This window comes from Pseudooceanicola sp. (genome assembly GCF_041987405.1).
GTDB lineage: Bacteria > Pseudomonadota > Alphaproteobacteria > Rhodobacterales > Rhodobacteraceae > Pseudooceanicola.
The window spans coordinates 732573-790243 of the sequence record NZ_JBHIWR010000001.1 but is presented as its reverse complement, the minus strand read 5'-3'; the positions used below and the strand labels follow the sequence as shown (position 1 = coordinate 790243).

Genomic DNA, 57671 nt, shown 5'->3' with positions numbered 1-57671 from the left:
CGGGCACCTACCTGATCAAGGAAGTCGCGACCGGTACTCTCGGCGGCGAAAGCGTCGAGGGCGTGCGCATCGTCTCGACCGGCGGCGGCGTTGTCGACGTCGGCACCACCGACCAGTCGGGCGGCAAGGCGATCATCAAGACCGGCATCGACGCCAGCGCCTCGCTCGGGTTTGTCGGGGTTGAACTGGACGGTACCGCCGAATTCGGAGCGGAGCTGAGCCTCGGTTTCAACGCGGGCACCGGCGCCCCGGCAGAAGACGGTATCGTCACACTGGGCGAGGCGGTGGACGTGATCGACCGCGTCGCGGACGAAGGTGTCTCGGCGCTCTTCGATCTCTTCGTCTTCCCCGAACTGACCGCGAACCCCGGCCCGAACTTTGGCCAGACCGAGCTGAGCCTGGAATTGGCTTCGGGCTCTGATGGCTTCAATGCCATCGCGGACGCACTGATCAACAACAACTCCACGCCGCTGACAATCGACCTGATCGCCCTTGGCGACCCCTTCATGCAGACGCGTTTCGACGCGGCGGGCGGGTTCGACATCATCGACGGCGACACCTTTGCGGTGGACAAGGACTTCACCGCCCTACTGCCCGTCGGCGCGACCCTGCGCTTCGAACAGGATCCGGCGAATCCGGCGGACGACCCGATCATCTGGGAAGCCAAGATCGCTTCGGTCAACTTCTCCGGCGGTGTCTCCACCGTAAATCTTGACCCCGCCTCTTTCACCAGCATCTCTGGCACCGAGGTGACCGCGCTGACCGCGTCGGACACCCTGACCGACTTTGCCGACATCACCCTGCGCCCCTCCGTCGACATCACGCTGCCGGACTTCGGTGCGCTGGATGACCTCGGCTTCGACTCCTTCGACCTCGATACGATCCTGCGCGCGCTGGAAATGCTGGCCGACGTGCTGGGCGAAATCGAGGGCTTCGAATTCCTCGACGTGAAACTCCCGGTCATCGACAAGTCGCTGTCCGATCTCTTCTCGCTCGCCGACGATATCCGCGATTTCGTGCAGGGTCTGCGCGACAACCCGGCAGGCAGCCTCCAGTTCGTCGAGAACGCTCTGAACGACGCCATCGGCCTCTCGGCCGCCACGCTGGAAGAGGCCTATGACCTGGCCTACGGCACCGGCGTCGGCGACGACGCGCCCGATGAAGCCTTCGAGATCGGCTATGACATGGCCGAAGAGATGCTCACCTTCTCGCTCAACGTGGGGGCGTCCTTCTCCGATGCGATCAACGTGGCCCTGTCGGACATCGAATTCGTTGACACGCTCTTCGACGCGCTTGGCGACCTGGGCGGCGTTTTTAACTTCTCCGGCTCGGCCGGGCTTGAGGCCAATGGCGGCATCTTCCTGACCATCGGCCTGGGCATCGACCTCGGCGAACTGGCAGCGGCGGCCACCGGCCCCGAACCCTTCGACGCGATCAAAAACTCCTTCTACCTGCTGGAAGAAACCGGCCTGGCTGCTTCGATCGAAGCGGCGGGCACGAACCTTGCCTTCAACGCGGGCCTTGGGCCGCTGGCCCTGTCGATCGGTAACAACGGCGCGGATGTCGCCAACATTACTCTCAACGCGGGCGCGGAACTCTCGACCAAGAGCAGCGGCTTCGTCGATGGACGGACGTCCCTGTTCGGCTTGTTCGAGGGCGCGCAGAGCCTGACCGATACCTTCTCGCTCGACGGGATCGGCGGCAGCTTCGGTCAGGTCTCCGGCCTTCTGCCTATCTTCTTCCCGAACGACAGCAACCATATCGGCGACATCCTGATCGGGACGACCTACCAGACGAAGGACGGCGTTTCGGGTAGCGGGTCGGACTATGGTGCGCTCGACAACCTTGCCGGCGAAAACGGGCTTGAGAACTTCCGTATTATCACAGGCGCACCGGGCGAAGACCCTGTCTTTGCGACCGACGTCGTGGTCGACGTCTCTGATCTGACGTCCTTCCTCGAAGGGTTCGACTTTGCCGAACTGTCGATCTTCGACAACATCCGCCTTGCGGTCGACGGCTTCGACGCCTTTCTTGGCCTGCTCGAAGAGAACATCTTTGGCGAACTGGCCGACCTGAACCTGCCGATCGTGGGAGAGGGCTTTGGTGATGCGGCGAACTTCATCGGCGACTTCCGCGACGGCTTTGTCGGCAACCTGCGCATCGCGCTGGATGCGATCGAGGATGCGGCGGACGACTTTGCCGATCCCGACAAGAACATCATCTCCAAGCTGCTGTTCGACCTGCTTGGCCCGAACGGTCTCAACCTGCTCAAGCCGCTGACCAGCGGCGCCACCGGCAACGGCGGCGCGGGCGACTACATCGCGCTGAATGCCCAAGGTTTCCAGGATGCCCTGGATTCCGGCGACTTCAGCCTGGCCGATATTTCCTGGGACTTCGATCTGGGTACGGATGGCGAACAGGAAATTGCCAACGTGCCGTTGGATTTTGATATCGGTATTCCGGGGCTCGGTCTGGAAACCGAGGGGGCGATCCAGTTCTTCATTGATTGGGGCATTGGCCTGGGCTTTGGCCTGTCAGCCAACAAGGGTTTCTATTTCGACTTTGACGATGGCGAGGATGCGGACGAGGTCTACTTCGAAGCCCGCGTGGCGCTGGAGGACAACACCTCAGTCACCGGCAAGCTTGGCTTTCTTGGACTGACCGCCGAAGACCGTGACACTGGCCTCGATGTCGGCGACCCGGGATCTGAATATGCTGGAATGGAAACGGGGCTGACCGCCTCGGTCGGGTTGGACATTCTGCTTGGCGGTGAATCCGCAGATCAGATAGGCATCACCGAACTGGGTGGTATCGGCCTTATGATGGGGATCGAAGTGACCGCGGCGGCGGCGCTCGACCTGACCCTTGGCCTGGACGAGGACCTTGTGGGTGAATCCCTGGCCAACGGGTTCCCGTCGGTCGTCGCGGGCTTCGACTTCCTTTGGACCTTCACCGACGAATACAACCTGATCGGCGGGTCCACCGACCAGGCCGACCTTGATGTCGGCATCAAGTACCTCGCCTTTGGCGATGTCGGCCTGAACCTCGGCGAATTCGTCACCGACGTCCTTGGACCGATCGTCGATGCGGTTTCCGAATATACCGAGCCGCTTCAGCCCTTCATCGACTTCCTGACCGCGCCAATCCCGCTGATCGACATCTTCGGGGTGGACCTGACGATGCTCGACCTTGCAGCGGCGCTTGGCGATTTCGACCCCGGCCTGATCGAAACCCTGGCCGAGGTGATTACCCTGATCAATGAAATCGCGGCCTTGCGCGAAGGCGGCGATCCGGACCTCGTGATCCCGATCGGTGACTTCATCATCTTCGACAACATTGACGAAGCAGCCGAAGGCGCGAACCCCTTCGCCGACGGCTTCAGCGGCATCGACTTCTTCAACGACAAGACCGAGGATCAGAGCTTCCTCGACGATGCGAAAACGGCATTCGATTCCGCGCTCAGCGGTGCCACCGCCGGTGGCGGCAAGAACGCCGATGCCGCCAACACGGTGACCAAGCTCAGCGGCGGCGGCGCCTTCGCCTTCCCGATCATCGAGGATCCGTCGCAGATCTTCGGCCTGCTGATGGGCAACCCGGCAACGCTGGTGACCTTCGACCTCGATCCGCTGATCGTCGGCTTCGAGCAGAACTTCTTCTTCTCGATCTTCGGCCCGCTCGGCGTCTCGCTTGGCCTGATCATCGAGTTCACCGCCGACTTTGCCTTCGGTTACGACACGCAGGGCATCACCGACTTCGTCGATGCGGACTTCCGCAACCCGCTGCTGCTGTTCAACGGGCTGTATATCTCGGACACCGAGAACCCGGACGGGTCGGGCGCCGACGTGCCGGAACTGACCTTCCTGGGCGGGATCACCGCCGCGGCGGAGTTGAACCTGGGGATCGCCCGGGCCGGTGTGGCTGGTGGCCTCTTCATCGAGATCCTGTTCGACCTCTTCGACCCGGATGACGACGGCAAGGTGCGGATCACCGAACTGGCGTCGAACTTCACCAACCAGCTGCGGGCTGAAACGGACGCTGAAAAGCTCCTCGCGCCGCTGGCCATCTTCGATGTAACGGGCGAGATCTTTGCCCGCCTCTTCGCCTTCCTGAAGATCGACTTCGGCTTCTTCGAGATCGACAAGGAATGGGATCTGGTCGATCCGATCACCATCCTCGACTTTCAGATCGACTTCTTCCGCCCGCCTGTCGTGGCCTCCGAGGCCAGCACCGGCGATCTGATCATCAACGTGGGCGACTTTGCCGATCAACGTCTTCTTGGCGATACCTCCGACTTTGGAGAGACGGTCTATATCGAGAAGAACGGCGGCCTGAACAGCGACGGCACCTATTCTGTCTTCGTCTACACCGAAGAGAACGGCTTTGGCGACGACAGCCCGTTCAGTGGCAACAAGTTCGAATACAAGGTCAAGGCCGGTCAGGCGATCGTGGTTCGGGCCGGTGCGGGTGACGACACGATCGAATTCATCGGCTGGAACGGCGACGAGGTGCTGTTCGATGTCGAAGGCGGCATCGGCAACGACACCATCCTCTTCACCGGTGGCGGCACAGGGTCCAATACGACCTTCAACCGCCTCATCGGCGGTCTGGGCAATGACACGATCACCGGCTCGGGCGGGCGTGACCTTGTCGAAGGCGGCGCGGGCAATGACAGCGTCGACGGCGGCGCCGGGGCGGACCTCGTCCTAGGCGACCAGGTCGACTTCTACGCCAGCAGCCTCAAGGTCAACCTGTTGGGTAACGCGGGTCGCGATACCGTCGCGGGGGGCGAAGGCGACGATATCGTCATCGGCGGCGGCGGCCAGGACAGCGTCCTTGGCGGCGGCGGCCACGACCTCATCCTGTCGGATGGCGGCGAGATCCAGTTCATGGATACCGGGCAGAAGATCCTGTCCAACGTCCTCGCGCTGCATGAGGGAGGGGTCACCAAGACCGACAAGCTCAACGAGGGCGAAAAGGACACGATCGACGCCGGGGACGGCAATGACGTGGTCTTTGCCTCGGGCGGCAATGACGACATCACCGGTGGCACCGGGTCCGACGTGATCTTCGGCGGCGCGGGCTTTGACACTATCGTGGGCGGCGACGGCGCCGACCTGATCTTCGGCGATATCGGCGGCATCCTTGAGTCCCTGCTGAACGCGCCGCAGAACGATCTTCTGTCGAACATGAGCGCGCTGACGAACAGCAGCGATATCAACCAGTTGGTGCGTCGTCTGGCGCTCGCCTCGGGCGGGGCCGGGGACTATATCCTGGGTGGAAACGACAACGACCTGATCCTGTCGCAGGAAGGCAATGACGATGTCGATGGCGGGGCAGGGGATGACCTGGTCTACCTCGGGGCGGGGGCCGACACGGCGCTTGGCGGGGCAGGGAATGACACCCTGCTTGGTGAAGGCCAGGCCGATAGCCTGCGCGGCGGTGACAACAACGACGTGCTTGACGGTGGCACCGGGGCGGATACGGCCTTTGGTGACGGCGGCGACGACGTACTGATCTCCGCTCAGGGGGCGGATTCCGTCAACGGCGGCGACGGCAGCGATACCTACAGGGTGAACCTGTCCGGCGGCACGACCGAGAGCCTGATCGAGATTGCCGATGGCGGCACCAATTCCGCCGACGTCGATATTCTGGAGGTCAACGGCACCGACCGCGCCGATCACATCCTGATCCGCGCCGATGTGTCGGGCAACAATGCCTTCATCGCGAACCTGAATGGGCCCTTCAACGTCGAGCGCGTGAACTACGACAAGACACTGGAACGGATCATCATTTCGGGCGGCGCGGGCGATGATGTCTTTGCGTCCGACGATACCTCGGCCGAGATCACGATCTACGGCGACAGCGGCAACGACAGCTTTCAGGTCGGTCAGCTGTTCCGCGAGGCCCGCTTCGTCAACGAAGTAAACGGCATCCCGACCGGGATCGCGACCGAAGACTTCTTCGCCACGATCGAGGTCACCCGCGGCTGGCTGTCCAACGGCATCAGCTTCCCGATGACGATCAACGGCGGCATCGGCGACGACAACTTCACCGTCTATCACAACAAGGCCGTGCTGACCCTGAACGGTGAGGCGGGCGACGACATCTTCGAGGTCCGCGCCTTTGCCCTTGTCGGCTCTCAGGAGCCGCAGCGCGAACGCACCGACCTGACCGGCGGCGACGGGGCGGATACCGTCCGCTACGCGGTCAATGCACCGGTGAACATCAACGGCGGCGACGGTTTCGACACACTGATCGTGATCGGGACGGAATTCGGCGACGACTTTGTCATTACCGACGACGGCGTCTTTGGCGCCGGTCTGAACGTCAACTTCGTCAATATCGAAAGCCTGCGGATCGACGGGGCAGAGGGCAACGACCGGTTCTTCCTGCAATCCACGCTGGAAACCGTGCTGACCGAACTCTTCGGCGGCCTTGGCGACGATACTTTCTTCACCAGCGGCGAGACGCCCCCGGTTGTCTCCAACGATTTCCGCGGCCACTCCGGCCTCATTACACACGAGATGACGGCGGGCGGCGATGTCCGCTACGACGGCCAGACCGTCTTTGGCATTTCGGCCAATGTGGCCGACGATGACACGCCCTTTGCGATCCTGACGGAAACACAGGGCTCCACCATCGTGACCGAGGGTGACGCCAACGGCGACACCTACACCGTCCGCCTGACCAAGGCCCCGACGGAAGACGTCTATGTCACCATCGGCGCGCCGCTACCGAGCCCGAGTGCACGTCAGCAGGGCATCTATTCCTTCCGCGTCACCAGCACCGAGGCGGATGCAGTGACCCGGGCCGACGGGTCCTCCCTCGTGTTGAAGTTCACCTCGACCAACTGGGATACCGCGCAGGAGGTGCAGGTCATCGCCGATGGCGTGATGAACGACTATCCCGGTGGCCTCTACACCCGTCAGGACATCGCAGGCGACACCTTCTCCGATCCCGAGAGTTTCGACTTCGATGACGACGCCTACGAAGGGCCGACCAATGCGGTCATCACACACACCTTCTCGTCCGGGCAGACGGTGCAGGGGCTGGAGGCAAACGGTGACCTGATCTCGGTCGACAATGCTAATGCAGAGATGACGATCGCCAAGCTGGGCATGACCCAGACCGAACTCCTCGGCAAGACGATCTCCATCGTCGAGGGCGAGGGCTTCGGCGACTTCCGCTTCATCGTCGGCGTGGTCGACAATGGCGCCAGCTACACCCTGACGCTCAGTGATCCGTGGGACGAGGGCAAGGTGCCCACGGTCGGCGGGTCCGAGAACACGGTCTTCAACATCCGCCTCGATGACTCGATCACTGGCACGCATTCCAGCTCGGACGAGATGAAGGCGGAAGAGATTTTTGACGACCGCACGATCTTCACCGGCACCGATGCCTCGGGCAATGATCTGGACTTCGGCGGCACTTACGGCGATCTGACCGGCTTTACGCTACAGATCATTGGCGGCACCGGCGCGGGTCAGGAAATGCTGATCCTTGACACGGACGAATACGAGCTGACGCTGAACGGCATCTGGTCCATCAACCCGGACTCGGAGTCCATCTTCCGGATCGCGCGGTATGACGGACTGAACAGCCAGGTGGTCGAAGTTCTGATCAACGACAACGACATGCCGGGCCTGATCATTGACCAGACCGATGACTTGAATGGCAACGGCACGATCGACAGCGGTAGCGGCAATGAATCCATCACCGCCGTCATCGAAGGCGCGGATGGAAACCAGAACGGCGAAGGCGATGTGCTCACGCTGACCCTGTCGCAGCCGCTGAGCGGTGGTCAGTCGCTGACCATGAACCTCGACTACAACCCCGACCAGATCAAGGTTGTCGCGGCGGGTGACGGCCCGGATGGCACTGCCCTGACATCGCTGGACTATGACAGCGGAACCCTGACCCATCTGGTCGAAGTCTGGGCGGTTGACGACCAGCTGCGCGAAGGCGCCCATACAGCCAAAATCGACTTCGGCTTCACCAATTTCGGGGGTATCGCGGCCACCGAGAGCGGCAGTGAGACGCTGACCCTCGATATCGACCCGACCAATCCGCAAAGCTCCGTCGGGACGACCTTCGACCCGGACAGCATCGTCTACGTCAACGCCGGTGGCATCAATGACGTGCCGGTCTATGATGAAAACGTCCAGGCCAGCGGCCTGCATTATCAGCTGATCCCAGGATCCAACCAGATCCTCTTCTATGATGGCGATGATATCGTCGAGGTCTCCGGCACGGTGGAGATCCAGTACAATTATTCCAACATCACCTATCAGGACGCCTTTGGCGGTTCCGTCCTTGTGCGGATCGCCGACGACGACGCGCCGACCCTGCTGGTCCGCGAAACCGGCGGCCGGACTGATGTGATCGAGGGCGGCCCGGGCGACAGTTATGAGCTGCGCCTGACCTCGGCTCCGACCAGCGGTACGGTGGAGATCAACCTTTCCGAGATCATCACCAAGACGACCAAGACGGGCGGCATCCGCTACGACAATATCCAGGTGGAGATCACGGGCATCCTTCAGGACGGAAACCTGATCTTCGGTGCCGCGCTTGATGCGCTGAAGTCGCAGGTCGAGGATGCCAGCGGCAACCCGCTCTTTGACGAGGCTGGTGCGCCGGTTATGGAATTCAACATTTCCTTTGATGACACCAACTGGGACAGCCCGGTCATAGTCTTCGTGCAGGCTGTGGACGACGCGGTTGTCGACGGCGACGACACCCAGGTCTTCGCCCAGTCCCCCGCCACGCTCGCCCAGATTCTCGGTCCGGTCGTCGTGAACGGCGCGGGCGGCAACGGATCCCTCTTTGGACTGGCCGATCCGCTGATGCTGCCGGGCGAAACCAACGTCAAGGCGCCGGTCGGCGACTTCGGCGCGAATGACATCGACAATTCCGACAGCGCCCCGTCTCTCACCATCAGCAAGGCGGACCTGACGTCCGAAGTCATGTACGACCTGCGCTTGCGCGCCAATGTCGACGACCTCGAACCGGGCGATCCGGGCTATGACGCCACCCCGGCAACGGACGAGGAAATCGCGGCCCTGGCCGGCAAGACGCTGGAAATCACCCGTGCGCCCGCCGCGCCCGAGGTGGTGGATCAGTTCCGCCTGATCACCGGTGTGATCGACAATGGCGACGGCACGATCACCCTCTTCCTGAACGCGCCTTACGATCTGTCCCCGGTCGGTCCGATGGAGCTGGAGCAGAGCTTTGATCCGCAGGATGCCGTCAACAACACGAACAACGCGGGCTATCCCGCGCCGGAGGATACAGACGATAGCACGCTGGACGATCTGGTGAACCGCTACGCGATCACCTCGGAAAGCCTGAACTTCTTCGTCAATGAGTTGGTTTCGGTCGACGTGCTCTTCGTCAAGGATGACGACAGCCCGGCGGACAGCTCCGGCACGCTGACCTCCAACCGCCTGTTCGGGTTCAACATGGGTCCGGATACGGTGATCGGCGAACGTGCCCGTCAGGGTGGCATCACCTTTGGCGAGCTCGAGGTGATCGATATCACCCTCGGCGTCGGCTACAACAACCTCGATGTGAAGGGCACCGCGACCCGGTCCGACGGGTACGAGACGCGGACAATCATCCGTACCGGCACCGAAGTGCCCGTGGATGCTGCGCTGTTGCCGGATAACCCGCTTGTCGGGGAGCCCGTTGGCGACACGGTGACCGTGAAGCTGCTCGCCACGCAGGAGACCATGCGCGAAGGCACGACCTACAGCGTCGAAAATCCCTTCTCCGGCAATGATTACGAGACGCTCTTCAACATGGGCGCCGATCTGGGCGAGGAGGATGATTTCTACCTCGGTCAGAAACTGGTCCTGACTATTCAGGTCGAGGGCGAGACCCAGGTCATCGAACGCTGGATCGTCGGCTCCTCGGGCGACACGCTGGAGCTGGACGACCCGATTGAACTGGATGCAGGCGCCGTCGGTGTCGGCTGGGAGATTGTCGATCCGGCGGACGGCGCGCTTTCCGTCGATCTGCAGGGCGGCGAGGACAAGCTGACCGCAACCGGTGACCGTGGCCTCGTGGTCTTTGGCGGCACCGGGTCGGATACGATCACCACCGCTGCGGGCGATGACATCGTCTTCGGCGACCTGGGCCGTGTCGACTACTTCAATGCCATCTCCTTCCTGCTTGATGGCGAAGAAGAACCGGCCCCGGTCAATATCTTCGGCGGCTTCGGCTCCATCGTGACCCGCTTGGGCGTCGCGCCCGAGGCGATCCTCGGCAAGGCGGCGGACCCCTTCGTCACCAACGGCGGCGGAACCCTGCACACCAACCAGACCATCTTCCCGGTGGCCGACATGTCCACCGGCCTCGTCGGCGACCCGTACGAAACGGGCGATATCGGCCTCGCAGGCCTTTACGTCGACATCAACGACGGCCTGGGCTTCGAAACGCCGGTGATGCTGATCACCGACAACACGGCCGAAAACCTCGACATCCTGCCGCTTCTGCTGGCGGCGATCGACGACACCAGCGGCTTCCGCATCTCGACCCTGCCGGAAGATCAGGCCGACGGTTACAGCTGGCAGGCAGGTCTCATCCTTGCCATCGCGGGCGAAGGCGATGACGACGTCATCGACACCGGCGCAGGTGATGACACCGTCATGGGCGGTGAAGGTGACGACGATATCACGCTCGGCGCGGGTGACGATATCGGCTTCGGCGACCTCGGCATGATCCGCAACACCTTCCTCGGCGGCGACGATCCGGCGCCGACCACCCCGGGCCAGGTGGTCGAGACGCTGCGCGACGGCATCTTCTCGATCCAGCTTGCAACGGGCGGCGACGACACCATCTCGGGTGGTGACGACAACGACCTGCTGATCGGCGGCGCCGGGACGGACGAACTCTCCGGCGACGCGGGCGACGACGTCATCCTCGGTGACGTGGGCTTTGCCGACTACACAGACGGCGTCCTCGGCGCGCTGGAAACCTACCGCACCGTCGGCGCGGCCGACTTGATCGCGGGCGGCTTCGGTTCCGACACGATCCTCGGCGGTCTGGGCGGCGACACCATCGCGGGTGACGAGGTCACACCGACCGGCTCCGACAGCGATGGCGGCGACCTTATCCTCGGCGATCATGGCCGCATCGACTATGGCTTTGACGATGACGCAGCGCCGACCACTTCTTCGATCGAACGGATCGAGGGCGTGCTGGAAACCGTCGACGGCGCCGATACGATCACAGGCAACGCAGGCGCTGACACCATCGTCGGCGGCTCGGATGCCGATCTGATCCATGGCGACGACGACACCGGCGCAACAGGCAACTTCGACCTGGGTGACCTGATCTTCGGCGACACCGCCGAGATCGACTTTGCGGTCGTCGCGGGGGCGAGCTCGTTCCTGACCCGCGTCGCAACGCGCGAGATTTCCTCGGACACCGGCGGCAACGACACGATCGAAGGCAACGCAGCGGGGGACACTATCTTCGGTGGCGTCGGCAGCGACGTGTTGCGCGGCGATGACCTGACCCCGGTCGGCGCGCTGGACGGCGACGACCGGATCGTCGGAGACAATGGCGAACTGATCTTCGACCCCGACGGCACGACGATCTCGCAGCTGCGCAGCTTTGAAGATGCGCTTGGCGATGTCGACACGATTACCGGCAATGCCGGTGCTGACTGGATCATTGGCGGTTATGGTGGCGATCTGATCCACGGCAATGACGAAGCGGACAATGAAACCGCCCTTGACGGTGCCGACGTGATCCTTGGCGATAACGGAGAGATCATCCTCTCCGGCGGGGCCCTGGACCAGGTGCGCACCTTCGACACGGCAGAGGCGCTCTTTGACGCAGACGACACGATCACCGGCGATGCGGGCGGGGATATCATCCTCGGCGGCCTTGGCGCCGACCTGATCCGTGGCGACCACAGCCTTGGCACCGACAGCGCCGAAGACGGCGGGGACACGATCCTCGGCGACAATGGCGAACTGCTCTGGGGCGCCATGGCGGCGGCCGATGGCTTCGACACCGTGGTCCGCACCTTCGCATTCACCGACGGTTCCTCGTCCGAGGAGCGCGGCGGGTCGGACACGATCTCCGGCAACACCGGCAACGACCTGATCCTCGGCGGCACCGCGGGCGATCTGATCCTTGGCGGCATGCAGAACGACACGGTTCTGGGCGACCACGGCTATGCCGGGATCCTGGGCGGTCAGATCCAGTTCCTGTCGATCCGCGAGAATGCGGATGGCACTGACGGAACCAACGGTTTCGGCGGCGACGATACGATCTTCGGCGACGAGCATGAGGACGTTCTGATCGGCGCCTACGGCGATGACGTCATCGACGGCGACAACGCGGAAAGCCGTGACGATCTGCAGGCCTCCCTCGCCGGGCGCGACCTGATCTTCGGCGACAACGTCGAACTGGACCGCCGCGGCGTCTTCCTCGATGACTTCACCGATCCGCGCTACACGACGCTTACGGGCAGCCAGCTGTACAGCGTCGATGCGGGCGAAATGTCCACCGGAGACGCGGTCGAAGGGGTGCTGCTGATCACCGGCACGCCCTTTGCCAACCCGGATGGCACCGCCGTCTGGAGCGATTACGAAATCGATATCCTGAACCACGACGGCATCCCGATCGGCGGCGACGACTACATCGCTGGCGGCGCGGCGCAGGACTCGATCTTCGGTCAGCTGGGCGACGACACGATCCAGGGTGACGGCGGCATTCAGGGGGTCTTCTCGCAGAACGCCTACCTGACGACGGCGGCGCTGGATGTTGACCGCATCCACAGCGACGGCGTGGTTGACGATGGCGTCTATGCCTACCGCAATACCAACGGCGAGCTGCAGATCAACGCCTCTTACGAGACGATCTATGACGACGATGACTATATCGAGGGCAACGGCGGCGATGACGTGATCTTCGGTGGCCTCGGCCAGGACGACATTATCGGCGACAACTCCAGCTTCTTCAGCCTGAACTTCGCAGAACGCACCGACTACACCGGGTCTGATATGATCTTCGGCGGCTCCGGCCAGCGGATCGAGCGGAACGAGTACACCGAGGTCGCCTCGGGCGTCGCGGATGAGGTTGTCGATATCAGCACCTCCGACCGCCACTCGCGCGATAGCGACATGGTGATGGGCGACAACGGTGACATCTACCGGATCCTCGGGGCCGGGGGTGATTATCTCTCCTTCACCTATGACGGAATGGATGACGTGGTCTCCGAACACTACGGCGTGGATGATCTGTCGCGCGGCAGTGACCGGATCGTCATTCGCGGCGCAGGCCTGCTGGATTACACCGAAGGCGGGGACGCCTTTGGCCCGGCCAGCTATGGCGCAGCAGATGAGGTCCATGGCGAAGGCGGGGATGACAGCGTCTACGGCATGGTCGGGGACGACAGCATCTTTGGCGGCGCGGATGACGATGACGTCATCGGTGGCCAGGGCAATGACTGGATCTCAGGTGGTACTGGCCTTGACGGGGTGATCGGCTCTGACGGCCGCATCTATACCTCCCGCAACCTCGAGTCTGGGCTGGAAGCGGAGTCCGAGACGATCTACGGCATCGGATATGTCGATGTGAACAAGGTCATCTCGACCCCCGGCAAGATCCAGGAATCGCTGATCCATCCGGAGTTCCACCTGAAGAAGACCGTCGATCTGACGCCCTTCTTCCCGGAGAATGGGTCCGACCTCGATGGCATGGTCAACAGCTCGTCCGACGTCGACAATGATGACAACGACATCATCTTCGGCGGCCTTGGCAGCGACAGCCTGCACGGCGGTTATGGTTCCGACGCTATCTCCGGCGCCGAGGCGATGCGCTACACGGTTGGCGGACTGCCATTGCCCTTCACCTACGACAACCCGGGCAACCCGGGCGATATCCTGAGCTATGGCTTGGGGACCGACAGCGAGGGCAACGCGCGGCCGAACGAATTCGCTGCCTACGACGAATTCAACCCGCGGCCCGAGGTCTGGGTGGATCCGACGAACAACTATTCGTTCACCGATCCGTCCAACCCGAACGCCGTGCCCTTCGTGCTGAACTTCGACGCTGCTGACGGCGCTGCGACCGATCCGATCACTGGCGATGGTCCGGCCGTGGCCTCGGACGGCAATGACGTCATCTTCGGCGACCTCGGCCATGACTGGCTGGTCGGCGGCACCGGTCAGGATCACATCTACGGCGGCTTTGGCGACGACCTGCTGAACGCCGATGATGACCACACTGGCACCGCTGCGAACGACGAACCGGATACCGCGGACAGCTACGCCGACATCGCCTATGGCGGCGGCGGCCGCGATATCCTGATCGGCAACACCGGCGGCGATCGCCTGATCGACTGGGTGGGCGAGTTCAATTCCTACCTCGTGCCCTTCGCGCCCTTCGGTGCCTTTACGATCAGCCGCAACGTCCAGCCGCAGCTCTACGACTATCTCTACGATCTGTCCGAGGCGGACGGCGCCGACACGACCCGCGTGGTCGATGGCACCGATGCCCGCAACGGCGAGCCCTATGGCGAGATCGGGGCGGTCAAGCAACAGGATGCCTTCTGGCAGGATCAGACCGGCGCGCCGGACGATCCGCAGCCGGGCAACATCCCGGGCGGCAAGCGTGATGTCATGTCGGCCGAGACGTTCAACGGAGCCGATGCCCTGGTGGCCCTCGCCGCGGACAGCGGTGCCTGGTCGACCGAGGCAGGCAAGGCCGTCATCGCGCCAGAAGCCAAGGGTATGGACGGCGTGAGCGTCTATCACGTCTCCGACTACCTGCCGACCTATTTCGAGATCACGGCTTCCATGTCCGCGGCCAAGGACAAGCAGGGCTACGACTCCAACGCCTTCCTGATCTACGACTACCAGGCGCCGGACGATTTCAAATTCGCCGGGATCAACGGCGACACCAAGAAAATCCAGATCGGTCATCGCGATGCGTCGGGCTGGGTGGTCGACACCCAGGACAACATGATGATCCGGGCGGATACCTTCTATGATGTCCTCGTCTCGGTGAACGGCAATACGGTGACGCTGCTGGTCAATGGCACCAAGGCGGTAAGCCATACCTTCGCGCCCCGGATGATCGATGGCATCCCGCAGGGTCTGAATGCCGGGCTGATTGGTGCGGGTTCGGACAACTCCTTCACCACGCTGGACAACCTGACAGTTCAAGTCCTGCCGCCGGAACTCAGCTACGCCAATACCGAGGACTTCGAGGATGGCGTCGCCGATTACTTTACCGGCACGACAGAAGGCACATGGTCGGTCAGCGGCGGTGCCTTCACCACCGATGCCACAGGCGGCTTTGCCCTGGCGACCATCGATCTCTCTACCGATGCGGGCTACGAAGAGAACGCCTTCACTCTCTCGGACAATGCCAAGCTGCGGTTGGCCGCCGAGGTGAACACGGACAGCGAGGCCGGGATCGTCTTTGACCTCGTCTCCTCCAGCCGGTTCAAGTTCGCCATGTTGAATGCCGAAACCAACCAGGTTGAGATCGGCCATTACGAAGGCAACGGCCAATGGGTCATCGACCAGGCCACGACTGTGGTCACCGGGATCGACGCGGGCGCTGACTATGAGCTTGTGGTGCTGATCTCTGGCTCCACCGTATCGGTCACTCTCGACGGGGTGATCTACGGCAGCCACGCCTTCAACGCGGTCAGCGTGGATGGCGACAGCGGTGTCATAGCCCGCGGTGGCGAGGCGGCCTTCGACAGCTTTACGCTGGAAACCGATGACGCCCGTATCGCGGCCGAAATCGTCGAGGCGCTGCATGCCAGCGTGACCGGCACCGGTGGCGAAGAACTGGAGACGGAGGATGCTGACGCCCTGATGGACGAGGCTATCCGCCGGTTGACCCTGACTATGGGGCTGACCCAGTCTCAGGTCGCCCAGCTGGAAAGCATCGACCTGGCCATCGGTGATCTGGATGACAATCTGCTTGCCACATACGGCGAGGGGTTGATCACGCTGGATATTGACGGTGCGGGCATGGGGTACTTCATCGACGAGACCGCCCAGGCGGACGAGGAGTATGACAGCACCGGTGATGCGGTCGACGGCAGCGATGCCGATGGCAAGTATGACCTTCTCTCCATCCTCATGCACGAGCTGGGCCACGCCCTGAACCTCGACCATACCGAGGAGGAGCACGACCTGATGGGCGGCTTCCTGGATCCGTCACAGCGACTGGGTCTCTTCAGCCCGGCCAACACCGATGCACAGCCCAATCAGGGCGGTTCGGGGAACACGGAGGCCACTTATTACGATCCGCGGGTTGACGACATGATCACCGAGGATGAGGCGCTGCTTCTCGACAGTGTGGATGATGTCGAACCCGATCCGTTGGCTGCCACTGGAACCGGAAAGGGCAAGGGACGGGTGAAATGGGCAGCAGAATAGTCTAACTTTCGCCTAAGATTGACAGTTAACATCATAGGGTAAGCCAATGAGCGGCGGGGAGGGCAGGGCCTGACCCGCCGCTGGTCACCAAAAAAGAATTTGAAGGAGGAACCAAAATGGCAACTAAGGACACCGAGACCGAGAAGGACGAGGCACCCAAGGGCACACCGGACGAAATCGGCGCTCCCGCCGCCCCGGTGGTGAACTGGGATGACAGCCAGATGCGTACGACCTACGCCAATGTGGTGAACGCGGCCTCGACCCGCGAGGAGGTGACGCTGTTCTTCGGGACGAACCAGACCTGGAACCCCACCACGGCCAAGAGCTTTGACGTGAAGCTGGAAGAGCGGGTCGTGTTGAACCCCCATGCTGCCAAACGGCTGTTTGTGTTGATGGGCGCCGTTCTGGCGCAGTACGAAAAGCGCTTTGGCGAGGTCAAGCTGGACGGTCTTCAGGCCGCCGCCGCTGCCGCCAAGAACGGAGCGAAGAACTGACCGCGGAATTGCGGAAAGGCTGATCGATGGCGGAAGGCCGTGACACGACCGAACCGCGGCAGGATGCCGAGGTTTCGGTTCTGGATCAGGCGCTTTGGTCGCGATTCTCCGAGGATCGCGACCTGCGCGACTTTGCACGTGTCTGGTTGGCGTTGCAGATCAGGCAGCTTGGAACCCCCGAACGCGCGACGCTTGTCCTGGAAACCGCCCAGGGCATGATCCCGGTGGCCAACTGGCCCAAGGACAGCCGCGCAACGCCCGACCTGGCCAATGGCATCGAAGAAGCGCTGGACAAGGAGCGCGATGTTGTCTCTGGCGGTCGCATCCTCGTAAAGGTGCTGACCGTGGATGGCGAAGTGATGGGCGCCGCGGCCTTTGAATTCAGCACCCCCCCCAAGGACCCCGGGCATGCGTTCCGTGTGCTCAACTGGGGGATCGGGTGGCTGAACGCGGCCGTGCGCCGTGACCTGTCCCTCTCGGACCGGCTGGAACGAGAAAAGCAGGCGGCGGTTCTGGATGTGCTGGGCGCCGCACTGGATGCGGCGGATACCCGGGCCGCCTCGATCGCTGCGGCGACACAACTGGCCCGACGGCTGGATTGTGCCCAGGTCGCCATCGGATTCCTGCGCCGCCGACGCGTGCGGCTGGAGGCGGTTTCCGATGTGGCGGATTTCCGGATGGACAGCCTTTTTTCCGAAAAGCTGGCCCAGGCCATGGCCGAAGCCACAGATCAGGAGGGCACGGTCCTGCACCCCCGGCGGGAGGGCATGGCATATGCGGTCACCACACTGCATGCGGAACTGGCACGGATGCGGGCCACGGGCGATCTGCTGACCGTCCCGCTGTTCCTGCGGGACCGGGTGATTGGGGCGCTACATCTCGAAAAACGACCCGGCGAGGCATTCGACGACTTGGACCTGATGATTGCGGAGGCAACGGCTTCGGCCCTTGCCCCTATGCTGGACGAGAAACGGCGCGCCGACCGATCGGCACTGCGCATCGGCGCCGCGTCGCTCTGGCGGCAGGTCAAGCGGTTGCTGGGGCCGGGGTACATCGGGCGCAAGCTGGTGCTGATCACCCTGGCCGTCGTGATTGCCTTCTCTGCCATTGCGCGCGGCGATTACCGCGTTGCGGCGGAGTCCGAGGTGCAAGGGCTCGTCGTCCGCTCCCTCGTGTCGCCGTTTGATGGCAACGTGGCCGAACAATACGTGCGAGCAGGCGATGTGATCCGCGAGGGCGAGCCTCTGGCGCGGCTGGATGAGCGGGACCTTCAGATCGAACTGCTGCGCTGGCGTACCGATCTCAGCCGGTTCGAGGGCGAATATGACCGGGCGCTTGGCGAGCGCAATGCCGCCGCCGCCCGCATTGCCCAGGCCGAGGTCGAACAGGCCCGGGCCAAGGCGACGCTGGTGGAGCGGCAGATCGCACGCTCCGCCCTGACCGCCCCCTTCGACGCTATCGTGATCGAGGGCGATCTGAGCCAGTCGATCGGCCGCGCCGTGCGCCGCGGAGAGGAGCTGTTCCAGATCGCGCCGCTGGAAAGCTACCGAGTCTCGATGGAGGTCGACGAGGCGCAACTGGACGATATCGTCATCGGCCAGACCGGCACGCTGGTGCTGTCCTCGCTGCCCGACCAGAGCTATCAGGTCGAAGTCACACGGATTACCCCGCGGCTGGACGCCAAGGATGGCAAGAACATCGCCATGATAGAGGGGCGGCTGCTGGAAACATCGCCGCAGATCCGGCCCGGCATGCGCGGCATTGCCAAGGTCGATGTGGAGGAACGGCTGTTGATCCGTGTCTGGGCGCAGCCAATGATCGACTGGATCCGCCTGGCCATCTGGCGCTGGACACCCTGAGGCTGCCATGGCGACAAGCTTCGAAAGCCAGAGCTGGTACCGCGCGGCGCATCTGCGCCCGGTCCTGGCGCGCCGGTCCGAAGTGTCGCGACAGTTGTTCCGGGGTCACGTCTGGTATGTCATCCGTGACCCGCTGACCGGCAAATACGCCCGGGTGACTGAATCCGCCCATTGGCTGGTGGCGCAGATGGATGGCCGCCGCACCCTGGGCGAAGTCTGGGATGCGGCCTGCGAGGAGTTGGGCGACGGGGCCCCGGCCCAGGACGAGCTGCTGGCGCTGATCTCGCAACTGGCAGGGCTCGACCTGCTGCACACCGACGGCTTTCCGGATGTGGACGCCATGTCCGAAAGGGCCGGGAAGGTCCGGCGCAAGACATTGGTGTCGCGGTTCCTCAACCCGCTGGCTGTCCGTTTCCCCCTGTTCGATCCAAATGCTGTTCTGGATGCCCTCTGGCCCTTCGCGCGGCCCTTCTTCAGCGTCTTCGGCGCGGTGTTCTATGTCCTTCTGCTCAGCGCGGGGACGATCCAGGCAGGGCGCCACTGGGATGAACTGACCGGCAACCTGCTGGACCGTATCTTGGCGATGGAAAGCCTGATCCTGCTGATCCTCGTCTATCCGGTGGTCAAGCTGCTGCACGAGCTGGGCCATGGCTTCGCGGTCAAGAAATGGCGGGGCGAGGTGCGTGAGGTCGGGGTGATGATGCTGGTGTTCATCCCGGTGCCGTATGTCGATGCCTCGGCCTCGACCGCCTATACCAGCAAGTGGCGCCGCATCCTCGTCTCCGGCGCGGGGATTCTGGTGGAGCTTGGCCTGGCGGCCGGCGCAATGCTGCTCTGGGTGCAGCTGGAGGACGGGCTGCTGCGGGCGGCTTGTTTCAACGTGATGCTGATCGGCGGGATTTCGACCCTGCTGTTCAACGGCAATCCGCTACTGCGCTTCGACGGCTACTTCGTCTTTTCCGACCTGCTGGAGCTGCCCAACCTGTCGACCCGAGCCAATCGCTTTATCGGCTATCTGATCCAGCGCTACGGCTTCGGCAACACCAAGGCCAAGACACCGGTGCGTGCGGATGGGGAACGCTTCTGGTTCTTCACCTACGCCATCGCGGCTTTTGGCTATCGCCTGCTGATCTCCACCACCATCGTGATGGTGGTGGCGACGCGGTTCTTTGCCCTGGGCGTTTTGCTGGCCATGTGGTCGGCGACGCTGATCTTCCTGTTCCCGCTGGCCAAACACCTGAAATTTGTCGCCACAAGCGACAGTCTACGGGGTATCCGTCATCGGGCCGTTGCGGTGGTCGTGGTGCTGATGGTGCTTCTGATCGGCAGCCTGGGCTTCCTGCCCGTGCCCTATCGCACGATCGCTCAGGGGGTGGTCTATGCGCCCTACGAAGCGACGGTGCATGCGACGGAACCGGGCGAGGTGGCACAGTTGATCAGTGACCCCGGCGCACGGGTCGAGGCCGGGGCGCCCATCCTGGCCATAGCCGACCCGCTGGCCGAGGCGCGGCTGGAGTCGGCAGAGGCGGATGCCCGCAAATTCCGCATCCGTTATGAACAGGCGCTGAGCGAAAGCGCATATGATGTCCGGCTGTGGCGTGCCCAAGCCGCCAAGGCGGAACAGGAGGCGGCGCAATTGCGCGACCGGCTGGCCTCCATGACCCTGCGCGCGCCGCGCAGCGGGTTGTTCGTTCTGCCGGAGGCGGCGGATCTGGAGGGCAAGTTCCTGATGCGAGGGGATGTCGTCGGGTACTTGATCGATCCGGAGGATCTGATCGTCCGGGTGGCGGTGCATCAGGATCAGGCCGATCTGGTTCGGTCGCGCAGCCGGGGCCTGGCACTGCGCACCGCCGACGATCTTTCGACGATCCGTCCCGCCCATATCGTGCGTGAAGTTCCGTCACTGGGGCAGCGCATCGCCTCCCGCGCATTAACACTGGACGGGGGCGGACTTTTTGCGCCCGATCCCGAGCGTGGACCGGAGCCGCATACGCTGGAGCCTATCCTGCAATTCGATGTCGCGCCGGACCAGCCGCTGGAGGCGGCGGAGATCGGGATGCGCGTCTATGTCCGGATTGACCATGGCGAGGAACCGATTGCTGTTCGCGCCTACCGTCGTGTCCGCCAGCTGTTCCTGAAGCGGTTCAATGTCTGACCTGGCGCATACCCCCCTGATGGGCCGGGCCGCACAGATGCCCCGGCTGCGAGAGCTGCGCCAGATGGCGCGGGCCGAAACCAGCGCGCGGCCTGTCGACTGGCGCTATCAGGTTACGACCCGGGTCGAACCGATGATCGGGCCGGTACGGGACCCGGTGATCCGCCTGCGCCTTCGCATGGCAGCCCTGCGCGTTTCGGGCCATGCGGCACGCTATCGCAAGTGGTCGATGGAGGAGCTGCAGGCGGCGTTGGATGAAATCGCGCCGCGCCTGCGCCGGGATCGCCCCTACACGAGGGCATCGCTGCGGGCCCTCGGGCTTATCGCGGCCATCTGTGACAAGGTTCAGGGGCTGACGCCGTTTCCGACGCAGATCATGGGCGCGCTGGCCATCTGTTCCGGCCGCCTGGTGGAGATGGAGACGGGCTCGGGAAAGACCCTGACCGCGGCGCTGGCGGCTGGGCTGGCCGGGTTGAGCGGTGAGGACGTGCATGTCGTCACCGCCAATGACTACCTGGCGGAACGGGACCACGACAGTTTCGCGGATTTCTATCAGGCGCTCGGACTGACGACGGGCCTTGTGGTGCATTCCGTCCCGCCTGCGGACCGGGCCCCGGCCTATCGGGCCCGGGTGGTCTATGCCTCCAACAAGGAGATCGCCTTCGACTACCTGCGCAACAGGATCATGCTGGGCGGGGCGCAGGGGGCGATCCGGCTGTCGCTGGAAACCGTGCATGTGGAGCGCGCGCGGGCGGCGGGGTTGACGATGAACGGCTTGCCCTTCGCGATCGTGGACGAGGCCGACAGCGTACTGATCGACGAGTGCCGCACGCCGCTGATCATCTCCGAAACCGCCCCGCCGGAGCCGGACTGGGCACTGCAGGCGCTCTCGCTGGTGGATGCGCTGGAGCATGGGCGCGACTTCACCGTCGATGACCAACGGCGGTTGGTTGAACTTACCCCACGGGGGGAGGCCCGACTAGCCGAGAAGGGCGAGGAGATCGGCGGGATCTGGCGCAACTCCGTCCGGCGCAACCACGCCGCCGTGCAGGCGCTCAGCGCGGAACATCTGTTTGTGCGCGATGAGCATTATATCGTGCGCGACGGCAAGGTGGCGCTGATCGACGAATTCACCGGCCGCGTGGCCGAGGATCGCGCGCTTGGCGACGGGCTGCAGCAGATCGTCGAGGCACGCGAGGGGGTGGAGATCACGGGCCGCCGCCTGACCAAGGGCCGCATGACCTATCAGCGCTTCTTCCGCCGCTACCGCAAGCTGGCCGGCATGACCGGCACCGCACGCGAAGTCGCTGGCGAGTTTCGCGCGGTCTACGGCTTGCCGGTGCTCAGCCTGCCGCCGCCGAAACGGTCGCGCCGCAAATACCTGCGGGTGCGAATCCATAGCACGCAGGAGGATAAGTGGGCGGTCGTCGCGGAGCGAGCGGCCAGGTTCGCAGCGAAGGGCCGCCCTGTCCTGCTGGCCACGCGCACGATCCGCGCCAGCATGGAGTTGGACGAACAACTTAAGGCTGCCGGGGTGGAGGCGACGTTGCTGAACGCCGCGCAAGATGCGGACGAAGCCGAAATCATCGCCGAGGCGGGCAATGCGGGACAGGTCACTCTGGCCACGAACATGGCCGGGCGCGGCGTCGACATCATGCTGTCGGAGGAGGTGCGCGCCGCCGGAGGGCTGCACGTCATCCTGACAGAAGTGAACGAGGCCGGGCGGATCGATCGGCAGGTTCTGGGCCGCTGCGCCCGACAGGGGGACCCCGGCAGTTGCGAGGTGATCCTGGCCCGGGACGACGGCATTGTCGCCAAATTCGGCTCGCGCCGGACCCGGTCGCGCCTGGGCACCTGGCAGGGCGTACAGAAGGCCCAGCGCCGCGCGGAAAAACTCATGGCCCGTGCACGGCTCGACCTACTGAGGTACGATCTTCAGCGGGACGGGTTTCTCGGATTTCTTGGAGGATCGGAATGAAACGACTGACATTGCTGGCCATTCTGGCGGCGCCTCCCGCGATGGCGCAGAACATGGTCGACTGCGTGCTCGAACCCGCCTCCCGTCTGACCGTCACATCCAGCGTCGACGGCGTCATACGCGAAATACCGGTGCGGCGGGGCGATATGGTGGAGGAGGGGGATCTCCTCTACCGCCTGGACAGCGAGATCGAGGAACTGCAACTGGAACTGTCGCGCACCCGGGCGGAGTCGGATGTGGATGTGCGCGCGCAGCAGACGCGCCTGGAGCTGCGGCAGCGCGAGTACGAACGGGTGGAGGAACTATCCAACCGCAATGTCGCCGCCAGTGCCGCGCTGGACGATGCGTCGATCGAACTTGCTCTGACCGAACTGGCGCTGGAGCAGTCGGAATTCGATCGGAAGCTCGCCGCGATCGAGGTGCGCCAGGCAGAGGCCCTGCTGGAGCGTCGCTCGGTGCGCAGCCCGGTGTCCGGCCTCGTCGTGGCGGTGGAGGCGACCGTGGGCGAATATGCGGCGGAGCAGGCCGCGATCATGGAAATCATCGAAACCGATCCCGTCCATGTCGAGGTCTTTGCGCCGGGTGAACTGTTCGGGCACATTGGTGTCGGCGATCTGTACCAGGTCGATCTGAACCCGCCCTTGCAGGGTCAGTTCGAAGGCGAGGTGGTCATCGTCGACCGATTCCTGGATGCGGCCAGCGGCACCTTCGGGATTCAGCTGTCGGTGTCGAACCCGGAAAGCAAGGTTCCGACCGGCGCGCGGTGCCGGATCGATTTCGGACCGCGGGGGTAGCGGCACTCGGGTTGCAGGACCCTAATAACAATTTTTGTGCAGCCATATCTTTTCTTTCCAAAGCCGCTGAGAAAATTTACCTCCTTAATACGTGGAGTGCGCCAACTGAAGACTCAAGCATGAGCGAACACCGTAGTCGCGATGCTAACGCCGTCTTCGGGAGTGTCTTTTAGCTCCAATAAATCGGATCGGATCAGGCGAATGCTATTCCGACCTACGCCCTTCGCTACGCTGATTACCGGTGTCGGCTTTGACGGACCAAGCAACCTGGGCAAATGCATTTGTAGATTAGAACGTGTTGATCGAGATGCCCACGAAGGCTTCTTCGGTATCAAATTTGTAACCGGCACGGAAACGCGCCTTGGTGTTCGGGATACCGAAAGCCAAGGCCGCAACCTTGTCTCGGAAACCATCGTCGTCACCGAGGTAGCTGAACTCGACCGTCACGTCTGGCTTGTCAAAGCCGATGGCGGCAAGGGCGAAATACCCGCGGTCGATTGTCGTCGCTTCGCCAAGCAGGAAAATACTGCCAAAACTTGTGGGTTGGTAATGTTCGGCCACGAGACGTATCCCGCCCTTGAGGGTGTCCGGCCCCTCAATCTGGAGCGCCGGTCCCACGCGGAAGGTGACCGGCGTTCCCAGGGTAAATTTGTAGCTGGCCGTCAGGGTCAGATCTTCCCGCCCAATGTTGTCGCTGAACACCATGCCGTATGCCAGGCGCTCCCTTTCGACCGAGATCACGGCGGTTCTGGTCTTTTCGCCGAGGTCCAGTTGATAGAACTCCCCGTCGGCCTTTGCAGCCAGGGCGGTGAGCGCAAGCATCGCGGCGGTGTAGCCGAGTGTTGTCGTCGCTGCGGTCAAGTGTTGCTCCTTATCTGCTTGCCTTGTTGCGGCTGATGCGTGAGATGCGACGTGCCATGTCGCCCAGCATGTTCCACGTATTCACAGCACTGATACCGGGCGTATTATCCTCGGTATAGAATTTCATGAACAGGGCGTCGCGCTGTTCATGGTCGGGCATGAGTTCCACGCGCACCCCGTCCGCTGTCTGCGCCAGCACGAAGACTGGCAGTTCGCCCACGTCCGGCAGGTCGATCTTTCCGTAGGAGCCGGTGCTGAAATGGCCGCCCCTCAGTCGCGCGGTGTCCTGCGTCAGGCTGGTGATCCACATGCGCTTTGCGACGCTGTCCGAGGTGAAGGTGACGCGCTCTGGCGTGTCGGCAACGTGGCGCTCGCGCCGGGGCAGTTCGACACAGGCGATGATCGTCAGCGTCAACACGACCATGTTGTAGATTGTCCAGAACAGGATGACCCATTTGCCTTCGCCTGCGTCGTTGAAAGCAAATCGGTCGGCCACGATGCCCAGCAACAGCCCGATGATCGTCAGCGCGAGAAGGACGGCGAAGGGTGCCAGCATGTTCCATTGCACCACGATGCGGCTGCGGTCGCCGCCCTTGGCGGTCACGCTGAAGGGGTGGCCATGCGGCTGCACCAGCCCGGTGAACGCCGCTCGGGTGATCGGCAGCGCGCCCAGCAACTGGCTGACATCGGTCAGTATCGGCACCACGTTGCCGCGCGACACCAGGTTGATTGCCATCAGGTTCCAGGCGAAGAAACAGCCGAAATAGCTTATGACATCGGCCGGACTGGCATCGACGACGGTCACGTCGCCGTACCAGTAGAGCAGAGGGAAAAACATGGCCGCGATGCGGAACGGAAAGGTCGTGATCCAGTAGAGGCCGGCGTCAATGACGCTCCATCGGTCGCGCAGTCGCAGCCCGTTCCTGCGGAATGGCCCTACCCGGCTGCGCGCGATCTGCATCATGCCGAGGCACCAGCGCGAGCGTTGCGTGACGTATTCCTTCAATCCCTCCGGTGCGAGGCCTTCTGTCAACGGCTCGTTGAGGTAGGCGGTGTGCCAGCCTGCATTCTGCAGGCACAGCGTGATCATATAGTCTTCGGTAATGCTGTCGGTGGGAAAGCCCCCAATATCCTTCAACGCGTCCAGCCGCATGATCGAGGATGTCCCACAGCAGAAGGCGACGCCCCAGGCATCGCGCGAGGGCTGCATGTCATCGAAAAAGAAGCGCTGCTCGTCGGGGTAGGAACGGCTAATGCCGAGGTTGTGCTGGATCGGGTCGGCATTGAAGAAATGCTGCGGCGTCTGAACCAGACCCACAGCCGGGTCGTGAAACAGCGCCAGCGTGCGCGACAGGAACCCTCGATGGGGCACGAAATCAGCATCCAGCACAGCGATGAAGTCCGGGGGCGTTTCCCGTGCCCAGAGCACCTCGAGCGTATGGTTTATGTTGCCCGCCTTGGCGTGCTTGTTGTCGGGCCGACGCATGTAGGTGACACCTTGGACCTCGCAATAATCCCTCAACCAATCGCGGCGCCCGTCATCGAGAACCATGACCTCTTTGTTGGGGTGGCGCAGGGCCTTGGCGCCGATGATGGTGCGTTCCAGTACCTCCAGTTCCTCGTTGTAGGTCGCGATGAGGATCGCGACACCGGGCGGGCTGTCGCCCCACCAACTGGCATTGCGGTCCGCGTCGGGGCTTCGGTCGCGGTGACGCATCAGGATGACGAAGGCGCTGATCGAACTCACGATGGCCATCAGTTCCAGCCCCAGCAGCAGGCCGCTGGCAAGAAAATCCAGTGTCCAGCCAACCGGGGCGATGGTTTCGGTCGTGCGCCACCATGCGTAGCGGATCGCGAAAATGATCGCGATCACGAACAGGAAGACACGATGATACGTGGTCTTCGGATTGATCAAGGATGGAAGGACCAGGGCCGCGCCGATGATCGGGATCACGTGCATCAGGCTTGAGCCGAGGTCGCCGAGGTAAAGGTTGGGCAGCATTACTCCCAGAACTTCCACAATATATCGAGTGGCCGATCATCGAAGAAGACGCGGCCCGTCCGGCCGATGCTGCACCCCTTCGCCGGGTCTGCCCTCAGTTCCGGAACGACAAGCGCGACGTCGTAGCGTTGCAGATGTTCTTCGCTCGGGGCCACCGCCATACCTTCATAAACCGAGGCCGCGCCAGAGCCGGCCAGGCGGGCGACCGTGCCCCGCATCACCCTGTCTCCGCCAAGCGGGCGGAACATTGCTGCGTCGCCGGTGGACAGCGAATTGTATATGGTTTCCGACACCGAAAGCGTGACCAGCACCGAGGCGCAGTCGGCGATGTCCATGATGGGGTCGCCACGTTGGACGTTTACGCCGTTGGCAGCCAGTTCCTGCCACAGAACGCCGTTGACCGGCGAATAGAGCGTATCTCCGCGCAGCCCGACAACGCTCGAAAGTTCCCGCTCGATGCGTGTTTCGTAAGCCGCTAACTGCTTTTCGGCGCGGGTGATATCTGCCTTGACGAGCGCAAGCGCGATTTTCGCTTCGCGTTGGCGCAGTGCCATGTTCCAGGCCGCGCTCGCGGAGCCGTCATGGTATATCACGTCTCGTGCGGCTTGCAGATCGCCGAAGTTCTCGGCGCCGCCGTCCGGAATAACGTTGGAGAGTTCGAGAAAGCGCGCGGGGTCATCCGCGTCCGGGGCCAGCTTGTCCTCGACAAGCGAACCGTTGGCCTCTCGGGCAGTGGTCTCGTCCGGACCCCTCGAGACGTCCCTATCCGAGGCGATTTCGCCTGTCTGAAACACAAGCTCTCCCGTCCGGGCGGCAGCGTATTTTCCGGCTGTCGTCTGGATCCAGCGCAGGGCCTCCTGCCGTGCATCGCGTTCGGCGACGTAGCGCTCACGCTCGGCCGCCAAAAGGTCCCGCTCCAACTGAAGATCGTTGAGGCGCACCCGGTCCACTCTCGCGTTTTCGATTTCAAAAAGCGCCGCGCCCTTTGTGATGATGGCCCCGGGTGCGCGATCGGGGAGGGACACATCCCCGGCCACCGGGGCCCGGACTGTCGATAGAGGCGCGTTGATAAATGCATCAGAACTCGCGCCTGCCATCTGTTCCACGACGATGATGTAGAGCGCGCCGAAAAGCAGGGAAAAGCCAATACACAGACGAAGATAACGCAAACTTGAGCCCCCTCACAACCGAAGGTATATTCCGCATGCATCTATAACAACCAAGGTGACGATAGTATGGCGTGACGGCGAATATTCGCTGTCCGATCCACCGAAGGCAGTAGGCAGGTTGTTGCCGTGGGGGAGCGAATTCCGGGCAATACACCTTAAAGTTGCCAAAATTCGTAACTATCCGTTGTTGGCTGATATCGGATGCTCGCACTGGCGTCGCATACTGCAAGTCGGGGGCGGGCATGACCCACAATGGTCTGAGTGAGTGGTCCCCGACGCATGTCCAAAGTTGAAGCGGTCTCCCGCAGAAGTTCACAATTGCACGCGCCACGTCTTGCCACGTCGGTCATCGGCTTCGTGCTGATTTGTGGCCTTCTGGGAATGCTGGCGATCTGGTGGCCCATCAACCAGCATGCGCGTGAGTTCGAAGCCCGCGTCGAGACAGAAAATGCCATCCGGGGGGGCAAGGCGCTGCGCCTGGCCGTGTCTCGAGCGCTCGAACGGGAATGGGAAAGTTTGCAGGCGGTCGCCGGTCAGATTGCTTTGAAAGAGGATGCCGAGATTCGCGCTTTCACCGATGCCGTCGTGTTCGCCGGCGGCCGGGTTGCATGGGCAGGGCTGGCGGATCTCTCCGGAACGATCCGGGTTGGCTCGAACGGTCTACGGGAAGGGACATCCGTCTCCAGCGCCAAATGGTATCGCCGAGGGCTGCAGGGACCTTTCTTCGGCGAGCTGACCTCTTCGACCACCGACCAGGCGCATGACCGAAGAGATGTGCTCAATATCTCTGTACCGGTCACGACCCCTGATGGCGAAATCCGCGGCGTCTATGTCTACAGCCTGAAGGTGAGCTGGCTTGGGGGCTACGTGCGTGCCGCCGCGGATGAACTGGGCCTTCTCGCCTATGTTGTCGACCAGCGTGGCCGGGCGATCTTCGGACCGGATCAGGACGCCCAGTTAAATCTCACCCCGGCCAGCCTGGGTTCTCTGTCGCTCAATATCGGGTCTGCGCAGATCGTCGAGGACGAGAATGGCGTACAAAACATCTATGCCGTCGCGCCGGAACTCGCTGTAGGCAATGCGCCCCCGACCGGGCTTTCGGTCGTTGTTCGCGTGCCGCCCGCGTCCACCGGCCAGAACGTATCGGAACTGTCTGTAGCGATTTGGGTCAGCCTTCTGAGCTTGCTCGGCGTTCTGGGCGTCTTTGCATTCCTGTTTACGCGGCATTTCGTGCGTCCACTGGAGCGCCTGACCCAGACCGCCTGCGAGATAGCAGAGGGTAAGGAACCCTATCCGGAGGAATACAATTCCAGCCGCGAAAGCGAGCGACTCTCTCATGCGCTGAGCCATATCCAGAGCCGCTTTCACTAAGGGTGTCGGATGTTTCGCAACTAGGTGCGGTGGCTAGTAGCAGCGGACCTTAGGGCCGACGGGATTGGAGGTTTCCGCCAAGTTTGGGCCCCGCACTCTGGCACCTTTGAATTTGGTTTATATGCAGCCAAGTCGTTGTTGGTGAGAGTGACGCGAATGTCAGCCTTGGGCCGGGAACCCATCCGACAACGATCTACACTGAGCATTACCTCATCCGAAAATGCCACCAAGATGCAGACCCGAACCGTCATATTCCGCTCCGGCACTGTCTGGGTATGACGTGCCAATCAGCGGGACGTCTCCAGGTAAACTGGTGTCCCCCATAATATTCTCCGCAAGGTCGGGACGCGCCGGGCCATGTGACGGTAGGTCAACATCGGCCTGACCATCGTCATAGAAGACCTGGCTCAGGAAGCTTGCTTCTCCGGCAGAACCGACCGCCCCAAGAACCGTCTCGGGCAGCGCGACGGTACCCACTGGATCGCTCGGGAGCGCAGCAGTGAGATCAACTGTGCCTCCATCAAAAACCGGCGCCAGCGCGGCGTCCGCATCCGGGATGATAGAAGCCAGCGCCTCGGATGGCGGGCCGAGGTCACCGTCGGGAATGCTCAGCGATGTGGCGATGAGATCGACCTTATCGCCGATATCTGTCATCGAGGCGATATCCGGTGATGAAATAGGGGATGAAGCGACGTCACTCGTTGCCGTGTGGTCTCCGATCGCCTCGTTGTGGTCGATGCCACCTGTTATGGCACTGAGAGTTTCGGCAATCTCCGTCACATCCGGCAGGTCGGAAAGCGGTTCGTACAGGTTCGAGACATCAGGCAGGAAGGTGCCATCAACGGGACCCGCAGACGACCCGATAGTGTCATTTCCCATGTCAGAGAGCGCAGTAACCTGATCAGCAAGATCAGATGTCGATTGAGCCCGAGCGGACCCAAGGTCCGTCATGATGTTGGACAGCGCGGTCAGGGTTTCAGCCGTGACCGATTTCAAGAGTTGTGGCTCTGTTGGGCCGTGGTCGCCCGGCACCTGCGACGGCGCTTCACGATCTATGGCGAGCGCAGTCGATGGTTCGTTGCTCGCGTCGGTGACGTCTGCCGGTGCGAGGCTGTCGGCGTCGTGATCGACCGGCGCCGACAGATCGCTCGCGGCTTGTGCTCCGTCGGTGTTTCCGTTCCGCTGCACAACGTGCTCCTGAACACTTTTCAGCGCGTCTGCCTGCGCGTCAGGCGCTGCTGAATTATGCGCGCTGCTGGCATGCCCTGTATGGGCCTCAATTTTGGAAGGAGGCACGCTGTCCTGGGCACCGCGACCTTGATCCGGCTGATCGTCGGGTCCGACGAACCCGGCTTCCGGGATCCTGTGCTGCATTTCATCGTTTCCGGTCTCGGCAACCAGCCTCCCCGGATCAAGCACACCGAGAAGCATTGCACCCGTCGCGGCACCCGCCGCCGTGGCCTCGGCTCCCGGCGCGCCGGGGCGATCCTGGCGGGCGTCGTTGCGGGTCTTGCGCGGTGTCTGGGTCATGTTCGGGTCCTTTCAGTCTTCCCGGAACGCCGTGTCGATCTGGTCGAGCAGCGGCGAGGTCAGGTAGGCGATCAGCGTGCGGGCGCGGGTGTCCATGATGATCTCCACCGGCATCCCGGACTGGAGGTCGACGTTCAGCGCGGCGACCTGCTCGGGGTCGGGGCGGATTGTCACGGCATAATAGCCGCTCCCGGTGCGATCGTCGGTGAAGGCGTCGGCGGAGATCGTCGCGACCGTGCCGTGCAGCTCCGGCCGGTCGCTGCGCGGGAAGGCAAGCAACTCCAGCCGGGCAGGCTGACCTTCTCGAATGTCGTGCAGGTCGGTCAGTGCGAGCTTGCCCTGCACGATGAACGGCGTTTGGGACGGCACGATCTGCATCAGCGTCGCCCCCGGTTCGACAACGCCGCCTTCGGTAAAGACCGAAAGGCCGACCACCCGTCCCGTCGCAGGGGCGCGGACCTGCATCCGCTCCAGCCGGTCGGCGGCGGCGTCGATCTGCGGCGCAACTGCGGCCAGTTCGGCCTGCGCGACCTCGATCTCCTGAGAGATCGCGGCCTGCCGGTCCCGGTCCAGCCGCGCAATCTCCGCCTGGGCTTCGGCCACGGACTGCGCGGCGGCGGCGCTTTCCGAACGTTTGGCGGCAAGGCTCGACTTCAGGGTGGAGACCTGACGCTCAAGGTCCAGCACCTGCGGCCGCCGCGCCAGCCCCTTGTCCAGTAGCGTCGACGCGTCGGCCAGCTGCGCCTCGGCCATCCCGACCTGCGCTGTCAGGCCCTCGGCCTCCGCCTCCGCCCCGGCGATCTTCTGGCGCAGCTGGTCGATGCGCCGCTCGACCACCACAACGGCGGAGCGATGCTGTTCAAGGCGGGAGGCGAGCAGGGCGGTCTGGGTGGCGCGGGCCTCTGTCGCCGCGTCGGCGGCATCGGGCGCGGCCTCCGGGTAGTCCGGAGCGTCGATCCCGTCGCGCTCCGCGATCAGCCGGGCCAATTGCGCCCTGAGGGCTTCCCGCTTGGTCAGGAGGACGTCCCGCTGTGCCCGCGCCTGCGTGTCAGACAGGGTCATCAGCACATCGCCCCGTTCCACCGTCTCGCCATCTTCGACGGCAAGGCTGGCGACAACCCCGCCAAATGGATGCTGCACGGCTTGCGAGCGCCCCTCGACGGCAAGGCTGCCGCGCGCAACGGCGGCGTCGGAGAGGGGGACGAACACGCTCCACCCGGCCAGTCCCGCAATGAAGAGGATAAGAACGGCCACGCCAAGGCGGATCGGACCGCGGGGGTCGGAATAGGCGAGGCGGACTTTGGAGGCTTCAGTCATCACGCAGCCCCTTCCATCTGCGGCACGACAGTCTGTTTGATGTGGTCAAGCACGGCGTCCGGTGTGCCCTGCGCCTCAAGCCGACCGTCACGGACAAAGAACAGCCGATCGGCGACCTCCAGCACGTTCATCCGGTGCGTGATCAACAGGATCGTGGTCCCCTTGGCCTTCAGCGCCGCCAGCGCGTCCCGTAGCCCCGCTTCGCCCCGGTCGTCGAGGTTGGCGTTCGGCTCGTCCAGCACCAGCAGGCGGGGTTGTCCGAGAAGTGCGCGGGCCAGGCCCAGACGCTGCCGCTGCCCGCCGGAGAGGCCGACGCCGCCGGGACCGAGGACCGTGTCATAATGCTTCGGCAGGTCCATGATCATGTCGTGGATCCCGGCGGCCTTGGCGGCGGTGATCACGTCATCGACCGGCGCCTCGCCGAACCTTGCAATGTTGGCTCGGACGGTTCCGGCGAAGAGGCCCACATCCTGCGGCAGATACCCGATCTGGCGGCCCAGCTCCGTCAGGTCCCACTTGCCGTAATCCATCCCGCCGTAGCGCAGACGCCCGTCGCCGGGCTCGATCGCCCCGATCAGCAGCCGCGCCAGAGTGCTCTTGCCCGAGCCGGAGGGGCCGACGATCCCGATAGCTTCGCCGGGCGTGATCTCAAACGTCACGTCGCGAAGGACGGGCTTTGTCTGCCCGGGCAGCGTGAAGCCGACACCCTCGGCGGTCAGGGCGTTGGCCGCAGCGGGAACGATGGTGCGGTCGCTCTCTGCCGGAACCTCGTGCAGCAGGGCGCTCACCTCGCGATATCCGCTGCGCGCTTCGTTGAACTGGCGCCAGGTGCCCACGCCCTGCTCGACCGGGACAAGCGCGCGGCCAAGAATGATGGACGAGGCAAAGATCGTCGCGGGCATGATCTGCCCGTCAATGACCAGCCACGCCCCGATCCCCAGCATCATCGCCTGAAGCAGCAGCCGGGCGAAGCGGATCGTGGCCGACACCACCGCGTTCCGGTCAGACGCGACGGCCTGTGTTAGCAGCATCCGGTCGCGGTCACCGCGCCAGTGCGTCTCGATCGCGGGACGCATCCCCATGGCAACGACCACGTCGGAATGGCGAAGGATGTTCTCGGAAAAGCCGAAGGCGCGGTTGGCGGCCTGTTCGCTGGCCGACAGCGACGGCCGGGTCAGCCGTTCGTTCAGCAGTGCAAGCCCAAGCAGCGATGCCGCGCCGACCGTCGCGATCACGCCAAGCAGCGGAGCGATCAGAAACAGGAGGATCAGGTAGACAGGAATCCACGGCAGGTCGAAGGCGAAATGCACCCCCGGCCCGGTGATGAAGGTGCGGAACTGGTCCAGCCGCTGAAGCTGCTGCGCGCCCTTGGAATAGCCCTGTCGCGCCGACCGCTGGATCAGCGCGCTGAACACGCGCGTGGACAGCGCGGCGTCCAGCCGCATCCCGGAGCGCACCAGCACCTGCGCCCGCATCGCGTCGAGGAACCCCATGGTGATGAGCGCGACCAACAGGATCAGCGAAAGCAGAAGGAGTGTCGTGACGTTTTCGCTCACCAGCACGCGATTGTAGATCTGCATGAGGTAGAGCGGCGAACTGAGGTAGAGAAGATTGATCGCCCCGCTGAACAGACCTGCAAAGACGAAGCCCGCGCGCTCTTGGCGCAGCGCGTCCTTGATCTCGTTGCGGCTGTCTGGCCGGAGGTCGGCGTCGGGCGGGGTCATGGAAATCCCTTGGAAGAATGGAAACGGCGGGGTCCCGAAGGACCCCGCCATCCGACAGTTTAGAACAAGCCGCCGAGAAGGCCGTCGCTGTTGCTGTCCGACGCGCTGGTCGACTCGCTCATGGAGCTCGTGCCGATCATCACGGGTGCGCCGACGCCGAAGCCGATGCTACCGATGCCGGTGAACGAGGTGGCTTCGTCGCCGCCGTCATCCATGGAGGAAAACGACAGGATGTCCGTCGCCCCGAAGCTTGCGCCTGGGTTCGCCCCGAATTCGGTTGCGGAGCTGTCCGAGGACATTTCGTAGGACGTGTTGGAAGAGTCGCCAAGAAGTTCGCTTAGGATGGACATGATGTGTCCTTTCTCATCGAGTTTCTGGTTTCGCCCTCGTTGTCCGAAGTTCGGAGCAACCGGGGCAGCGCCAGTCGTCATGACCGACGTTGCAGGAGAAAGGAGCGGAAAAGGCAATGAGTTCCAGTATTTGCCGGTCACGTTAATTTTGACCGGGAGGCGGAATGACGCTGAAACTTTCTGACGGCGCGTCCGTACGGCGGGTCTAAGTGCCTAGGTTCTCTGGTTTAGGATCGGTCAACCATTTTCGGGCATTCGAAATCCCCACCCCGTCGGAGGACGGGTGAGCGGAACATTGCTCTGGACACGCCTCGGATGCCGGAAGGGATCGAGACCTGGTCGGACTTTGTCATTCTCTTCCGCGAGCCGACCTGCTGCCGATTTCGTTGACACCGAGATTGGGTGTTCAGAGTGTTCAGTCGCGCGGCACAACAGCAAAGCCAGTCGCAATCTCGAAGACAGGGGTGATCGACAAGCTGCGTTCACCCGGGTTGGACGCCTGTTTCGCCCCGGTGCACAGCCGGTATTTTCTGCCGCTATCGAGAAAGATAAAATAGCCTATTGACCCTCCAGTGACTGGAGACCCCAGATCAACGGTCCAGTCTATTCGGAGAAGGAAAGGATCCGCTATGGCCGACACGAATGCCCAGCACTCCGACCAAAACGATATCATCCGGGATCCCGTCTGCGGCATGACCGTGGACCCGAACGCGGGCAAGCCGACGGTGGAGTATCAGGGGCACACCTACCACTTCTGTGCGGACGGGTGCCGCAAGAAATTTGAAGCCGAGCCGGAGGCCTATCGCACGGCCGAAGACCCCGTCTGCGGGATGACGGTCGAACGGGCCACGGCAAAGCATATGAGCAAACATCACGGCGAACGCTTCTACTTCTGCTCCTCCGGCTGTCAGACCAAATTCGAGGGCGATCCCGAGAAATACCTCGGCGACCGGCCCGAGCCTGAGCCGATGCCCGAGGGCACGATGTACACCTGCCCGATGGACCCCGAGATCGTGCAGGACCACCCCGGCGACTGCCCGATCTGCGGGATGGCGCTGGAACCGATGACGCCATCTCTGGACAGCGGGCCGCACCCGGAATACGTCGACTTCAAGCGGCGGCTCTGGATCACCGCGCCGATGGCGGCAGGGGTCTTCTTGCTGGAGATGGGGTCGCACGTCGGCATCCCCTTCGCCGACTGGCTGGGTCACACGGCCTTCGTCTGGCTTCAGTTCCTGCTGGCCACGGGCGTGGTCTGGTTCACCCGCATGTTCTTCAAGCGCGCGTGGAGTTCGGTAAAGAACCGCAGCCCCAACATGTGGACGCTGATCGGGCTTGGCACGGCGGCCGCCTATCTCTTTTCCATCATCTCGATGCTGGCACCCGACCTGTTGCCCGCGCAGATGCAGGACGGCATGGGCATGACCCCCGTCTATTTCGAGGCGACGGCGGTGATCCTTGTTCTCGTGCTGATCGGTCAGGTCATGGAACTGGCCGCCCGCGAACGCACCGGCGACGCGATCCGCGCCCTGATGAACCTCGCGCCCAAGACGGCGCGTCGTGTGAATGGCGAGACGGAAGAGGACGTGCCGCTCGATGAACTGAAGACCGACGATATCCTCCGCGTCCGCCCGGGCGAGAGCGTGCCCGTCGACGGCGTGGTGACCGAGGGCCGGTCTTCGGTCGACGAGAGCATGATCACGGGTGAGCCCGTTCCGGTCGAGAAGGTCGAGGGCGAGCCGGTCACCGGCGGGACGCTGAACAAGACCGGGTCCTTCCTGATGAAGGCCGAGAACGTGGGTGACGACACGACGCTCAACCGGATTGTGCAAATGGTCGCCTCGGCGCAGCGGTCGCGCGCGCCGATCCAGGCGGTGGCGGACCGGGTCGCGGGGTATTTCGTGCCCGCCGTGGTCGGTGTCGCGCTGCTGGCCTTCGTGGCGTGGTGGGCGCTCGGGCCCGCGCCCGCGTTGTCCTATGCCTTCGTCGCGGCGGTCTCGGTGCTGATCATTGCCTGCCCCTGTGCGCTTGGCCTCGCCACGCCCATGTCGATCATGGTGGCCTCGGGGCGCGGTGCGAATGCCGGCGTGCTGATCCGAGACGCGGAGGCGCTGGAGCGGTTCGCCAAGGTCGATGCGCTGATCGTCGACAAGACGGGCACCCTGACCGAGGGCAAGCCGACCCTGACCGATGTCGAGCCGAAGGGCATGGACGAGGCCGACCTGCTGACCCTCGTCGCCGCGCTGGAACGCGGGTCCGAACACCCTCTGGCCGAAGCACTCGTCGCCGGGGCAGAAGACCGTGGCGCCTCCCGCAAGGACAGCACCGACTTCGAGGCGATCACCGGCAAGGGCGTCACCGGCACGGTCGACGGCCGCAAGGTGGCGCTTGGCAATGTCGCGCTGATGGCCGACCTGTCGGTCGAGACCGGAGACCTCGCCGACCGCGCCAAGGCACTGCAGGGCGAGGGCAAGACGGCAATGTTCATCTCCGTCGACGGTGCGGCAGCGGGCCTCGTCGCAGTCGCGGACCGGATCAAGGAGACGACGCCGGACGCCATCCGTGCGCTGCATGAGCTTGGCCTGCGGATCGTCATGGCCACCGGCGATGCCGAGGCCACGGCACAGGCGGTCGCCAAGCAGCTTGGCATCGACGAGGTCCACGCAGAGGTCAGCCCGGAGGACAAGAACGCGCTGGTCAAGAAGCTGAAAGGCGAAGGCCTGTCGGTCGCCATGGCCGGCGACGGCGTCAACGATGCGCCTGCACTGGCCGAGGCCGACGTGGGAATCGCCATGGGCACCGGTGCCGACGTCGCCGTGGAAAGTGCGGGCATCACGCTGGTCAAGGGCGACCTCGGCGGCATTGTCCGGGCGCGCAGGCTGGCCGAGGCGACGATGCGCAACATCCGTCAGAACCTCTTCTTCGCCTTCGTCTACAACAGCGCGGGCGTGCCGATCGCGGCAGGCATCCTCTACCCCTTCGTGGGCGTGCTGCTCTCGCCGATCTTCGCGGCGGCGGCGATGAGCCTGTCGTCCGTCTCGGTCATCGGTAACGCGCTGAGACTGCGGGCGCAGAAGCTCTGACACCAGAGAAGTCGCTCACCGACAAGAAAGCCCCGCGCGTCTGACCTCGCGCGGGGCACCTCTATGTTTGCGACGGAATGCGGCGGGAGGTGGTGTCACCCCGGCGTGATCCGTCTGGGCTTGACCCTCCAGTGGCTGGAGACTTTAATTATCGGGCAGAAGGAGACGCCCCATGAACATCGGACGCGCCGCAACCGAGACCGGGTTGTCGGTCAAGACGATCCGCTATTACGAAGATATCGGACTGGTCGATGCCGATCGGGCCGAGAACGGCTATCGCGATTTCGGCGACCGGCAGATCACGCAATTGCGGATGCTGGCGCAGGCCAGGCACCTTGGTTTCGGCCTGGAGGAATGTCGTCGGCTGCTGGACCTGAACGCGAACCCCGACCGGGCCAGCCGGGACGTCCAGGCGCTTGCGACCCGAAACCTCGAAGCGGTGCGGTCCAAGATTGACCAACTGAAAGTCCTGGAGGCGGAGCTTGAGATTCTGATTGATCAATGTCATGGCGATGATGCGCCAGACTGCGCGATCCTGAACGGGTTGGCCGGGTCGATGGACTTTGGCGCAAACCGAAAAACCTAGGCAGGGACCAGTGGGGACACACGTGCGAAAGACCTTGGCGATCATCATGCTGCTGATCACGGCCTGGGCTGTCCTGCCCGGTGTCGCGCAGGCGCATGACGTATCGCCGCAGGTCACGGTCATGTCCCACGACATGGCGGGTTGCCCCGAGTGCCCTGAGCAGGACGCCTCTCCCCATGAGATGGCGCAAAAGTGCCATTACGGTGCCACCTGCGGCATCGCCGTGCATGCGATTCCAACTGTCCCAAGTCTCAGCCTGTTCGCGCCGCTGGTCAAAGATCCAACGTACCCGGACGTGGTTTCGCGATTGAATTCCGTCGCATTGGCGCGGGATCTTCCCCCTCCCCGTACCTGAACGCATCCCGACAAGGCGCTGCGGCCCGGCCCGCGGCAAGGATGACTGCGCGGGTAAGCCGCGCGTTTCAGGACAAGCACAATGAACAAGACACTGATCGCAGCCCTAGGCGTCGCCGCACTTGCGGGCGCGGCCTACTACCTGACCCGTCCACCGCAGATGACCCAGGCCGAGGCCCCGGCAGAAGGCGACGCGCTGGTTACCATCACTCAACCCGAGACCCTCTCGCCCGAGGCCCTGATGGGCAGCCGCGCCTTCGACGCCACCTGCGCGTCCTGCCACGGCGACAATGCGACCGGCAAGATGGGTTTCGGGCCGCCACTGGTCCACAAGATCTACGAACCCAGCCACCATGGCGATATGGCCTTCGTGCTGGCGGTCCAGAACGGAGTCCGGGCTCATCACTGGCCATTCGGGGACATGCCCGCCCAGTCTGGTCTGACCAGGGCGGATGTCGGTAATATCATCGCTTTTGTCCGCGAGTTGCAGCGCGCCAACGGGATCGAGTGACATAAAACCTCGCATGACACGTCGCGCCTTTTGCCGTGCGCCGACAGGGACGGCCGGACTGGCCGCGCTGCCGGTGCGGGCCGAAGGGCCGCCGACGCTGATGGCCCGCGTCCTGCATTCCGGATAGAGCCGCGATTGTCCCTCTACACAGCGAACGTTGGCTGGTGCGACCACCACGGCGTGACCGCGCGACCAATCACAAAAGTTTCTCGATGTATTGCGCCGCCTCCGACCCCTTCAGGCTGCGGCGCCAAAGACGTTCGGTGATGGCTTCGTGCTGCGCGACGGCCTCCGGAGCCGAGGTGATCGTCGCGACGCCGAAACGCACATTGGCCAAAGCGCCGAGCCGGAACGGACTCATCGCCAGTTCGGGTAGGGACGTGCCGCGAAAGATCTGGAAACTTGCCCCAGGCATGGAATCGACGAGCACCCCGATCTGGATCCCCATTGGTTCAGACTTCAGAAGCTCGATGATGTTCTGCACCTCCGCCCGCGCTGCCTCCCGCCTGTCCTTTTGTCCGGCCAAGGCCTGCGTGCCCACAAAACCCGAGGCGCAGAAGGCTTCGATCTCGGCGGCGGAAACGAGGCTGACCACATGGGGACGCCGCGCGCGGTATGTGGTTTTCCGCTGTTTCAGAACCTCCACCACCCGGTCGATTTGCCGAAGCGCATCGGTGTGATCGGGAACATCCGTGGGTACGCTTTCGCGCAAGACCGTGGGGAGAAGTGCATCATAGCGGTCGGTCGTCAGCAGATAGGAAACCGGTCCGAACATCACACTGATCCGCTCTGCTTTCTCCTCGATCTGCCGCATCCGCTCGAAGAAGGTAAGCGCAGAGGAAATGTACTCGACCGAGACACCCAGAAGCGACCCGATTGATACACCGAGGTGATCGGCTATCCGGCCAAGTGTATCGACACGGATCGGATGGCCGGCCTCGTATCGATAGATCGCCGCCCGGGAGACGCCGGTCAGTTCTGCCAATTGGTCCGGGGTGAGGCCCGCCCCCATGCGCGCAGCCCGCAGTCGCGCGCCCACGGCTTCGATCGCACTGCTTTGTGTCATGCTGGGGTGATTCACGCTGCCGCTCCTTCCCTTGTGCTCAATCACTATGCAAAAGCCGTCTAAAAATAGCAATAATGCCATCGAATTTCTCAAACTTGAGAATATTATTGACTTTTCCAAGCGTCGCGAAAGATCATGGACGCATATGAACTCGGAGGCCTACCAATCATGACGTTTGCTTTTCGCACTTTAACGCGACCTTCTCTCGGCGCTGCGGTCCTTGCTGTCGGACTGGCCAGCACGGCGGTGGCGCAGGATTACACGGCTCGGATCGGGCACCTGGAATCGCCGCAGCAGTCGCGGCATGTCTTCCTCGAGAAAGTCGCTGATCTGGTTTCGGAGCGTACCGACGGAGCGGTCGCCTTCGAACTGTTCCCCTCGGGTCAACTCGGCTCTCAGCGGGAGATGACCGAAGGCGTGCAGCTTGGCACGCTCGAGGCCACGGTATCGCCCGCGGCCTTTCTCGGCGGGTTTAATGAACAAATTTCCATCCTCGACATCCCGTTCCTTCTGCCAAACGATGAGGAAGCCGCGCAGAAACTGCGGAGCGGTTCGTTCGGCGATGCGTTGCTTGAAAGCTTCAAGGACCGTGGCGTCGTCGGGATCGAGCTCTGGCCCAACGGGCGCAAGAACCTGACATCGAACAAGCCGCTGGGCGATCTGACCGCGCTGTCGGAGCACAAGTTCCGCACGATGGATTCGCGCATTCTGATCAAGCAGTTCGAGGCGCTCGGTGCCTCCGCCGTCGCGCTGCCCTTCGGCGAGCTCTACACCTCGCTTCAGACCGGTGTGGTCGATGGGCAGGAGAACCCGCTCGACACCATTCAGCGCATGAAGTTCTACGAGGTGCAGGATTACCTGGTGCTGACCGAGCATGGCGCGATGGAAGACGTGGTTCTTTTCAACCCGACTTGGTGGAGCTCGCTTCCTGAAGAATACCGGACGGTGATCTCCCAGGCGTTCGAGGAGGTGATCCCGGAGCTTCGCGCGCACAAGGCCGAAGCCGTCGCCGCCGCGCTCGAGACGATCCGCTCGGAGAGCGACATCGAGATCCGCGAAGCTTCTGAGGAGGAGCGTGCCGCGATGCGCGCGGCCACCTACGACGCCGCCGTGGCCGCCTACAAGGAGCGCGCGGGCGAGGCCGGAACTGCGCTTATTGCGCTCTACGAAACCGAGTACGCGGACGTCACCGCCGAATAGGCTGCGTGGCACCCCATTAGAGGCCCGGCTTTTCTGAAGCCGGGTCTCGTTTTCGATTGACCGGCGAGGCAGACATGCGGCCCTTGGCACTTCTCAGGCGCGCGGAGCGCTTTTTCATCGTCACGGTCTTCCTGACCATGGTGGCTCTTTTCGCGCTCAATGTCGTCGGACGCGAGATCGGCGGCTCGGTGGCGAGCGGGCTGACTTGGATCGAGGAGGCGGTGCGCCTTCTCAATATCTTCCTTGTCTTCGGGGCGCTCGGCCTCGCGTTGGAACGCGGTCGCCATGTGGGTATCGATACGCTACGGCGACGTCTGCCGGACGGGATGCAGCGCGTGGCGGAAAGAATAATAGACGCCGCTGGCTGCGCTGCGACACTCTATCTCGCATGGCTCGCCCTCGAACTCAGCCGTTTCGTGTTGATGACCGGCCAGCGCAGCCCAACGCTCGATATACCGATGGGCTGGATTTATACGGCCCCCGTTGCGGGATTTTGCCTGCTGTCCCTGCGTTATGCGCTGAGTTTTTTCGGCGTGATTGACCGTTTCTCTGCGGCCCCCGGAGCGTCCGGCGCGTCAGGTGAGGGGGGCGCGGCATGATCTGGCTGCTGCTCGCCTTCGCGCTCCTCCTGCTCCTGGGGGGCTTCGAGATGTTCCTGGTCCTCGCGCTTCCGGCGCTTGGGCTGAAGGAAGCCTTCTATCCCAACTTGCCCGACGCCGCCCTGGTGCAGAAAGTGATCGGCGGGATCAACCACAGCACGCTGCTCGCCATCCCGTTCTTTATCCTCGCAGCCCACCTGATGGGCGCGGGTCGCATTGCGAACCAGCTGACAGGCCTCATGCGCGGTTTTCTCGGTCATACCCGTGGCGGTATGGGGCACACCACGATCGGTGCCTCGATGGCCTTCGGCTCGGTCTCGGGCTCGGCGCCCGCGACGGTCGCCGCGATGGGTCGCATGGTCTATCCACAGATGCGCGAGACGGGTTTTTCAGAGCGCTTCGGATTGGGGCTTCTGGTCGCCAGTGCCGAGACCGCGCTTCTGATCCCACCCTCGATCACGCTTATCATCTATGGCTGGATCACCGGCACCTCCATCGCCCAGCTCTTCGCCGGCGGTCTGGCGGTCGGGCTGTTTCTCGGTCTCGCCTTCGCCGCGATGGTCACGGTCGAGGCGCGGCGGCGCGGTCTTCAGGGCGGGGCACGGACACCCTGGAGTGAAAGGCTTGCGATGCTTTGGGAGGCGAAGTGGGCGCTCGGCATGCCGCTGATCATCTTGGGCGGGATCTATACCGGGCTCTTCACCCCGACCGAAGCCGCGGCGGTGAGCGTGGTATATGCCATCTTCGTGGAGATGGTGATTTTCCGCGAACTTGATTTCCGAAAGCTCGTTGCGGTGACCGAGGAGAGTGCGGTCGCGACCGCGGTGATCTTCGTCCTCCTGGCCATGGGGGGCCTATTGTCTTTCTTCGTGACGCTGGCCCAGGTGCCCGGGACGATCACGGACTTCCTCGAAGCCGCCGATGCGGACGTCGTCCTTTTCCTCCTGGTGGTAAACCTGTGCTTCCTGATCGCAGGGATGTTCATCGACCCAAACTCCGCGCTGCTGATCCTCGTGCCGCCGCTGTTCCCGGTCGCCCAGGCTTTCGGCGTCGATCCCGTGCATTTCGGAATGATCGTAACGCTCAACATCTGCATCGGAATGATCACGCCGCCGTTCGGCCTCGATATCTTCGTGGCCTCCTCGACGCTTGACCGCCCGGTGCTGTCGATCATCCGTGGCGTCTGGCCCTTCGTGGCGATCAACATCGTGGTCCTTCTTATTGTCACGTACGTGCCGGAGATTTCGCTCTTCGTGCCGAACCTTATCTTCAATTGATGGGAGGAATTCCGTTATGGTCATGATGCCCCCCGCCCATCTCGCTCCGGCACCGGACCGACCGATCAAGGAGGTCGTGGCGCAGGTGGTTTCGCACGAGATCGCGGCAGACCAATACCGTCTGCTCGAACTTGCAGCTCCCGCCGAGGTGCTCGATTGCCGACCCGGGCAGTTCTTTCACATCCTCTGCCCCGTTAACGGCGAGAGCCAACCCTTTCTGCGCCGTCCGATGTCGATCTACGGCTACGACAAGGCCGCAGGCCGTCTGCAGTTTCTCTACAAGGTCACGGGAGAGGGAACGCGCGCTCTGGCTCATCTCGAGCCGGGGGCAGGTTTGAATGTCGTGGGACCTCTCGGCCAGGGCTTCTCCATGCCCGAGAGCGCGCGGCATCTGATGCTGGTTGCGCGCGGGGTCGGCTTGGCCACCCTCGCGCCCCTCGCACAGGAGGCGCAGCGCCTTGGGCGGCAGCTGACCGCGATCTGCTCCGCGCGCTCGGAGGCGCACTTAATGTCGATCGACTACTTTCGCGCCCTCGGGGCCAGGGTGATACCCGTAACGGATGCCGATGGCACATCGGACCCAAAGAGTCTGCGACGCTTGATCGAAGAGGAGATCGCTGCGGGCCGCGTCGACATGCTTTATACATGCGGGTCCAACCGGCTTCTCCGGCTCTGTCAGGAGATCGGCGCCGAAGCGGGCATACCCGGGGAAATCGCACTCGAGCAGCAAATGGCCTGCGGTATTGGCATGTGCCAATGCTGTGTGCGGCCTTTCAGAATTGACGGTCGCACCGCGCATCTGCGGGTCTGCCGGGAAGGCCCCGTCTTCGATATCCAGGAGGCGATCGAATGGTCGACCTAAGCACACGCATCGGTGCCCTGACGCTCCGGAATCCGGTCATGCCCGCATCCGGCACATTCTCGCGCGAGATGACGGAGGTCTTCGACCTTGATCTCCTGGGGGCGCTCGTGACCAAGACGATCACCGCCGAGACGAGGGGCGGAAATCCGACCCCGCGCGTCTGCGAGGTCGAAGGGGGGATGCTGAATTCCATAGGCATTCCTTCGAAAGGGGTGGGCGCCTTCCTCGCCTCCGAAGTGCCGGCCTATGCGGGCTGTCGCTCGCCGCTTGTGGTCAGTATCTCCGCCCCCACTGTAGAGGGCTTCGCCGAGCTCTGCAGGGCGGTATCGGTGCCGGGCGTCACCGCGATCGAGGCGAACATCTCCTGCCCCAACATCGAGGAAGACGGGAAGGCCTTTGCCATGCGTCCCGACACCACGCGCCGCGTTGTCGAGGCGCTGCGGGAGGAGACGGAACTTCCGCTCTGGGCCAAGCTGACGCCAAATACGGGGGAGACGGTGGAAGTGGCGCAAGCGGCCCAGGATGCAGGTGCGGACGCCCTCGTCGTCGCGAATACGATCCTGTCCATGTCAATAGATGCGCGCAGCCGCACACCCAAGCTCGGCAACTTGATGGGCGGCCTCTCTGGCCCGGCTTTCAAACCAATCGCGCTGCGCATGACGTATCAATGCGCGCGCAGCGTTGATATTCCCGTGATAGGCTGCGGCGGTATCACCGCTGCCGAAGACATCGCTGAATTCCTCATCGCCGGTGCCTCCGCAGTGCAGATCGGCACGGCCAATTTCATCAATCCTACCGCCATGCCACGCCTGATCAGCGATCTCGGACATTTCATGGCCGAAGAGGGCATCGAGCGTGTTGCGGACCTCGTCGGTTCGATCCGCGACGGCGCCTTGGACGAATCTATTCGCTTCATGGAGACCGCACCGTGACAAAAGAGATGATAGCCGACAGATCAACCGCCTTTGCCGAGAGCGAAGGATCCACTCTTGATGACACCGACGCGGCGCTGGCCGAGCGACTGTTTTCCGAAATCGCGCGCCGCAGCGCCGATACGCTCGGAGTGAGCCGTCCCGCGTGGTCCGCCAAGGAGACCGAGATCCTCGATTTTCTAACCGAGGAAGCCCGGGCGGAGGGGCTTGTCGTCACCGCCGATGCGCTGGACAACCGGATCTTCTGCCTGCCGGAAGATGCGGAGGCGACACCGTATACCTTGATCGGCAGCCACGTGGACAGCGTGCCTGTGGGCGGTAACTACGACGGGCTTGCAGGTGTGATCGCAGGGCTCTGTTGTCTGATCCATCAGCGCCGGGCAGGCCGACGCTTTGCCCGCCCGGTCCGGGTCATCGCCATGCGCGGCGAGGAGAGCGCCTGGTTCGGACCGTGCTACATGGCCTCGAAAGCGCTGACCGGGACCATGACCGATGAAGAGCTGGAAGCCACCCACAAGGGCGACGGGCGGTCCTTGGCCGACCACATGCGCGATCTCGGCATTGACATCGCCCCGATTGAGGACGGCACGGAGCTGCTGCCACTTTCCGAAATCGGAGAATATCTGGAATTGCATATCGAACAGGGCCCTCTGCTGGTCCGTGAACGGAAACCCGCCGCGGTCGTGACCGGCATCCGCGGCAATCTGAGGCTGAAAGAGGTGCGCGCCATCGGCGAGCCGGGGCATTCCGGCGCCGTACCGCGCGAATTCCGCCACGATCCCGTCATGGCCACCGCGCAGCTTCTTACAAGGCTCGATTCACTCTGGGCCGAAGAGGTCAAGAAGGGTACCGATCTGGTCATGACGAGTGGCGTGATGAGCACAGACCCCAAGCATCACGCCATGGCGCGCATCCCCGACCAATTGACCTTCAGTTTCGAAATTCGCAGCCAGGACCCGGACACTCTGGAGAGGTTCGAAGCCATCCTGCATGACGAGATCTCGCGCATCAGCGCGCTCACCGGCGTCCGTTTCGAACTGCCGCGACCGATCCGGAACGCGCCTGCGCAATTGGATCGGGTGGTGCAGTCAGGGCTGCTCGCGTCGATGGAGGCAATCGGGCAGGCACGCTATTCAATGCCCTCTGGTGGGGGGCATGACGCCGCGATATTCGCAAATAGTGGCGTGCCCGCGGGTATGGTCTTCGTCCGCAGTCAAGGCGGGTCTCACAACCCGGACGAAAGCATGGCGGTGGACGATCTGATGGCGGCGACATCTATCCTTTTGAATTATGTCACCCGCGACGCCACTACGTAGACCGAAGGTTCGCTGCCTTTACGAAGCGATGGAGTGCGGTGTGAAAAGCGCTCTGAGGACGAGAAACACAGGAGGATCAAGATGGACTACACCAGGATCGCGAGCATTATCCGGGAAAACGGCAATGGGACCCACGCCTTCGACAAGGCGGCGGATGCCGCTTGCGTCGCCGCGAAGGAACACCCGGAGAAGGCCGCAGGTTTCTTTCTCCTTGGTTGGGAGGCGCGCGAGTTCGTCAATGTGTTCGAACGCATGCCAGTTTCTAAAGGGTCCGCGACGGCAGCGCAGAACCGGCTTGCGACCAATGCCGAGGCCCTCGATGCAGCTGGGGATGACGCCGAAAAACTCCTTCAGGTTCTGAATGAAATGGCGCGGACGTTTTGTGTCGACGAGTGAGGAAATCAAGAACCGAACCTGTGGGCGCGGATCTTTCGACGCATTAATATATTGATTGAAATCAATAATTTGCGGGAGGTGCCAGTGTGCGCTCGAACTCGCGCGCAAAGGTAACGAGGCGTTTTCGTCGAGCGATTGCTTCGCGTGACTGTTAGTGCACTGCATGTCCGGTTTCATCGCGGCTCGGCAATTCGTGCCCTCTGCAGCGTGCAGCTTCGTCCCGCCATTCTGGGGCCCGGTCCGCGGCGGAAATCCAGCTTACGGCCTGCTCCGACATTGACCCGGAGCGAGGGTACCGATCATTCCACGAACGGTCCAAAATCCGCCCTCGGATAGGCCGGGCGCGATGTCAACCTTTGCCACCAGTCCCTGCACTTCGGACGCGTCGCGAAAGCATCGGGCGCGATTTCCTCCTCGATCCGGCGGACAAAGGGGGCGGTGGCGATGTCGGCCAGCCCGTAGCGCCCGCCAATCAGCGCGCCGTTGTCGATCATGGCTTCCATCCGGTCCATCATGGCCAGCAGGTTCTCTCGCGCCTCGTCCAGTTCGGCGTCCGTGTAAGGATTGCGCGCCGCGCGGCGCCAGGCCTCTTTCCTTTCCTCGGACGGGACGGATTTGAGCATCTCTTCGAATTCCGTTTCGCTCATCTTCGCCGCGCGGGCCGCCATGCCATGGCGCCAGTTGAACCGGATGAGATTGGTGATCAGCCCGTCCACATAGCGCACCCAGTTGCGCATCATCGCCTGGTCATAGGGGGCGTCAGGCAGAAGGGGCGGGTCGGGCTGGATCGCATCGAGGTATTCGCAGATCGTACTGCTTTCGTGCAGCGGGCGGCCGTCGTGCACGAGTGTCGGCACCACGCCCATTGGGTTGATCTTCAGATAGGCCTCGGAATGCTGTTCCTGGGTGGCAAGGTTGATGACATGGGCCTCATAGCTGAGCCCTTTTTCTTCAAGAAACAGCCGCACACGCCGCGAGGCGCTGGATTTTGGCGAGTGATAGAGAACCAGCGACATCAGCGACCCTCGAACCGGGGCGCGCGCTTTTCGCGAAAGGCATCGCGCCCTTCGCGGAAATCAAGGCTGTCCTTGCACCGCGCACCCCATTCGGCGATCCGGCCGGGGTCGCGCTGATCGGGGTCGGCCAGAATGTCGGCGACGGTTTCCTTGGTTGCCTGGATCGACAGGGGCGCGTTGCCTGCGATGGTTCTGGCCATGTCCATTGCCGCGGGCCAAAGGTCGTCCGGGGCATAGAGGTGTTCGACCAGCCCCCAGGACAGGGCTGTCTCCGCGTCGATCCGGTCGCCGACATAGAGCAAGCGGCGCGTGCGCGCGGGGCCGACCGCGTCGACCAGGCTGCGCAGCCCGTCCGACCCGTAGGAAATGCCCAGTTTCGCGGCGGGGATGCCAAAGGATGAATCGGTCGATGCCAGCCGAAAGTCGCAATTGAGCGCGGTCATCAACCCGCCGCCAATGCAGTATCCCCGGATCACCGCAATGGTCGGGAGCGAACAGGCGGCAAGGATGCGTTGACGGTCAATGAAATCGGTGCCGGTTGGACGCGGCCCCTCGAAGCCGTTCAGATCGGCCCCCGAGATGAAGGCCCGCCCGCCGATGCCCGTCAGCAAAAGCGCGCTCGCGCCGCCGTCTTCAGCTGCGGCGAGGGCCTCGACCATGCCGGCGGTCGCGGGTTCGTCCAGGGCATTGTGGCGATCGGGGATCTGGATTGCCAAGGTGGCGATCGTGTTCTCGATTCTCAGTCCGATGCGCCCGTCTGAAAAAGTGCGGTCGGGCGACCATGCCGGGGGAAATGCGATGTCCTTCATGTGCTCAACCTCGTTCACGGTTTCAGGATGATGGGGGCGGTCGTGGCCCGGCTTTCCAGCCGCCGGTGCGCGTCGGCCGCGTCTTTCAGGGGCAGGACCTCCCCGATCGGGGTCTGCACCTCCGGATCGGCAAGAAACGCAAAGGTGGCCTGCGCCGCCGCGCGGGCCTCCTCGGCGTCCGCGATCCAGCTGCGCAAGGTCGGGCGGGTGACGATGATCGACTTGGAATGCAGCAGTTGCAGATCAAACTCGCCCACATTGCCCGAGGCCGTGCCGTAGCTGATGACCATGCCGCGCGGGCGGATACAGTCGAGTGAGGGCCGGAAGGTCGATTTGCCGACGCCATCATATATGACATCCGCGCCGGTCCCGTCGGTCAGCTCCATCACTCGGTCCGGGAAATCTTCTGTTGTGTAGTTGATCGCCGCGTCATAGCCGAAATCCCGCGCGATCCTCATCTTGTCGTCCGAGCCGACGGTTCCGATCATGCGGGCGCCCAGTTTCCTGCCCCATTGCCCCAGCAACAGACCCATGCCCCCTGCGGCGGCGTGGACCAGCGCGGTCTTGCCGGGGCCAAGCGGATAGAGCCGACGAACAAGGTATTCGGCGGTCAGACCGCGCAGGAGGTAGCCGCCCGCCACATCGTCGGAGAGCGCGTCAGGAAGCGGGAACACCCGGGCGGCAGGCATGATCGTATGGGCGGCATAGCTGTTGGGCCCGATATATCCCACGCGGGTGCCTGCCGAGGGCGTGCTCACACCGGGGCCGGTCTCTTCGACGATACCGACCGCCATATGGCCCATGACAATCGGCATCGGCTTCGCCGAATGGGGTCCGCCGTGATCGCCTTCGCGTTCGTAGATATCGGCATAGTTCACGCCGCAGGCCGTGTTCCGGATCAGAACCTCGCCCTCGGCCAATGGTGGCAAGTCGAATTCCTCATACCTCAGATTGTCAGCTCCGCCATGGGCGCGGATCAATATAACGTTTGTTTTCAATTTATTGGCTCCCATTTGCTGCGGCGACTCCGAGAGGGCAGCCGATTCAATGTCAACATAAAATCGAATAGCGGATGTGTACAAGGCCTTTACGTATACATAGAATCAGGCAATGAATACATCAAAGCGGAGGGGATGCCTTGGGGCGTGCAAGCGAAACAGTTCGGAAAAAGCTGGAGCGAGAGATCAGCGCAGGGACGCTGAGACCCGGCGATACGATTGATGAAAAGTCGCTCGCCGCGCGGTTCGACATCTCGCGCACCCCGGCGCGCGAGGCGATCATGCAACTGGCCGCTTCGGGCCTCGTTGAAATCCGGCCGAGACATGGCGCTGTCGTCGTGTCGCTTGGCGCTGAAGAAGCGATTGCGATGATGGAAACGCTCGCCCTGCTGGAGGCGGAAGCGGCGGGGCTTGCGGCCCACAGGATGCCGCAGGACGAAAAAGACCGGATGGCGGAAATTTACGAAAGCAGCCGGACCAGCGCCGCTGACCTCGACAGTGAGGCCTACATCAAGCTGAACGCTATGTTTCACAGAACGATCTATGACGGCGCCCGCAATGAATACCTGCAGTCCCTCATCGTTCAGACGCGCAAGCGGATGGCCTTCTATCACTCGTCCAGCCTCTACCAGAAATCCCGGCTGGAGCGGTCCTGGGCGGAGCACGGCAAGGTCGTGGAGGCGATCACCGCGGGCGATGTGGAGGAAGCCCGCGAAGCGATGCGGGATCACATCCTGTCGGGTGGCCGCGTCTATGCAGACCTCGTTGCCGCGCTGAAACAGCCGGAGAAGGGTGCGGGAACGGCCTGAAAATAAGGGATCCGACCGGCGAACCGTGTCGGCGATACGCTTTGCTCGTGCCTGCATGGGCCAGAGCGGAACAATTTTCCAAGGGAGGAGAACCAAGACATGAAACGCAGAACATTCCTGATGGCGACAGCCGCAACGGCCGCGCTCTTGCCGGTCGGGGCCAAGGCCGCCAGCCAGATGAGCGACGCCATCGCCGCGCTCTACGAGAAGGCCAAGCCCGAAGGCGAGGTCACCTGGTACATCGTGCCGATGGACAGCGAAACCGCCGAACGGTGCGGCCAGCTGTTCACCAGCCTCTATCCGGGGATCAAGGTGAACGTCGTGCGGTCAACGGCGACGGTCGCCTTCCAGCGTCTGAACCAGGATCTGGATACCGGTGTGGCAAATTGCGACGTGCTGACCACGTCGAACATCGCCCATGCCGAGGATCTGAAGGGGCGCGACCTGCTGACCCAATACAGCCCGATCCGCAAGGAAGAGGTCCTGCCGGCGTTTCAGGGCACCGACCCGGACGACATGTACCATGTCACCACTGCCGGCCCCATGGGTATCGTCTACAACACCAACGAAGTCTCCGAAGCCGATGCGCCCAAGAACTGGCCCGATCTGCTGGATCCCAAGTGGAAGGGCAAACTGGCGATCGGTCATCCCGGCTTCTCCGGCTATGTCGGGATCTGGGCGACCAAGATGCGCGAACTCTATGGTTGGGAGTATTTCGAAAAGCTGGTTGAACAGGAGCCCTATGTCGGCCGGTCCTCCATCGACGTGGTGACCACCACGGCGGCGGGCGAAACCCAGGTTGGCGCGGGGCCCACGACCTCTGCCCTGATCTCTGCCGAAAAGGGCAACCCGATGGCGATGCTCGCCCCGACCGATGGCCTTGTCGTGATCACCTCGCCGTCCTGCATCCTGAAGAACGCGCCCCATCCCGAGGCGGCGAAGCTCTTCATGGAGTTCCTGATGGGGCCCGAGATCGCAGAGCTGACGGCCGAGAATTTCTCGACCCCGATCCGGGGTGACGTGAAAGTTCGGGACGGCGTCATCCCCCTGTCCGAGGTCAAGGTGATCACCGCGACCAAGGAACAGATCATCAACGAAGTCAGCGAGACCGCGGAAATGTTCCGCGACACCTTCGGCATCTGATGGCGGACGTTGCGGGCACAACAAAGGGGGCGCGCGCCGCTTGGCGCGTCCCCCGTTTCGACTGGACCATGGCGGTATTCGTTCTGCTGGCTGTCCTGCTTGTGATTCTGATCGTCAGCCCGCTGTCCCGGCTGGTGATCGAAAGCTTTTCGGACCCCGAGACCGGGGGCTTTACCCTTCAGAACTTCGTCGATGTCTTCACCCGCAAACGGTACATGACCGCCTATTGGCAAACGCTGCAACTGGCGGGCGTGACGGTTGTGATGTCGGTCTTCATGGCGCTGCCGATGGCCTTTGCCGTGTCGCGGACCGACACGCCGGGGCGGGGGCTGATGTATTTCGCCGTGCTGGGGGCCTTTATCGTGCCGCCCTTTCTTGGCGCGATCGGCTGGATCCTTCTGGCTGGCCCGAACGCGGGCTGGATCAACCAGATCTGGGAATCCCTGACCGGATCGGAAGAGCCGCTGTTCAACATCTTCTCGATGTGGGGGCTGGCCTTTGTCATCGCGCTGAACGTCTTTCCGCTGATCTTCATCTTTGCGACCTCGGCCTTCGATCTCATCTCGTCCGAGATGGAAGAAGCCGCCGCCATCCATGGCGCGGGGCCGATGCGCGCGACCTGGCTGATCACCCTGCCGCTGGCCTTGCCTGCCATCCTAGGCGCGTCCATGCTGGTCTTTCTGGAAACGATCGCGCTTTACGGCACACCGGCCCTGATCGCGATCCCGGCCCGATTCAATGTGGCCACCACCCAGTTGACGACCTTTTTCGAATATCCAGCCAAGATCGAACTGGCGATGGCCTTTTCCGTGCCCATGGTCCTGATCACCATCGTGCTGCTGGTCGCACAACGCATGATGCTGCGCGGCGGAACCGTTGCGGTCAGTGGCAAGGGCGGCGCGCGGGAACCGATGAAAATCGGGCGCTGGAAATGGCTGTTTCTGGGACACGGTATCGCGGTTGGCCTGCTGGCCGTGGTTCTGCCCGCCTTCATTCTTGTCACGACCTCCTTCTCGGTCGCCTGGGCCCGGCCCTTTGGTTTCGACAATATGACGCTGGCGAACTATCGCGAAATCCTGTTCGAGCAGCAGACCGTCCGCGATGCGCTCTGGAATACCTACACGATCTCGCTGACCGGCGCGACGGTCTGCACCGCACTGGGTTTCGTGATCGCCTACATGGTGATCCGGAAACTGGTCCCGATGTCTGCGGTCATCGCCTTTCTGACCGTGTCGCCGGTGGCGGTTCCGGGGATCGTTCTGGCCATCTGCTTTTACGCGGCATATGCCGGGCCTCCCCTGTCGCTCTACGGGTCTTCGATGCTGATCATCATCGCCTTCGTGACACGGTTCCTGCCGATTGCCTTCGTCTCCTGCGCCTCGGGGGTGCGGTCGATGAACCCGGAACTGGAGGAGGCCGTGCGCATCCACGGTGGCGGTCGGTTCCGCGCCCTGGCCGAAGTGGTCGCGCCGGTGCTGAAAAAGTCGCTTCTGGGGGTCTGGATCCTCGTCTTTGTCATCTGCTCGCGCGAGCTGTCGACGGCGATGTTCCTGTCCTCCTACCAGAACCGCGTGATCTCTATCCTGACGCTCGATCTGAGCGAACAGGGTGAATACGAAATGCTGGCGGCCATGGGTGTCGTCCTGCTGGTCATCACCACGGCGGTGGTGGCTGTCGGGATGCGATTCCTGGGCCGTGACTTCATGCTACGAAGGAATTGACCATGACCACCCTTCAAATCCGCGGGCTGACGAAGGCCTATGGCGCGTTCAAGGCGGTGGACGATCTGTCGCTGACCCTCCAGGACGGAGAATTCCTGTCGCTGCTTGGCCCGTCCGGATGCGGCAAGACGACGACGCTGCGCATGATCGCGGGCTTCATCACGCCGACCGCCGGGGCGATCCTGCTGGATGGGCAGGAGATTTCCTCGCCCTCCGGTGTGGTTCCGCCGGAAAAGCGTCAGATGTCGATGATTTTCCAGTCCTATGCCATCTGGCCCAACATGACCGTGGCGCAGAACGTCGGCTTCGGGCTGCGGATGAAGAAGCTGCCGAAGGCTGAAATCGCCCGGCAGGTGGCCGAGGTGCTGCGCGTTGTTCAGATGGATCATCTGGCGGGACGTTACCCGTCGGAGTTGTCAGGTGGTCAGCAGCAACGGGTGGCCCTGGCGCGTGCGGTGGCGCTTCAGCCGAAGGTCATGTTGCTTGACGAGCCCCTGTCGAACCTTGACGCTAATCTGCGTGAAGACATGCGAAGCGAGATCAAGCGGATGCACCTGGAGTACGGGATCACGACCGTCTACGTCACCCACGACCAGTCCGAGGCGATGGCGATTTCTGACCGGATCGCGGTGATCAACGCGGGCCGGATCGAACAGATCGAAGCGCCACATGCGCTGTATTCGCGCCCGCGCACCCGATTTGCGGCCGAATTCATCGGGCGCACAAACCTGATCGAAGGACGACGGCAGGCCGGGAAGATGATCTTCGACGGCTTCGAAGCGCCGTCTTCGGGCGGAGCTGACGGGCCGGTGCTGGCCTCTGTCCGGCCCCAGAACCTTCGCCTGCTCCCGAGGCAGGGTGGGGCCGCTCCGTCCGAAACCGATATGCTGTTCCTTCCCGGCAAGGTGACCGAACGTATCTTTCTGGGGGAAAGGTGGGATTACGGGCTGACACTGGAGGGCGGCCAGACCCTTCGCGCCGCCGGTCCGCCTGAAGAGGACTACCCCGAAGGCGCCGTGGTCTGGATCGCCCTGCCAACCGCGTCGATCATCCCGGTCGAAGACGAACCCGTGCACCTGGCGGCCGAATGATGAACCTGCCATTCAATGGGTACACCGTTCTTGACCTGACACGCATCCGGTCTGGTCCGACCTGCGTCAAGCAATTCGCCGACTGGGGTGCGGATGTCATCAAGATCGAACCCCCCGAGGATACCGCAGGGTACGGCAATCGCGACAGTTCCGATTTCCAGAACCTGCACCGGAACAAACGCAGCCTGACGCTGGATCTGAAGACGCCGGAAGGACAGGAAATTCTGGGGAAACTGGTCGACCGGGCCGATGTCCTTGTCGAAAATTTCCGCCCCGGCGTGCAACGACGCATCGGAGTGGACTGGGAGAGTTTGCACGCCCGCAACCCCCGGCTTGTTCTCGGCTCAATCTCGGGTTTCGGGCAGACCGGGCCCTATGCCGAAAGACCGGGCTTTGATCAGGTGGCGCAGGGCATGGGCGGGCTGATGTCCATTACCGGCCTGCCCGGGCAGGGCCCGGTGCGCGTCGGGGTTCCGATCGCCGATCTGACGGCGGGGCTCTTCTGCGCCATGGGCATCACCATGGCGCTGCTGGACCGCGAGCGGACGGGCCAGGGCCAGTGGGTTCAGTCCAGCCTGCTACAGGCCCAGATCGCCATGCTGGATTTCCAGGCGACCCGCTGGTTGATCGACGGACACGTGCCCGAACAGGCGGGCAACGATCACCCGACCGCCGTGCCCATGGGGGTCTATCCAACCTCGGACGGGTCGATGAATATCGCCGTGAACGGCGCGCGGATGTGGGTCGATTTCTGCCAGGTCATCGGCCGTCCCGATCTGATCGACGATCCCGACTACTGCGGCCCTCGCGAACGGCTGGCCAACCGCGACAAGCTGAACGCCCTGCTTTATGCGATCACACGGACATGGACGGCGCATGACCTGACTGAAGCCCTGCTGGCCACCGGTATCCCCTGCGGCCCGATCAATACCATCGACAAGGTGTTCGAGGACCCGCAGGTGCAGCATCTGCCTGTTGTCATGACGGTGGACCATCCCAAACGCGGGCGACAGCATCTGTTGGGACAGCCCTTCCAGGTCGAGGGGATGGAACCGGCGATCCACAGCGCCTCGCCGGACGCCGGGCAGCATAGCGATGAAATCCTTGCTGAACTGGGGTATGCCGCAGGTGAAATCGCCACCCTCAGAGAAAAGAAAGTTACATGAACAATCTTGCGCAGATCGTGTCCGAACCCGAAGCTGACGGCTACACGCCCCATATCCGGATCGAAGTCCGGGATGGCGTCGGCTGGATGATCTTTGCCAATCCCCGGCGTCGCAATGCGGTGACCTACACGATGTGGCGGCAGATCCCGGCGGCCCTGGCCGATCTGGCGGCGGATGACAGCGTGCGGGTCGTGGCCCTGCGTGGCGAGGGTGAGGCCTCCTTCATATCGGGCGCGGATATTTCCGAATTCGCAACCCGCCGGTCGACGCCGGAGCAGGTGGCCGAGTATGACCGCGTCGGAACCGAAGCCAACGCGGCCATCGTGGCCTTTGACAAGCCGACCGTCGCAGTGATCCGCACATGGTGCGTGGGCGGGGGCGTGGCAACGGCCCTGGGCTGCGATCTGCGCATCGCGTCCGAGGCATCGCGCTTTGCAGTTCCGGCGGCACGGCTTGGGCTTGGCTACCGGTATTCGGGCATCAAGGCGCTGGTCGATGTGGTCGGCCCGGCCAATGCGCGAGAAATCTTCTTTACCGCGCGCAAGTACAGCACTGACGAGGCGCTGCGCATGGGCCTGATCAACCGGACCTTTGCCGAGGACGGGTTCGACGCCGCCGCGCAGGACTATCTGGCGGGTATCGCGGCCAATGCGCCTTTGACGATGCAGGCGGCCAAAATGGCGATCCGGGCCGTGGGACAGGACCCGGACCAGCGTGACATTGGCACGATCAACGCCGCTGTTCAGGCGTGTTTCGACAGTGAGGACTACCAGGAGGGCCGCGCCGCCTTCGCCGAAAAACGCAGCCCCCGTTTCCGCGGGCGGTGATCAGAAAGACAGACATGCCCAATCCGATCTACGACACGCTCTTTGCACCGAATGCAAAGCGCGACGGAACCTTTTTGACCCTGACGGACGACAGCTCCCTGTCGCATCGGGACTTTGCAACGCTGGCCGGTCACCTGGCGGGGATGCTGGTCGCACATGGGGTCACTGCGGGTGATCGCGTCGCCGCGCAGGTGGAGAAATCGGCAAATGCCCTGGCGCTCTACGCCGCCTGCGTCCGGATCGGGGCGGTCTATCTGCCGCTGAACACGGCCTATACCCCGGATGAGGTCGGGTTCTTCCTGTCCGATTGCGGTGTGAGCCTGTTCCTCACGGACCCGGACAAAGTCGATGCGCTGACACCCGTGGCGCAAACCGCGGGCGCGCGCCTTGCGGTGCTGCCACCGGACGGGGACATCCCGCCCTATGACGCGCCGCCGGTCGCAGATCGGGGGCCGGACGACCTGGCCGCCATGCTCTACACGTCGGGCACGACGGGGCGGCCCAAGGGCGCGATGCTCAGCCATGACAATCTGCTGTCGAACACGCGCGCGCTGGTTGAAATCTGGGGGGTCGGGGCGGACGACATCCTGCTGCACGCCCTGCCGATCTATCACAGTCACGGGCTGTTCGTGGCCTCCAACGTCATGCTCCTGCGTGGCGCGGCGATGATCTTTCTGCCCAGGTTCGACACGGTTGAGATGATGCGCCGGATGCCAGGTGCGACAGTGATGATGGGTGTGCCGACCTTTTACACCCGGCTGCTGGCCGATCCCGAATTCGGACGGGCGCAGGCCGGGCATCTGCGTTTGGTCATCTCCGGCTCCGCCCCGCTCCTGGCACAGACCCATGCGGAATTCGAAGTCCGCACAGGCCAGCGCATCCTGGAGCGATACGGACTGACCGAAACCTCGATGAACACGTCGAACCCGCTGAACGGCGCACGCAAGCCGGGAACCGTCGGGCTGCCTTTGCCCGGTCTGGACCTGCGCCTGGACGAAAGTGTCAGCGACGGCGAAGGGATCGGTGAAATTCAGGTCAAGGGGCCGAATGTCTTCAAAGGGTATTGGGGTCTGGAAGAAAAAACGGCCGAAGCCTTCACCGACGACGGCTACTTTCGGACCGGCGATCTGGGCACCATCGACGCCGAGGGATACGTCACGATCGTCGGACGGCAAAAAGACCTCATCATCACCGGCGGCCTCAACGTCTATCCCAAAGAAATAGAGACGCTTATCGACGCGCAGGCCGGGGTCGAGGAAAGCGCGGTCTTCGGTGTTCCCGACGACGATTTTGGGGAACGCATCATCGCGGCGGTTTCTTTGAAGGCCGGGGTGGAACCGGATCCAGAGGGTATCGCTCGGGTGATCGGAACGAAGCTGGCCCGGTTCAAACACCCCAGGGACTGGGTGTTCATCGACGCTTTACCACGGAACGCCATGGGAAAGGTTCAGAAGGACGAACTGAGACGGCGATATTCGACAAAGGGTGCGTTCGCCGAAAATACATTGGCCTAGCGTCGTTTCAAGCTATCGAATGCCCGGTGCGCCTTGGGAGGTCCCAATTGCCCGTATCTCGTGTGCGGTCTGAGGTGCGAACCCCGGGGTGCACAAAGGTGCTCCCAAATCGCTTATCTGACGCAGTTGGACTGCGCCCTGACAACACCCGCTCCAAAGACCTCGTCCCGACCCGGTGCGCCGACATCCGTGGCGCGACGCGCCAATTCGGTGCGCAGTTGGCTTGCTGTCTTTCTGGCCAGTGTCGCATCCGCCGCGACGACGCGTGTCACGAAAGGTGCGGCGATGGAGGTTCCCGAAGAGACTTTCACGCCATCCGCCTTCGGGATCAGGACGTCAACGCCCGGCGCCGCGATATCGACATGCGGGCCGCGGA

The 57671-nt window shown here is 63.2% G+C and carries 37 protein-coding genes (2 of these 37 cut by a window edge); 25 read left to right on the top strand and 12 right to left on the bottom strand.

All coding sequences use genetic code 11. The features are described from left to right. From ACFC2Y_RS03620 to ACFC2Y_RS03595, 6 genes are all read left to right on the top strand, one after another. Nucleotides 1–16415, top strand: the 3' portion of a protein-coding gene (locus ACFC2Y_RS03620) for a matrixin family metalloprotease (protein ID WP_375186411.1). It extends 4801 nt beyond the left edge of the window; only the last 16415 of its 21216 coding nucleotides appear in the window; the start codon falls outside the window, past its left edge; the stop codon is at nt 16413–16415. Between the two features lie 116 nt (nt 16416–16531). Beyond that, complete coding sequence (locus tag ACFC2Y_RS03615; RefSeq protein ID WP_375173687.1) at nt 16532–16909, top strand: DUF3467 domain-containing protein; 378 nt, start codon at nt 16532–16534, stop codon at nt 16907–16909. Nucleotides 16910–16935: 26 nt separating this feature from the next. Continuing rightward, nucleotides 16936–18768 (top strand): HlyD family efflux transporter periplasmic adaptor subunit, encoded by a 1833-nt coding sequence (locus ACFC2Y_RS03610; protein WP_375173686.1) that lies wholly within the window; start codon nt 16936–16938, stop codon nt 18766–18768. 7 nt (nt 18769–18775) lie between these two features. Next, the gene (locus tag ACFC2Y_RS03605; RefSeq protein WP_375173685.1) at nt 18776–20923 is read left to right on the top strand and encodes a PqqD family peptide modification chaperone; all 2148 of its coding nucleotides are present in this window, start codon (nt 18776–18778) and stop codon (nt 20921–20923) included. After that, entirely contained in the window at nt 20916–22901 is a 1986-nt protein-coding gene (locus ACFC2Y_RS03600; RefSeq protein WP_375173684.1) for a hypothetical protein, read from the top strand. Before ACFC2Y_RS03605 ends, ACFC2Y_RS03600 begins: the two co-directional genes overlap by 8 nt. Continuing rightward, nucleotides 22898–23695 carry an efflux RND transporter periplasmic adaptor subunit gene (locus tag ACFC2Y_RS03595; RefSeq protein ID WP_375173683.1) on the top strand — a complete coding sequence of 266 codons (798 nt, stop codon included), beginning with the start codon at nt 22898–22900 and terminating at the stop codon, nt 23693–23695. The genes ACFC2Y_RS03600 and ACFC2Y_RS03595 overlap by 4 nt, the downstream gene beginning before the upstream one ends. A 288-nt stretch (nt 23696–23983) precedes the next feature. On the opposite strand, the gene ACFC2Y_RS03590 is transcribed toward ACFC2Y_RS03595, so the two are convergent. The 3 genes from ACFC2Y_RS03590 to ACFC2Y_RS03580 are packed head-to-tail and all read right to left on the bottom strand — an operon-like array spanning nt 23984 to nt 27727. Then, on the bottom strand, nt 23984–24556 hold the full coding sequence (locus tag ACFC2Y_RS03590; protein ID WP_375173682.1) for a hypothetical protein: 573 nt from the start codon (nt 24554–24556) through the stop codon (nt 23984–23986). 10 nt (nt 24557–24566) lie between these two features. Then, nucleotides 24567–26558, bottom strand: a complete 1992-nt coding sequence (locus ACFC2Y_RS03585; RefSeq protein WP_375173681.1) for a glycosyltransferase — start codon at nt 26556–26558, stop codon at nt 24567–24569. Further along, a complete protein-coding gene (locus tag ACFC2Y_RS03580) occupies nt 26558–27727 on the bottom strand; it encodes an HlyD family efflux transporter periplasmic adaptor subunit (protein ID WP_375173680.1) in 1170 nt (389 codons plus the stop codon). Before ACFC2Y_RS03580 ends, ACFC2Y_RS03585 begins: the two co-directional genes overlap by 1 nt. Nucleotides 27728–28006: 279 nt before the next feature. Here ACFC2Y_RS03580 and ACFC2Y_RS03575 point away from each other — a divergent pair, with 279 nt between their 5' ends. Next, nucleotides 28007–29098, top strand: coding sequence for a cache domain-containing protein (locus ACFC2Y_RS03575; protein ID WP_375173679.1), 1092 nt, complete (start codon nt 28007–28009; stop codon nt 29096–29098). A gap of 210 nt (nt 29099–29308) precedes the next feature. On the opposite strand, the gene ACFC2Y_RS03570 is transcribed toward ACFC2Y_RS03575, so the two are convergent. Genes ACFC2Y_RS03570 through ACFC2Y_RS03555 form a run of 4 tightly spaced genes read right to left on the bottom strand, consistent with a single transcriptional unit; the run spans nt 29309 to nt 34019 of the window. After that, entirely contained in the window at nt 29309–30628 is a 1320-nt protein-coding gene (locus ACFC2Y_RS03570; protein WP_375173678.1) for a hypothetical protein, read from the bottom strand. 12 nt (nt 30629–30640) lie between these two features. Continuing rightward, nucleotides 30641–31945, bottom strand: coding sequence for an HlyD family type I secretion periplasmic adaptor subunit (locus ACFC2Y_RS03565; protein WP_375173677.1), 1305 nt, complete (start codon nt 31943–31945; stop codon nt 30641–30643). Then, nucleotides 31945–33669: a type I secretion system permease/ATPase gene (locus tag ACFC2Y_RS03560; RefSeq protein WP_375173676.1), complete on the bottom strand. Its 1725-nt coding sequence runs from the start codon at nt 33667–33669 to the stop codon at nt 31945–31947. The genes ACFC2Y_RS03565 and ACFC2Y_RS03560 overlap by 1 nt, the downstream gene beginning before the upstream one ends. 59 nt (nt 33670–33728) lie before the next feature. After that, on the bottom strand, nt 33729–34019 hold the full coding sequence (locus ACFC2Y_RS03555) for a hypothetical protein (protein WP_375173675.1): 291 nt from the start codon (nt 34017–34019) through the stop codon (nt 33729–33731). A gap of 629 nt (nt 34020–34648) precedes the next feature. On the opposite strand from ACFC2Y_RS03555, the gene ACFC2Y_RS03550 reads away from it, so the two are divergent. The 4 genes from ACFC2Y_RS03550 (at nt 34649) to ACFC2Y_RS03535 (ending at nt 38553) form a co-directional block, all read left to right on the top strand. Next, entirely contained in the window at nt 34649–37102 is a 2454-nt protein-coding gene (locus tag ACFC2Y_RS03550) for a heavy metal translocating P-type ATPase (protein WP_375173674.1), read from the top strand. 172 nt (nt 37103–37274) lie between these two features. Then, nucleotides 37275–37688: a MerR family transcriptional regulator gene (locus tag ACFC2Y_RS03545; RefSeq protein WP_375173673.1), complete on the top strand. Its 414-nt coding sequence runs from the start codon at nt 37275–37277 to the stop codon at nt 37686–37688. 46 nt (nt 37689–37734) lie between these two features. Further along, the gene (locus tag ACFC2Y_RS03540) at nt 37735–38043 is read left to right on the top strand and encodes a hypothetical protein (protein WP_375186402.1); all 309 of its coding nucleotides are present in this window, start codon (nt 37735–37737) and stop codon (nt 38041–38043) included. Between the two features lie 81 nt (nt 38044–38124). Next, nucleotides 38125–38553, top strand: a complete 429-nt coding sequence (locus ACFC2Y_RS03535) for a c-type cytochrome (RefSeq protein ID WP_375173671.1) — start codon at nt 38125–38127, stop codon at nt 38551–38553. A 196-nt stretch (nt 38554–38749) separates the two neighbouring features. Here ACFC2Y_RS03535 and ACFC2Y_RS03530 read toward each other — a convergent pair whose 3' ends face one another. Further along, entirely contained in the window at nt 38750–39700 is a 951-nt protein-coding gene (locus ACFC2Y_RS03530) for a helix-turn-helix domain-containing protein (RefSeq protein ID WP_375173670.1), read from the bottom strand. An 87-nt stretch (nt 39701–39787) separates the two neighbouring features. On the opposite strand from ACFC2Y_RS03530, the gene ACFC2Y_RS03525 reads away from it, so the two are divergent. The 7 genes from ACFC2Y_RS03525 to ACFC2Y_RS03495 all read left to right on the top strand — a co-directional run bounded on the left by ACFC2Y_RS03525 (nt 39788) and on the right by ACFC2Y_RS03495 (nt 46201). Next, a complete protein-coding gene (locus tag ACFC2Y_RS03525) occupies nt 39788–40819 on the top strand; it encodes a TRAP transporter substrate-binding protein (RefSeq protein ID WP_375173669.1) in 1032 nt (343 codons plus the stop codon). Between the two features lie 74 nt (nt 40820–40893). Then, nucleotides 40894–41418: a TRAP transporter small permease gene (locus ACFC2Y_RS03520; RefSeq protein WP_375186115.1), complete on the top strand. Its 525-nt coding sequence runs from the start codon at nt 40894–40896 to the stop codon at nt 41416–41418. Next, nucleotides 41415–42695, top strand: coding sequence for a TRAP transporter large permease (locus ACFC2Y_RS03515; RefSeq protein ID WP_375173667.1), 1281 nt, complete (start codon nt 41415–41417; stop codon nt 42693–42695). The genes ACFC2Y_RS03520 and ACFC2Y_RS03515 overlap by 4 nt, the downstream gene beginning before the upstream one ends. 16 nt (nt 42696–42711) lie before the next feature. Continuing rightward, complete coding sequence (locus ACFC2Y_RS03510) at nt 42712–43557, top strand: dihydroorotate dehydrogenase electron transfer subunit (protein WP_375173666.1); 846 nt, start codon at nt 42712–42714, stop codon at nt 43555–43557. Next, on the top strand, nt 43545–44489 hold the full coding sequence (locus ACFC2Y_RS03505) for a dihydroorotate dehydrogenase (protein WP_375173665.1): 945 nt from the start codon (nt 43545–43547) through the stop codon (nt 44487–44489). Before ACFC2Y_RS03510 ends, ACFC2Y_RS03505 begins: the two co-directional genes overlap by 13 nt. After that, entirely contained in the window at nt 44486–45805 is a 1320-nt protein-coding gene (locus ACFC2Y_RS03500) for a hydantoinase/carbamoylase family amidase (protein WP_375173664.1), read from the top strand. The genes ACFC2Y_RS03505 and ACFC2Y_RS03500 overlap by 4 nt, the downstream gene beginning before the upstream one ends. An 81-nt stretch (nt 45806–45886) precedes the next feature. Next, a complete protein-coding gene (locus ACFC2Y_RS03495; protein WP_375173663.1) occupies nt 45887–46201 on the top strand; it encodes a hypothetical protein in 315 nt (104 codons plus the stop codon). A gap of 299 nt (nt 46202–46500) precedes the next feature. On the opposite strand, the gene ACFC2Y_RS03490 is transcribed toward ACFC2Y_RS03495, so the two are convergent. The 3 genes from ACFC2Y_RS03490 to ACFC2Y_RS03480 are packed head-to-tail and all read right to left on the bottom strand — an operon-like array spanning nt 46501 to nt 49024. Then, a complete protein-coding gene (locus ACFC2Y_RS03490; RefSeq protein ID WP_375173662.1) occupies nt 46501–47217 on the bottom strand; it encodes a glutathione S-transferase family protein in 717 nt (238 codons plus the stop codon). Then, a complete protein-coding gene (locus ACFC2Y_RS03485) occupies nt 47217–48026 on the bottom strand; it encodes an enoyl-CoA hydratase-related protein (protein ID WP_375173661.1) in 810 nt (269 codons plus the stop codon). The genes ACFC2Y_RS03490 and ACFC2Y_RS03485 overlap by 1 nt, the downstream gene beginning before the upstream one ends. Nucleotides 48027–48040: 14 nt before the next feature. After that, nucleotides 48041–49024 carry a quinone oxidoreductase gene (locus ACFC2Y_RS03480; protein WP_375173660.1) on the bottom strand — a complete coding sequence of 328 codons (984 nt, stop codon included), beginning with the start codon at nt 49022–49024 and terminating at the stop codon, nt 48041–48043. A 140-nt stretch (nt 49025–49164) separates the two neighbouring features. On the opposite strand from ACFC2Y_RS03480, the gene ACFC2Y_RS03475 reads away from it, so the two are divergent. The 7 genes from ACFC2Y_RS03475 to ACFC2Y_RS03445 all read left to right on the top strand — a co-directional run bounded on the left by ACFC2Y_RS03475 (nt 49165) and on the right by ACFC2Y_RS03445 (nt 57295). Beyond that, nucleotides 49165–49833, top strand: coding sequence for a GntR family transcriptional regulator (locus ACFC2Y_RS03475; RefSeq protein ID WP_375173659.1), 669 nt, complete (start codon nt 49165–49167; stop codon nt 49831–49833). A 99-nt stretch (nt 49834–49932) separates the two neighbouring features. Continuing rightward, complete coding sequence (locus tag ACFC2Y_RS03470; protein ID WP_375173658.1) at nt 49933–50976, top strand: ABC transporter substrate-binding protein; 1044 nt, start codon at nt 49933–49935, stop codon at nt 50974–50976. Between the two features lie 68 nt (nt 50977–51044). Beyond that, entirely contained in the window at nt 51045–52697 is a 1653-nt protein-coding gene (locus tag ACFC2Y_RS03465; protein ID WP_375186107.1) for an ABC transporter permease, read from the top strand. 2 nt (nt 52698–52699) lie between these two features. Then, complete coding sequence (locus ACFC2Y_RS03460) at nt 52700–53788, top strand: ABC transporter ATP-binding protein (RefSeq protein ID WP_375173656.1); 1089 nt, start codon at nt 52700–52702, stop codon at nt 53786–53788. Further along, a complete protein-coding gene (locus ACFC2Y_RS03455) occupies nt 53785–54954 on the top strand; it encodes a CaiB/BaiF CoA transferase family protein (protein ID WP_375173655.1) in 1170 nt (389 codons plus the stop codon). The genes ACFC2Y_RS03460 and ACFC2Y_RS03455 overlap by 4 nt, the downstream gene beginning before the upstream one ends. Further along, complete coding sequence (locus tag ACFC2Y_RS03450; protein WP_375173654.1) at nt 54951–55781, top strand: enoyl-CoA hydratase; 831 nt, start codon at nt 54951–54953, stop codon at nt 55779–55781. The genes ACFC2Y_RS03455 and ACFC2Y_RS03450 overlap by 4 nt, the downstream gene beginning before the upstream one ends. Nucleotides 55782–55795: 14 nt before the next feature. Continuing rightward, complete coding sequence (locus tag ACFC2Y_RS03445) at nt 55796–57295, top strand: AMP-binding protein (protein ID WP_375173653.1); 1500 nt, start codon at nt 55796–55798, stop codon at nt 57293–57295. A 113-nt stretch (nt 57296–57408) separates the two neighbouring features. Here the strand turns inward: ACFC2Y_RS03445 and ACFC2Y_RS03440 are convergent, their stop codons facing one another. Continuing rightward, nucleotides 57409–57671, bottom strand: the end of a protein-coding gene (locus ACFC2Y_RS03440) for a S8 family serine peptidase (RefSeq protein WP_375186401.1). It continues 859 nt past the right edge of the window; 263 of the gene's 1122 nt are visible here — the last part of the coding sequence; the start codon falls outside the window, past its right edge — the gene reads right to left on this strand; its stop codon occupies nt 57409–57411.

Excerpts from the sequence above, each read along its gene's own strand:
- ACFC2Y_RS03615 (WP_375173687.1), top strand. The coding sequence starts at position 16,532 with ATGGCAACTAAGGACACCGAGACCGAGAAGGACGAGGCACCCAAGGGC.
- ACFC2Y_RS03610 (WP_375173686.1), top strand. The coding sequence starts at position 16,936 with ATGGCGGAAGGCCGTGACACGACCGAACCGCGGCAGGATGCCGAGGTT.
- ACFC2Y_RS03605 (WP_375173685.1), top strand. The coding sequence starts at position 18,776 with ATGGCGACAAGCTTCGAAAGCCAGAGCTGGTACCGCGCGGCGCATCTG.
- ACFC2Y_RS03600 (WP_375173684.1), top strand. The coding sequence starts at position 20,916 with ATGTCTGACCTGGCGCATACCCCCCTGATGGGCCGGGCCGCACAGATG.
- ACFC2Y_RS03595 (WP_375173683.1), top strand. The coding sequence starts at position 22,898 with ATGAAACGACTGACATTGCTGGCCATTCTGGCGGCGCCTCCCGCGATG.
- ACFC2Y_RS03585 (WP_375173681.1), bottom strand. The coding sequence starts at position 26,558 with ATGCTGCCCAACCTTTACCTCGGCGACCTCGGCTCAAGCCTGATGCAC.
- ACFC2Y_RS03575 (WP_375173679.1), top strand. The coding sequence starts at position 28,007 with ATGTCCAAAGTTGAAGCGGTCTCCCGCAGAAGTTCACAATTGCACGCG.
- ACFC2Y_RS03570 (WP_375173678.1), bottom strand. The coding sequence starts at position 30,628 with ATGACCCAGACACCGCGCAAGACCCGCAACGACGCCCGCCAGGATCGC.
- ACFC2Y_RS03565 (WP_375173677.1), bottom strand. The coding sequence starts at position 31,945 with ATGACTGAAGCCTCCAAAGTCCGCCTCGCCTATTCCGACCCCCGCGGT.
- ACFC2Y_RS03560 (WP_375173676.1), bottom strand. The coding sequence starts at position 33,669 with ATGACCCCGCCCGACGCCGACCTCCGGCCAGACAGCCGCAACGAGATC.
- ACFC2Y_RS03555 (WP_375173675.1), bottom strand. The coding sequence starts at position 34,019 with ATGTCCATCCTAAGCGAACTTCTTGGCGACTCTTCCAACACGTCCTAC.
- ACFC2Y_RS03550 (WP_375173674.1), top strand. The coding sequence starts at position 34,649 with ATGGCCGACACGAATGCCCAGCACTCCGACCAAAACGATATCATCCGG.
- ACFC2Y_RS03545 (WP_375173673.1), top strand. The coding sequence starts at position 37,275 with ATGAACATCGGACGCGCCGCAACCGAGACCGGGTTGTCGGTCAAGACG.
- ACFC2Y_RS03540 (WP_375186402.1), top strand. The coding sequence starts at position 37,735 with ATGCTGCTGATCACGGCCTGGGCTGTCCTGCCCGGTGTCGCGCAGGCG.
- ACFC2Y_RS03535 (WP_375173671.1), top strand. The coding sequence starts at position 38,125 with ATGAACAAGACACTGATCGCAGCCCTAGGCGTCGCCGCACTTGCGGGC.
- ACFC2Y_RS03530 (WP_375173670.1), bottom strand. The coding sequence starts at position 39,700 with ATGGCATTATTGCTATTTTTAGACGGCTTTTGCATAGTGATTGAGCAC.
- ACFC2Y_RS03525 (WP_375173669.1), top strand. The coding sequence starts at position 39,788 with ATGACGTTTGCTTTTCGCACTTTAACGCGACCTTCTCTCGGCGCTGCG.
- ACFC2Y_RS03520 (WP_375186115.1), top strand. The coding sequence starts at position 40,894 with ATGCGGCCCTTGGCACTTCTCAGGCGCGCGGAGCGCTTTTTCATCGTC.
- ACFC2Y_RS03515 (WP_375173667.1), top strand. The coding sequence starts at position 41,415 with ATGATCTGGCTGCTGCTCGCCTTCGCGCTCCTCCTGCTCCTGGGGGGC.
- ACFC2Y_RS03510 (WP_375173666.1), top strand. The coding sequence starts at position 42,712 with ATGGTCATGATGCCCCCCGCCCATCTCGCTCCGGCACCGGACCGACCG.
- ACFC2Y_RS03505 (WP_375173665.1), top strand. The coding sequence starts at position 43,545 with ATGGTCGACCTAAGCACACGCATCGGTGCCCTGACGCTCCGGAATCCG.
- ACFC2Y_RS03495 (WP_375173663.1), top strand. The coding sequence starts at position 45,887 with ATGGACTACACCAGGATCGCGAGCATTATCCGGGAAAACGGCAATGGG.
- ACFC2Y_RS03490 (WP_375173662.1), bottom strand. The coding sequence starts at position 47,217 with ATGTCGCTGGTTCTCTATCACTCGCCAAAATCCAGCGCCTCGCGGCGT.
- ACFC2Y_RS03485 (WP_375173661.1), bottom strand. The coding sequence starts at position 48,026 with ATGAAGGACATCGCATTTCCCCCGGCATGGTCGCCCGACCGCACTTTT.
- ACFC2Y_RS03470 (WP_375173658.1), top strand. The coding sequence starts at position 49,933 with ATGAAACGCAGAACATTCCTGATGGCGACAGCCGCAACGGCCGCGCTC.
- ACFC2Y_RS03465 (WP_375186107.1), top strand. The coding sequence starts at position 51,045 with ATGGCGGTATTCGTTCTGCTGGCTGTCCTGCTTGTGATTCTGATCGTC.
- ACFC2Y_RS03460 (WP_375173656.1), top strand. The coding sequence starts at position 52,700 with ATGACCACCCTTCAAATCCGCGGGCTGACGAAGGCCTATGGCGCGTTC.
- ACFC2Y_RS03455 (WP_375173655.1), top strand. The coding sequence starts at position 53,785 with ATGATGAACCTGCCATTCAATGGGTACACCGTTCTTGACCTGACACGC.
- ACFC2Y_RS03450 (WP_375173654.1), top strand. The coding sequence starts at position 54,951 with ATGAACAATCTTGCGCAGATCGTGTCCGAACCCGAAGCTGACGGCTAC.
- ACFC2Y_RS03445 (WP_375173653.1), top strand. The coding sequence starts at position 55,796 with ATGCCCAATCCGATCTACGACACGCTCTTTGCACCGAATGCAAAGCGC.